The sequence below is a fragment of the Photorhabdus sp. CRCIA-P01 genome (genome assembly GCF_003545805.1).
GTDB classification, from domain to species: Bacteria; Pseudomonadota; Gammaproteobacteria; order Enterobacterales; family Enterobacteriaceae; genus Photorhabdus; species Photorhabdus antumapuensis.
In genome coordinates, this window is record NZ_NMQR01000026.1 from 1 (window position 1) to 57,671 (window position 57,671).

Annotated in this window: 43 protein-coding genes and 3 pseudogenes (1 of these 46 running past the window's edge); 19 read left to right on the forward strand and 27 right to left on the reverse strand. The window is 41.5% G+C overall.

The window, feature by feature from the left end; all coding sequences use genetic code 11:
• The coding region (locus D3222_RS15310; protein WP_118986925.1) for a two-partner secretion domain-containing protein at window positions 1-3,036 on the reverse strand (3,036 nt) is incomplete at its 3' end.
• Window positions 3,037-3,551: 515 nt separating this feature from the next.
• Between D3222_RS15310 and rluB the strand changes: the two genes are divergently transcribed.
• Window positions 3,552-4,484: a 23S rRNA pseudouridine(2605) synthase RluB gene (gene rluB, locus D3222_RS15315; protein WP_118986926.1), complete on the forward strand. Its 933-nt coding sequence runs from the start codon at window positions 3,552-3,554 to the stop codon at window positions 4,482-4,484.
• A 32-nt stretch (window positions 4,485-4,516) separates the two neighbouring features.
• Here the strand turns inward: rluB and cobO are convergent, their stop codons facing one another.
• Together cobO and D3222_RS15325 are read right to left on the reverse strand one after the other, a co-directional pair.
• Window positions 4,517-5,113 carry a cob(I)yrinic acid a,c-diamide adenosyltransferase gene (gene cobO, locus D3222_RS15320; protein ID WP_369973525.1) on the reverse strand — a complete coding sequence of 199 codons (597 nt, stop codon included), beginning with the start codon at window positions 5,111-5,113 and terminating at the stop codon, window positions 4,517-4,519.
• Window positions 5,113-5,877: a YciK family oxidoreductase gene (locus D3222_RS15325; RefSeq protein WP_118986927.1), complete on the reverse strand. Its 765-nt coding sequence runs from the start codon at window positions 5,875-5,877 to the stop codon at window positions 5,113-5,115. The genes cobO and D3222_RS15325 overlap by 1 nt, the downstream gene beginning before the upstream one ends.
• Window positions 5,878-6,150: 273 nt before the next feature.
• Here D3222_RS15325 and D3222_RS15335 point away from each other — a divergent pair.
• From D3222_RS15335 to D3222_RS15350, 4 genes and pseudogenes are all read left to right on the forward strand, one after another.
• Window positions 6,151-6,460: pseudogene (locus tag D3222_RS15335) on the forward strand (type II toxin-antitoxin system RelE/ParE family toxin).
• Window positions 6,461-6,462: 2 nt separating this feature from the next.
• Window positions 6,463-6,753 carry a NadS family protein gene (nadS, locus tag D3222_RS15340; RefSeq protein ID WP_036777552.1) on the forward strand — a complete coding sequence of 97 codons (291 nt, stop codon included), beginning with the start codon at window positions 6,463-6,465 and terminating at the stop codon, window positions 6,751-6,753.
• 359 nt (window positions 6,754-7,112) lie between these two features.
• Window positions 7,113-8,159 carry a protease SohB gene (gene sohB, locus D3222_RS15345; RefSeq protein WP_118986929.1) on the forward strand — a complete coding sequence of 349 codons (1,047 nt, stop codon included), beginning with the start codon at window positions 7,113-7,115 and terminating at the stop codon, window positions 8,157-8,159.
• 420 nt (window positions 8,160-8,579) lie between these two features.
• A complete protein-coding gene (locus tag D3222_RS15350; RefSeq protein WP_118986930.1) occupies window positions 8,580-9,410 on the forward strand; it encodes an alpha/beta fold hydrolase in 831 nt (276 codons plus the stop codon).
• 93 nt (window positions 9,411-9,503) lie between these two features.
• On the opposite strand, the pseudogene D3222_RS25100 reads toward D3222_RS15350, so the two are convergent.
• Window positions 9,504-9,861: pseudogene (locus D3222_RS25100) on the reverse strand (DUF2498 family protein).
• Window positions 9,862-10,043: 182 nt separating this feature from the next.
• On the opposite strand from D3222_RS25100, the gene topA reads away from it, so the two are divergent.
• Both topA and cysB read left to right on the forward strand, forming a co-directional pair.
• Window positions 10,044-12,644 (forward strand): type I DNA topoisomerase, encoded by a 2,601-nt coding sequence (gene topA, locus D3222_RS15360; RefSeq protein ID WP_118986931.1) that lies wholly within the window; start codon window positions 10,044-10,046, stop codon window positions 12,642-12,644.
• Window positions 12,645-12,948: 304 nt separating this feature from the next.
• Window positions 12,949-13,923, forward strand: coding sequence for an HTH-type transcriptional regulator CysB (gene cysB / locus D3222_RS15365; protein WP_118986932.1), 975 nt, complete (start codon window positions 12,949-12,951; stop codon window positions 13,921-13,923).
• 50 nt (window positions 13,924-13,973) lie between these two features.
• Here cysB and D3222_RS15370 read toward each other — a convergent pair whose 3' ends face one another.
• Complete coding sequence (locus D3222_RS15370; RefSeq protein ID WP_118986933.1) at window positions 13,974-14,801, reverse strand: hypothetical protein; 828 nt, start codon at window positions 14,799-14,801, stop codon at window positions 13,974-13,976.
• Between the two features lie 252 nt (window positions 14,802-15,053).
• Here D3222_RS15370 and acnA point away from each other — a divergent pair, with 252 nt between their 5' ends.
• Window positions 15,054-17,729: an aconitate hydratase AcnA gene (gene acnA / locus D3222_RS15375; RefSeq protein WP_118986934.1), complete on the forward strand. Its 2,676-nt coding sequence runs from the start codon at window positions 15,054-15,056 to the stop codon at window positions 17,727-17,729.
• 126 nt (window positions 17,730-17,855) lie between these two features.
• Here acnA and ribA read toward each other — a convergent pair whose 3' ends face one another.
• Window positions 17,856-18,464, reverse strand: coding sequence for a GTP cyclohydrolase II (gene ribA / locus D3222_RS15380; RefSeq protein ID WP_198672829.1), 609 nt, complete (start codon window positions 18,462-18,464; stop codon window positions 17,856-17,858).
• 432 nt (window positions 18,465-18,896) lie between these two features.
• On the opposite strand from ribA, the gene D3222_RS15385 reads away from it, so the two are divergent.
• The 6 genes from D3222_RS15385 (at window position 18,897) to D3222_RS15410 (ending at window position 23,136) form a co-directional block, all read left to right on the forward strand.
• Window positions 18,897-19,208: a LapA family protein gene (locus tag D3222_RS15385; RefSeq protein ID WP_118986935.1), complete on the forward strand. Its 312-nt coding sequence runs from the start codon at window positions 18,897-18,899 to the stop codon at window positions 19,206-19,208.
• Window positions 19,209-19,214: 6 nt separating this feature from the next.
• Window positions 19,215-20,384, forward strand: coding sequence for a lipopolysaccharide assembly protein LapB (gene lapB / locus D3222_RS15390; protein WP_118986936.1), 1,170 nt, complete (start codon window positions 19,215-19,217; stop codon window positions 20,382-20,384).
• A 44-nt stretch (window positions 20,385-20,428) separates the two neighbouring features.
• Window positions 20,429-21,175, forward strand: coding sequence for an orotidine-5'-phosphate decarboxylase (pyrF, locus tag D3222_RS15395; RefSeq protein WP_118986937.1), 747 nt, complete (start codon window positions 20,429-20,431; stop codon window positions 21,173-21,175).
• Window positions 21,165-21,491 (forward strand): stress response translation initiation inhibitor YciH, encoded by a 327-nt coding sequence (gene yciH / locus D3222_RS15400; protein ID WP_118986938.1) that lies wholly within the window; start codon window positions 21,165-21,167, stop codon window positions 21,489-21,491. The genes pyrF and yciH overlap by 11 nt, the downstream gene beginning before the upstream one ends.
• 525 nt (window positions 21,492-22,016) lie before the next feature.
• Entirely contained in the window at window positions 22,017-22,622 is a 606-nt protein-coding gene (locus D3222_RS15405; protein WP_118986939.1) for a TetR/AcrR family transcriptional regulator, read from the forward strand.
• A 34-nt stretch (window positions 22,623-22,656) separates the two neighbouring features.
• On the forward strand, window positions 22,657-23,136 hold the full coding sequence (locus D3222_RS15410; RefSeq protein WP_118986940.1) for a nuclear transport factor 2 family protein: 480 nt from the start codon (window positions 22,657-22,659) through the stop codon (window positions 23,134-23,136).
• Window positions 23,137-23,268: 132 nt separating this feature from the next.
• Here the strand turns inward: D3222_RS15410 and D3222_RS15415 are convergent, their stop codons facing one another.
• From D3222_RS15415 to D3222_RS15505, 19 genes are all read right to left on the reverse strand, one after another.
• Window positions 23,269-24,549, reverse strand: coding sequence for a type II toxin-antitoxin system HipA family toxin (locus tag D3222_RS15415; protein ID WP_118986941.1), 1,281 nt, complete (start codon window positions 24,547-24,549; stop codon window positions 23,269-23,271).
• Window positions 24,546-24,908 carry a helix-turn-helix domain-containing protein gene (locus tag D3222_RS15420; RefSeq protein ID WP_118986942.1) on the reverse strand — a complete coding sequence of 121 codons (363 nt, stop codon included), beginning with the start codon at window positions 24,906-24,908 and terminating at the stop codon, window positions 24,546-24,548. The genes D3222_RS15415 and D3222_RS15420 overlap by 4 nt, the downstream gene beginning before the upstream one ends.
• 458 nt (window positions 24,909-25,366) lie before the next feature.
• Window positions 25,367-30,262, reverse strand: a complete 4,896-nt coding sequence (locus tag D3222_RS15425) for a putative adhesin (protein WP_118986943.1) — start codon at window positions 30,260-30,262, stop codon at window positions 25,367-25,369.
• 728 nt (window positions 30,263-30,990) lie between these two features.
• Window positions 30,991-33,774, reverse strand: coding sequence for an RHS repeat-associated core domain-containing protein (locus tag D3222_RS15430; protein WP_118986944.1), 2,784 nt, complete (start codon window positions 33,772-33,774; stop codon window positions 30,991-30,993).
• Between the two features lie 544 nt (window positions 33,775-34,318).
• Window positions 34,319-35,314 (reverse strand): hypothetical protein, encoded by a 996-nt coding sequence (locus D3222_RS15435; RefSeq protein WP_118986945.1) that lies wholly within the window; start codon window positions 35,312-35,314, stop codon window positions 34,319-34,321.
• 91 nt (window positions 35,315-35,405) lie between these two features.
• On the reverse strand, window positions 35,406-36,308 hold the full coding sequence (locus tag D3222_RS15440) for a DUF4255 domain-containing protein (protein ID WP_118986946.1): 903 nt from the start codon (window positions 36,306-36,308) through the stop codon (window positions 35,406-35,408).
• 24 nt (window positions 36,309-36,332) lie between these two features.
• A complete protein-coding gene (locus D3222_RS15445; RefSeq protein ID WP_118986947.1) occupies window positions 36,333-38,408 on the reverse strand; it encodes an ATP-binding protein in 2,076 nt (691 codons plus the stop codon).
• A 9-nt stretch (window positions 38,409-38,417) separates the two neighbouring features.
• The gene (locus D3222_RS15450) at window positions 38,418-39,851 is read right to left on the reverse strand and encodes a contractile injection system tape measure protein (protein WP_118986948.1); all 1,434 of its coding nucleotides are present in this window, start codon (window positions 39,849-39,851) and stop codon (window positions 38,418-38,420) included.
• 43 nt (window positions 39,852-39,894) lie between these two features.
• Window positions 39,895-42,636: a hypothetical protein gene (locus D3222_RS15455; protein ID WP_118986949.1), complete on the reverse strand. Its 2,742-nt coding sequence runs from the start codon at window positions 42,634-42,636 to the stop codon at window positions 39,895-39,897.
• A 27-nt stretch (window positions 42,637-42,663) separates the two neighbouring features.
• Window positions 42,664-44,466: a hypothetical protein gene (locus tag D3222_RS15460; protein ID WP_118986950.1), complete on the reverse strand. Its 1,803-nt coding sequence runs from the start codon at window positions 44,464-44,466 to the stop codon at window positions 42,664-42,666.
• Window positions 44,467-44,538: 72 nt separating this feature from the next.
• The gene (locus D3222_RS15465; protein ID WP_118986951.1) at window positions 44,539-44,958 is read right to left on the reverse strand and encodes a hypothetical protein; all 420 of its coding nucleotides are present in this window, start codon (window positions 44,956-44,958) and stop codon (window positions 44,539-44,541) included.
• Window positions 44,955-45,377 carry a GPW/gp25 family protein gene (locus D3222_RS15470; protein ID WP_118986952.1) on the reverse strand — a complete coding sequence of 141 codons (423 nt, stop codon included), beginning with the start codon at window positions 45,375-45,377 and terminating at the stop codon, window positions 44,955-44,957. The genes D3222_RS15465 and D3222_RS15470 overlap by 4 nt, the downstream gene beginning before the upstream one ends.
• 12 nt (window positions 45,378-45,389) lie before the next feature.
• Window positions 45,390-46,991 (reverse strand): phage baseplate assembly protein V, encoded by a 1,602-nt coding sequence (locus D3222_RS15475; protein ID WP_118986953.1) that lies wholly within the window; start codon window positions 46,989-46,991, stop codon window positions 45,390-45,392.
• Window positions 46,988-47,671, reverse strand: a complete 684-nt coding sequence (locus D3222_RS15480; protein WP_118986954.1) for a CIS tube protein — start codon at window positions 47,669-47,671, stop codon at window positions 46,988-46,990. Before D3222_RS15480 ends, D3222_RS15475 begins: the two co-directional genes overlap by 4 nt.
• Complete coding sequence (locus tag D3222_RS15485) at window positions 47,658-47,837, reverse strand: DUF5908 family protein (RefSeq protein WP_118986955.1); 180 nt, start codon at window positions 47,835-47,837, stop codon at window positions 47,658-47,660. Before D3222_RS15485 ends, D3222_RS15480 begins: the two co-directional genes overlap by 14 nt.
• Window positions 47,834-48,292 (reverse strand): phage tail protein, encoded by a 459-nt coding sequence (locus tag D3222_RS15490; RefSeq protein ID WP_118986956.1) that lies wholly within the window; start codon window positions 48,290-48,292, stop codon window positions 47,834-47,836. The genes D3222_RS15485 and D3222_RS15490 overlap by 4 nt, the downstream gene beginning before the upstream one ends.
• A 17-nt stretch (window positions 48,293-48,309) precedes the next feature.
• Window positions 48,310-49,479, reverse strand: coding sequence for a phage tail sheath family protein (locus D3222_RS15495; protein WP_118986957.1), 1,170 nt, complete (start codon window positions 49,477-49,479; stop codon window positions 48,310-48,312).
• 54 nt (window positions 49,480-49,533) lie between these two features.
• On the reverse strand, window positions 49,534-50,829 hold the full coding sequence (locus tag D3222_RS15500; RefSeq protein WP_118986958.1) for a phage tail sheath family protein: 1,296 nt from the start codon (window positions 50,827-50,829) through the stop codon (window positions 49,534-49,536).
• Window positions 50,830-50,902: 73 nt separating this feature from the next.
• Window positions 50,903-51,352, reverse strand: a complete 450-nt coding sequence (locus tag D3222_RS15505; protein WP_118986959.1) for a phage tail protein — start codon at window positions 51,350-51,352, stop codon at window positions 50,903-50,905.
• A 684-nt stretch (window positions 51,353-52,036) separates the two neighbouring features.
• On the opposite strand from D3222_RS15505, the gene D3222_RS25565 reads away from it, so the two are divergent.
• Complete coding sequence (locus tag D3222_RS25565) at window positions 52,037-52,447, forward strand: hypothetical protein (protein WP_198672830.1); 411 nt, start codon at window positions 52,037-52,039, stop codon at window positions 52,445-52,447.
• A 25-nt stretch (window positions 52,448-52,472) separates the two neighbouring features.
• Here the strand turns inward: D3222_RS25565 and D3222_RS15515 are convergent, their stop codons facing one another.
• Window positions 52,473-53,642: an RNA-guided endonuclease InsQ/TnpB family protein gene (locus tag D3222_RS15515; protein ID WP_118986960.1), complete on the reverse strand. Its 1,170-nt coding sequence runs from the start codon at window positions 53,640-53,642 to the stop codon at window positions 52,473-52,475.
• 62 nt (window positions 53,643-53,704) lie between these two features.
• Here D3222_RS15515 and tnpA point away from each other — a divergent pair.
• The 4 genes and pseudogenes from tnpA to D3222_RS15535 all read left to right on the forward strand — a co-directional run bounded on the left by tnpA (window position 53,705) and on the right by D3222_RS15535 (window position 55,685).
• A pseudogene (gene tnpA, locus D3222_RS15520) lies at window positions 53,705-54,002 on the forward strand (IS200/IS605 family transposase).
• Window positions 54,003-54,474: 472 nt separating this feature from the next.
• A complete protein-coding gene (locus D3222_RS15525) occupies window positions 54,475-54,735 on the forward strand; it encodes a type II toxin-antitoxin system ParD family antitoxin (RefSeq protein WP_232832541.1) in 261 nt (86 codons plus the stop codon).
• Entirely contained in the window at window positions 54,725-55,024 is a 300-nt protein-coding gene (locus D3222_RS15530; protein WP_118986962.1) for a type II toxin-antitoxin system RelE/ParE family toxin, read from the forward strand. The genes D3222_RS15525 and D3222_RS15530 overlap by 11 nt, the downstream gene beginning before the upstream one ends.
• Before the next feature lie 379 nt (window positions 55,025-55,403).
• A complete protein-coding gene (locus tag D3222_RS15535) occupies window positions 55,404-55,685 on the forward strand; it encodes an AbrB/MazE/SpoVT family DNA-binding domain-containing protein (RefSeq protein WP_118986963.1) in 282 nt (93 codons plus the stop codon).
• Between the two features lie 193 nt (window positions 55,686-55,878).
• On the opposite strand, the gene D3222_RS15540 is transcribed toward D3222_RS15535, so the two are convergent.
• A protein-coding gene (locus D3222_RS15540; RefSeq protein ID WP_118986964.1) for an exoribonuclease II crosses the window boundary here: on the reverse strand, window positions 55,879-57,671 show its 3' portion. Its footprint extends 151 nt past the window's final position; 1,793 of the gene's 1,944 nt are visible here — the last part of the coding sequence; the start codon falls outside the window, past its right edge; it ends in the stop codon at window positions 55,879-55,881.

Genomic DNA, 57,671 nt, shown 5'->3' on the forward strand with positions numbered 1-57,671 from the left:
ACCGCCTTTCGCCGCGATATCCATTGCCCCTTTGGCCGCCAGTTTAGTGGCCTGAAAAAGAATACTGCCGTTTGAAAGGACGGTCAGCACACCACCACTGGTTAATTCCGTACTTTGTTGAGTATAGGTTTCTGTGATGCTGTCATCTTTTAAATAATCAGCGCGATCTTTGTAGAAGTGATCCCGGGCCGATTCGAAACGGATATCACCACCAGAGGTAATCGTGATATCACCCTCAGACAGTAGCGTTGAACCCACCGTGGTAATGGCTCCATTTGCAGCCATTGTCAGCTTTTTAGTCCCCCGGATTTCGGCGCCATGATTTCTATCATCTTTATATTCATCATAATGCTCAGGTCTGTCATCGTCATTGTAAGCAATCGCTGAGTAAAGCAGGGGCAGGAGGATGATATTCCTGCCAGAGGACAATAATGTGTTACCGTTTGCCTGTATCTGAACCGCCTTTCCGTCGATATCCGTACCGCTGATAACACTGATATTATTGCCTGCGGTTAATCGGCTGCTTAATTCTCCTGAACGTGATGAAGGGAATAATTTACTCAGTGAAGGCGATAATTCACGGGGCGTCAGATCAATATGTTTTGCCGAAGTTAAGTTGATGTCTTTTCCTGCGGAGAAACGAATACTCTTAGCCGATAAATTTCCACCGGCGTTAATCATAATAGAACTGTTTGCATCCAGCTTACCCACTTTAGATAACAGGTTATTAAAAAGTTCTTGCTCTTTAATGTTAGAGAGAATACTGCCAATGCGTTTATGTGATAATAGCACAATATTGTTATTATCAATAGTAATGTCATTATTTGCCGTCAAAGTAATATTATCACTTTTAGTTAAAAATACATCCCGAAAAATAATATTCTTACCTGCATTTAGCCATAAATCACCTGTTGCCTCAATGCTGCTGATTATTCGATTACCCTCGTGGTTGAAATAGCCGGCAGTCTCATTGCCTTGCAATTTTAAATCAGCATTACGGCTAATAACAGTAATGTTTTTTCCCTTGATTTTACTCTGCAATACATCAATATTATTAGCGGCGATCATGGATACATTACCCCCGGAAATAACTTTTCCTGTGTTTAATGTAACAGAGTCAGTTGCCAAAAGGGTGATGTCGTTATTCGCTTTAATAATATTATTGTTGCTGATTTTTCCTGAGTTTAATACCACATTTTCAGCAGATAACGTATCATAACCGCCTGCAACCGTTATTTGGGACATTTCGTTTATGTCATAGGGGAGTGGTGTGCGAATATTAATATTATCTTTAAAATCAGCGACAAGATTACCGGCAGCAACAACACTTGCGGGTGCAATAATATTGCTTTCATCCTCCCATGTTTTCACGTTTCCTGATCTGTCAAAGTCTGTCCTGATATAGACTTCACCACTGGAAGATACATTACCTTCAGTTTCCCTCTCAGTATATACAATGTAATTATTGAGCACGCCGGTTATTCTGCTTTCATTAATAAAGTTAATTCCTGTCAAGAAAATATCTTTACCGGCACTCATCTTACTGACAAAATTCAAGAGTTCATCACTGTTGATATACATATTCTTTCCCGATGTGATAACTCCAGGCTGCTGACTGTCAGAAATTCTGGTTTCAGTTCTGGCGTGATTTACATGAATTCCCCCATCTGTAATATTATCTCGACCAAAATCAACACGCCCAAACCATTTCTTAGGCAGTGGCGTTATTAATTCGGCTTCATGAATAACCGGGTTTCCAAAATCACAGGTTTCCGTTTCATGAACAATCCTGTTTTTATCTGTTGAATCAGGTATTAACTCCTTGTTTTTAACAATAAAAACATCACGCACATTATTAAGTTTTTGGGTCCTGACAACCAAATCCCCCTTCACGGTTTTTATCGTCGCAGATCTATTCTCGACTAATTGACCTTTATTTCCCTGAGCATCTTTCTGTATCCACATATTATCGTTGGCTTGTAGCAAGGCTTTATCACCGCTATTACGCACGGTATCACCCCATATCCGCATATTCCGATCTGCGGTTACACTGCCTTTATTATCCAGCGTGGTATTTTCCAGCGTCATATCCCGTCCCGCTTGCACTGTAATATTGGGTGCAATATGGGTTTCTTTGCCAACAATATTCAGGTCCGTTTTAGCCTTAATATTTCCCAGTTCAATTTTGCCATTAACATTTAAGGTAATATCACGCTGGTCACTGGTTAACTCTTTCAGATTAACGCCGATACCATCTTCTGTGGCAATCAAGCGGATTTTATTCGCATACATACCACCTAACGCTTTGGTATCAACGGCTAATTGAGGTTTAGTGCCTTCTCCAGCGACAGGTTTAACTGTGCCGTCTTTTAAGCTGATTCGGTTGGCGCCTTGCGTCAGGGACAGGTTATTGGCCTGAATTTTGCCATTCAGTTCAGTCGCCCGGCTGATAATATCGACATAATCCGTCGTCTTGCCCTCCAGCCCTTTACCGCCAATAGTAATCTGGCCTTTTTTAACCTCCAGTGCTTCCAACGCGCCCTGTTTATCAAATTGGGGTTTACCCGTGGTCAGTGTGGCACTGGCCGTATTAATAAAACCACAGCCATCACAGGTAATGCTATTAGGGTTGGCAATCATCACATTGGCTTTATTGCCGAAAATTTCCAATTGGCCTTGCAGGTTAGATTGTCCGCTGCCGGTCACTTCATTAATAATCAGTTCCGCCGGTTTTCCATGCAGGTTAGGGTTAGCGTTAAGTTGCCCGGCCAGTTGCGATTGAGCCGCTTGAGTGGCGTTATTGAGTACGGCGCCTGGAGTGGCGACATTGAACTTTTTATAGGTGTTGTGGGATATCCCCGCGTCATTCGGCGTGGCAATATTCACCACCGGGACATTGCCCTGATTTTGTACCTGCGTATGGTGATTGTCCGGTGTTATTCCCGCGGCAATCGCCGGGTGGAGTGGCTGAATTGCCGTCAGGTAAATTAAAAGATAATTCGTGCCTCTCGCCACGGAGTTGCTGCGTTTACTCATCGTACTTTCCCTTTTGTTTACTTTAAGTGTGACAAAGTCAGTGAGACTGACCAATAAGTGACCCGGTTCTGCGGTCAGGCTGCGGTGAGAAAATGGTCATCTTTCCACAGGAAATATTGATGATTTAATAGTTACATCATTAAACCATTCTAATGTGTAATTAATTGACTGTCAGAATGAATGGTATGAAATGTGATCAGAGATCGGTTTTTTAATCCTGATAATGGGGAATCTATTATATTAAATGCCGGAAAATCACGATAAGGGTGGAGATGTTGTTTCCTTGCGCCAGCCATGACTCTTTCAGTTTTTGCGTGAGGGTAATTGCTGGATGAGAATCATTGTGTCTGAAATTAGTGTAGAATGCCCGGCTACGGATTAGAATGTATGATCTATTTTATAGCATTCTATGCTATAAAATGTATTAAAATCAGTTTGTTATGATTGATTTCCATCATAACGTATTGATTGATATATAACACGACGCCTGTGAAGGCGACAACAGAGGTTGCTCAATGAGCGGTAAGACACAGAAATCTGAAAAGTTACAGAAAATTCTCGCGCGTTCCGGCCACGGTTCCCGCCGCGAAATAGAAGGTTATATTCAACAGGGGCGCGTCAGTGTTGACGGTAAAATTGCGACTTTAGGTGATCGCATTGAAGTTCAACTCGCCACGAAAATCCGTCTTGATGGTCGGATATTAAATATCAAAGAATCACAAAAAGCGGTTTGCCGTGTTCTGGCTTATTACAAACCGGAAGGTGAGCTTTGTACTCGTCATGATCCAGAAGGGCGGCCAACGGTTTTTGATCGTCTGCCTAAATTGCTAGGTTCCCGCTGGATAGCGGTTGGGCGTCTGGATGTGAATACCTGTGGTTTGCTGCTATTTACTACTGATGGTGAGCTGGCTAATCGTTTGATGCATCCAAGCTGTGAAGTTGAACGCGAATATGCTGTCCGTGTCTTTGGTGAAGTTGATGATGCTAAATTGAAACAACTGGCTAAGGGGATTCAACTGGAAGATGGTCCAGCCTCATTCCGCACTATCGCGTTTAAAGGCGGTGAGGGGATGAATCAATGGTATAACGTCACGCTGACAGAAGGACGTAATCGAGAGGTTCGTCGTCTTTGGGAAGCGGTTAGTGTACAGGTGAGCCGCCTTATTCGTGTGTGTTATGGGGATATTAGCTTGCCAAAAGGTTTACCACGCGGGGGATGGACAGAACTGGGTCTGGAGCAAATTAACTATTTGCGTCAATTAGTAGGTTTGAATGAAGAGACGGTTTCCAAAGTAGCTGTGGGACCTGATAAGCGTCGCCTTAAAGCTAACCAGATTCGCCGGGCAGTTAAACGCCATGCTCAAGTAGCATCGCGTCCATCGGCAGGAAAACGTCCGGGCAGTTCACGCCAGAATGCGGGGCGAACAACCGCATCAAAAGGCCGTTAAGTTTTTTGGGCCTCGTGTCATAACGGGGCCTTTTACCAATCGATCCCTTTTTGTGCCTTAATACCGGCGTCAAAGGCATGCTTTACCGGGCGCATCTCTGTCACGGTATCCGCTATTTCCAATAATTCACGATGACAACCGCGACCGGTGATAATAACGGATTGGTGCTCTGGTCGGTGTTTGAGCGCAGTAATAACTTCTTCCAGAGGAAGATAGCCATAACTTACCATATACGTCAGTTCATCCAGGACAACCAGATCTAAATCGGGATCGGATAACATCTCTAACGCATGGCGCCATACCTGATGGCAGGCTACGGTATCGGTTTCCCGGCTTTGAGTTTCCCAGGTAAAACCTGTCGCCATAACATGGAAATTTACCCCGTGCTGTTCCAACAGATTTTTCTCGCCATTCTCCCATTTACCTTTGATAAATTGGATCACACCGGCACGAAATCCATGACCTATCGTACGGGTCACTGTACCAAATGCAGCGGTGGTTTTGCCTTTACCATTGCCGGTAAAAACGATGAGAATACCCCGTTCTAACTGGGCGGCTTCAATACGGCAATCCACTTTTTCTTTTAGGCGTTGTTGCCTTTTTTGATGCTGGTTATCATTGATTGTCATTATTCGGCTGGTCCTGCTTTGCGTCCGAGTTGGGCATCAAAACTGATACCTGTTTTATGCAGACTATCGTTGCCCATAAGGTAAAGATACAGTGGCATAATATCTGCTGGTGTTTTCAGTTTAGCAGAATTTTCGTTAGGGAATGCGCAGGCGCGCATATTTGTGCGTGTACCGCCGGGATTAATACAATTAACGCGTAGAGAAGTGTGTTTATATTCTGCTGCTAAAACTTGCATCATGCCTTCGGTGGCAAATTTAGAGGCAGAATAGGCTCCCCAACCACAACGACCTTCGCGACCAACGCTCGAACTGGTAAAGATTAATGATCCGTCAGGCGACTTTAATAATAGTGGCAGCAATGCCTGAGTTAACATAAAGGTCGCATTGACATTGACTTGCATAACATCATGCCATAATTGCACTGGCTGCTCTGCCATCGGTGCGACAGTCCCCAGTAATCCGGCATTGTGCAATACACCATCCAGACGCGGGTAATGTTGCGCTAAATCGCCAGCGAATGCCTGGCACTCTTCGGCTGTGACGGTAAGCAGATCCATGGTGTGAATAGTTGCAGGAGCGCCACCTGCTTGTTCAATCTCATTTTTGACAGCTTCCAGTTTGTGTGTTGTCCTGCCAAGTAAGATAACTTGTGCGCCGTAACGGGCGTAAGTCAAAGCCGCTTCACGACCAATACCCTCTCCAGCGCCTGTCACCAAAATAATACGTTGTTGTAGGAGGTCATGTTTTGGTTGGTAATGTAACATTTGAAGATTTCCTGTTATTGACGGTGCGATTTACCGTCGGAGTCCGTTCGGGCTATCAAAACAGAAAGTTATATATTGAGTCAAATTTGCCAAGGTTGATTGCTCAGGAGTTGATATCCTCTGAAGAACGGGGTTTTACGGAGTACTTACCAAAATCCAAGGATGGCAAATTTAAAAGGCACACATGATGTATAATGTTGTATGTGCGCCATTGGCTTACACCGTAAAGGCATATATTATTGCTTCAAATGTACACCAATGGCGCATTGAGACGTGATATTTATTGAGACCCATATCTTCACTGAAGATTGTAAAGAGTTGTTAAGTGACGATGAATATCGTGAGTTTCAGCAATATCTTGCAGACAATCCCGTTGTAGGTGATGTTATCCAACATACTGGTGGCTTACGTAAAGTCAGATGGATATCTAGAGGTAAAGGTAAACGGCGGTGTACGCATGATTTATTACTATAAAGTAGATGTCTCACATATTAGGCTGTTGTTGATTTATAAAAAAGGCATTAAGGATGACCTTAGCGAATCAGAGAAGAAAGTCTTGAGAGCATTAAATGAGAGGTGGTAACAATGGATAGTAAATTATTTTCCAGACTAACTGAAAGTATGACACAGATGAACGAAATTATTAACGGCGAACGTGCTGCCTCTCGTGAAACTCACGTTGAAGCCGTGAAAGTAAAGAATATTCGTCAGGCAACCGGTTTAAGCCAGACGGGGTTTGCCAAATTAATATCTGTTAATGTTGGAACTTTGCGTAATTGGGAGCAAGGACGGCGTGAACCAACTGGACCAGCGAAAGCCTTGTTAAAGGCAATAGAGAAAGATCCAGTTCATGTTTTAAAGGCGTTATCTATGTAATTAGGACGCATAAAAATTTATAAGCCTCGTTTCCTCGAGGCTTTTTTTTACTTAAAATCTTCTTATTTCCGCTCAGGTGCGGTAGCTAATAAGGACCTTTTGAAATCTCATCAGATTGATGAAGCTAAACAACAGCAAGTAACTCTGTTACGACAAGCGTCTGAACTGATCCCCATTTCCCCATCTAATGGTGTAGAATTAACGGGTGAGACCGATATACTGGGCGTTTTTATTTGTACATAATTGCGTGCATATTTGTTTTAATTGAATGACAATCAATTATAATAAATTGTTTTTAAACAAGAAAATTTAAATGTATTTATTTTAGTTATTCAGGTTAAGAAGAAAAGGTGAATTTTGTGGAGTATTTATCTCTTTACGGGTTGTTTTTAGCCAAAGTAGTTACTCTGGTGTTAGCTGTTATTGCTCTGGCGATATTGGGTATTGGCATGGGAATGCGGAAATCCTCATTAAAAGGAGAATTGAAACTTACCGATCTTGGTGAGTCATATCGGGATAAGCAGCGTCAAATGCAGCGGGCGCGCATGACAGAAGCGGAAAGAAAAGTTTGGCGGAAAGAGTTTGATAAGCAACAAAAGCTCGAATCCAAGCAGAAGAAGAGTGACGCTAAGGCAGGTCATAAAGGGTTACAGAAACCTTGTCTTTATGTGCTGGATTTTAAAGGCAGTATGGATGCACATGAAGTCGATTCATTACGTGAAGAGATTAGCGCAATTCTGGCCGTGGCAGATGCAAAAGATGAAGTGTTGTTACGTCTGGAAAGTCCTGGAGGTATGGTGCATGGTTATGGACTGGCAGCTTCTCAGCTTGTCCGTTTGCGCCAGAAAGGCATTCGTTTGACTATCGTCGTAGATAAAGTTGCCGCCAGTGGGGGCTATATGATGGCCTGTGTTGCTGATCGTGTGGTTGCCGCACCTTTTGCCATTATTGGTTCCATTGGCGTGGTCGCTCAGATTCCGAACATTTATAAACTATTGAAGAAAAATGATATCGATGTGGAACTCCATACGGCTGGTGAATATAAACGTACATTGACTGTGTTGGGAGAAAATACAGAGCAGGGTCGGAAAAAATTTCAGGAAGATCTGAATCAGACTCACGAACTGTTTAAAACGTTTATTCATACGCATCGCCCATCACTTGATGTGGAAAGTGTGGCAACAGGTGAATACTGGTACGGTTCACAGGCGAAAGAGAATGGATTGATTGACGAAATTGGTGTCAGCGATGATCTGTTGATTGCTCAAATAGATAATTGTGAAGTTATTGGTGTCAGTTATACACGCCGTAAACGCATGGTAGAGCGTTTCACCGGCAGTGCAATGGAAAGTATTGATAAACTGTTATTACGCTGGTGGCAAAGAGGGGAGAAGCCTCTGCTTTAATTGAGTTCCGCTATTTTGAATCAATTATCTTGGCGTACCCCAAGGCGTTCTATTTCGACGTTCAGGGAGGGACGCCTTGATATATTGCTTGATTGTAATGTGCTAATTAAACAGAGCGACGCTTATTCTCACGTTTATTATCATGATGTTATTCCCTTGAAAAACCAGATATTTTGGCCCTGTTAAAATATTACAGGTGTTACATAATTTGCTTTACATCCCCCTTACTGCTTGTGATGGGCCGCAGGCTTTTCTATACCAATAGTTGATACTCTGGCTTTGCGTTTATGTGTTCTGTCTGGCTGATTTTTAAACAAATACAAGTCACTTTTGCACAACGTTATAGGCGTCTTTAAACGCACTATGAAAATCCCCGAAAAATGGCAACTTACAATAATATTCATAAGGAAATAAAGTATTATGGCTATTTCACAATACGATATTCATACCAGTCATGCTGTCATCTCTGTTGCTGATACGGGAGGTGATGGGTTACCGGTCCTCCTTATACACGGTAATTCAAGTTGTAAAGACGTTTTTCGCCATCAAATTAACTGTTTTGGCGACGAATACCGGATTCTAGCTATTGATTTACCAGGACATGGTGCTTCGTCGAATGCAGTGGATCCACGCCGGACCTATTCGATATCTGGCTATGCCCTCTGCATTATTGAAGTACTGGAAAAATTAGGCATCAATAAAGTTGCTGTTTTCGGATGGTCGCTGGGGGGACATATCGGTTTGGAGTTGATCCCGCGATTCCCAGGGATTGTTGGGATAATGATTTGTGGCACGCCGCCGGTTAGCCCAGGCGCGGAAAATGTCAGTCTTGGATTTAAACCAAGCCGGTTTATGGCAATATCGGGTAAGGCTTCGCTGACAGAAGAGGAGATTACGGATTATACCCTGGCGTTGTATGGAGAAAACGCACTTTGTGAACCATTTTTGAGAGCCGTAGTGGCGCGGACCGATGGTTTGGCCCGGCAGTATATGTCTGAATCGTCGGTTTCACCGGATGTTATGGATCAACGGTTGTTGGTTGAAACAAACCCAACGCCGCTAGCTATCGTTAATGGTGTAGAAGATTTATTTGTTAATATTGATTACATTAACGGGATAACCTATAAAAATCTCTGGACTGGTCAGGTGTATAACTTGCTCAACTTGGGGCATGGGCCATTCTGGGAAGCACCAGAGCTGTTTAATCCTTTGATGGCGGGTTTTTTTTCTGATCTCACCTTGGAAGCGTAATTAATACGTCAGGGGTGCTTTATATACCCGGCAGATATATTTTTATATCTTTTTCATATATCTGCCTATTCATTGTTCAATAAATTTTTGTTATTAATTTTCGAGATAATATTGTTTCGGCAGGATATGCATCAGGTGTTTGAACATATTGAAAATAGCCGTACTTTTTACTGTGGGTAAACCATTTCCCCTTAGAAAAAATTCACCATTAAGACTAATACATCTCCTTTTTGTTCTTATACATGCCGTGAATAAAATCTTCATGTTGGCGGATAATATGGCTGGCTTTTTTTAGTGTTTGTTTACCTTTAATCGGTGTTGTTCCGTTTTGTCTCCCTCTGTCCTTATCAAAAATAATTTGTTGCGCATCATTTTTTATCAGGTAAAGTGTGAACTTTTCATCATGTGAATGGAAGATTTTGTTTACGGTAAGCACTTCATTCATTTGCATAGATCATGGGCGGTATCTAAAATACCTTAGATAATTCAATATGTTTCGAGTTTGGGAAAATCAACTGAATAAAAATAAGTTGATATATTGAGAATCTATCGCAATATAAAAAGAGGTTTTAAATACCGTGATATGGCGTGGCGAATTCCACCATCTGAAAAGATAATTAGGTAAAGATAACTATGGGTAAAGCTCTTGTAATAGTGGAGTCCCCGGCAAAGGCCAAAACAATCAACAAATATTTGGGGAGTGACTACGTGGTGAAATCCAGCGTTGGTCATATCCGTGATTTGCCGACCAGTGGCTCAGCCAGCCAAAAGAGTTCGAGCTCATCTACCGATAAGTCTAAGAAGAAGGTTAAAAAAGATGAGAAAGCTGTATTAGTCAACCGTATGGGGGTTGATCCATACCATGGTTGGGAAGCGAATTATCAGATTTTGCCGGGCAAAGAGAAGGTCGTGGCAGAGCTGAAATCACTGGCTGAAAAAGTTGATCATGTTTATCTCGCAACGGATCTTGACCGCGAGGGAGAAGCCATTGCATGGCACTTGCGGGAAGTGATTGGGGGTGATGGTGATCGTTTTAGCCGGGTTGTTTTTAATGAAATCACTAAAAATGCCATCAAACAGGCATTTGATAATCCGGGTGAATTAAATACTCACCGGATAAATGCTCAACAAGCTCGCCGTTTTATGGATCGAGTCGTGGGTTATATGGTTTCTCCGCTACTGTGGAAAAAGGTCGCCAGAGGGCTTTCCGCCGGTCGTGTTCAATCGGTGGCGGTACGTCTTGTGGTAGAAAGAGAGCGTGAAATTAAAGCGTTTGTACCAGTGGAATATTGGCAATTACATGCTGATTTGCTGGCGAAAGGCGAAATTTCACTGCATATGGAAGTGACCCATCAGCAGGGTAAGCCGTTTAAGCCGATTACTAGTGAACAAACTCAAGCCGCCGTCTCTTTACTGGAAAAAGCCCGTTACAAAGTGATTGATCGTGAAGATCGTCCTACATCCAGTAAACCGAGTGCGCCGTTTATCACATCCACATTGCAACAGGCAGCCAGCACGCGTTTAAGCTTTGGTGTTAAAAAGACCATGATGATGGCCCAGCGTTTGTATGAGGCTGGGCATATTACCTATATGCGTACTGACTCAACCAACCTGAGTCAGGATGCGCTGGATATGGTTCGTGGTTATATCGGTGATAATTTTGGTGATAAATACCTGCCGAAAACAGCGAATACTTACAGCAGTAGAGAGAATTCACAGGAAGCGCACGAAGCGATTCGTCCTTCCAGCGTTGATGTCGTGGCAGAACAACTGAAAGATATGGATGCGGATGCACAGAAGCTGTATCAGCTTATCTGGCGTCAGTTTGTGGCTTGTCAGATGACACCGGCACAATATGATTCCACAACATTGACGGTACAGGCGGGTGATTTCGAATTGCGGGCCAAAGGCCGTACATTGCGTTTCGATGGCTGGACAAAAGTGATGCCTGCATTGCGCAAGGGCGATGAAGACCACACTTTGCCTGTTGTTGACATTGGCACTGAACTTGACTTGCAACAACTGCTCCCAAGCCAGCACTTTACCAAACCGCCAGCACGTTACAGCGAGGCGTCTTTGGTTAGGGAACTGGAAAAACGCAGTATTGGTCGTCCGTCTACCTATGCTTCCATTATTTCCACGATTCAGGATCGTGGTTATGTTCGGGTGGAGAGCCGTCGTTTCTATTCAGAGAAAATGGGGGAAATTGTAACTGATCGGCTGGAAGAGAATTTCAACGAGCTGATGAGTTATGATTTTACCGCGCGAATGGAAGATCAGCTTGATCAGGTTGCAAGTAACAAAGTCGAATGGAAAGGGGTTTTGGATGAGTTTTTCACGGATTTTAGTGAGCAACTAGACGTCGCCAATAAAGAGCCAGAAGATGGTGGTATGCGGCCTAATCCGATGGTCATTACCTCTATTGAGTGTCCGACATGTCAGCGCTCCATGGGCATTCGAACGGCAACCACCGGCGTTTTCCTGGGTTGCTCTGGTTATGCGTTATCACCCAAAGAGCGTTGTAAGCAGACGATAAATCTTATTCCTGAAAATGAAATTCTTAATGTCTTGGAAGGGGATGAGGCGGAAACAAACGCATTGCGTGCCCGTCGTCGCTGTAAAAAATGTGGTACAGCGATGGACAGTTATCTTATTGATAGCCAACGTAAATTACATGTTTGTGGTAATAACCCTGCTTGTGATGGTTACGAAGTGGAAGAGGGTGAATTTCGCATTAAGGGATATGACGGTCCTGTTATCGAATGTGATAAATGTGGCGCTGAAATGCACCTGAAAATGGGGCGTTTCGGTAAATACATGGGCTGTACTGATGAAACTTGTAAAAATACCCGCAAAATCTTGCGTAGTGGGGACGTCGCGCCGCCAAAAGAAGATCCGGTTCCGCTACCAGAGCTTCCTTGTGAAAAATCTGATGCCTATTTTGTATTGCGTGATGGTGCGGCCGGTGTATTTTTAGCAGCAAATACTTTCCCTAAATCCAGAGAAACCAGAGCGCCGTTGGTAGAAGAGTTAGCGTGTTTTAAAGAGCGTTTGCCGGAGAAATTACGCTATCTGGCTGATGCGCCCGTGGCGGATGCTGAAGGCAATAAAACAGTTATCCGTTTTAGCCGTAAGACTAAACAGCAATATGCTTCTTCAGAGAAAAATGGCAAGGCAACGGGGTGGAGTGCGTTTTATGTTGATGGAAAATGGGTTGAGAAAGATAAAAAGTAACAATTTCTGATAGAATCAACACTCTCTTTTTCTCAGGAAAGGGATTATTTTCTTCTATTAAGCCAACCTTATAGGTTGGCTTTTTTCGCCTATCGGCATTATCTTAAAATATATGAATTAGAATCCCGCTAAACATTCATTATGAATTTTTAATTATTCGTTATATAAATATATAATCGTGTTATAGTGGTTATATGCGGCAACAATATTATTTCTATTCGTTATAATAAATAGCAAACAGCAATATCAGTCTAGGTTTCTAAGTCATAATTGTTCACAGCGTTTATTTTGGGATGGTGTTTATATGAAATTGCAACAGCTTCGTTACATCGTGGAGGTGGTAAACCACAACCTTAATGTTTCATCTACGGCAGAAGGACTGTATACATCTCAACCAGGGATCAGTAAGCAGGTTAGAATGCTTGAAGATGAATTAGGCATTCAGATTTTTTCCCGTAGTGGTAAACACCTGACGCATGTTACTCCCGCAGGTGAAGAGGTTGTCCGAATTTCTCGTGAAGTGTTATCTAAGATTGATGCAATACGGTCAGTTGCTAGTGAACATACTTATCCGAATCGTGGTTCGCTATATATTGCTACTACCCATACACAGGCCCGTTATGCATTACCTCCTGTGATTAAAGGCTTTATTGAACGTTATCCGCAGGTCTCTTTACACATGCATCAGGGGTCGCCAACGCAAATTGCCGAAGCTGTGAGTAAAGGTAGTGCTGATTTTGCTATTGCAACTGAGGCACTGCATTTATATGAAGATTTGATAATGTTGCCTTGTTACCATTGGAACAGGACGCTGGTGGTGACATCGGATCACCCGTTGGCAGGTAAAGAGAGTGTTTCAATTGAAGAATTGGCTGAATATCAACTGGTCACTTATACATTCGGTTTCACCGGTCGTTCTGAGTTAGATGTCGCATTTGATAAAGTGGGCTTAAAGCCTAAAATTGTTTTTACCGCGACGGATGCTGATGTCATTAAAACTTATGTCCGGTTAGGATTAGGTGTGGGGGTTATTGCCAACATGGCGGTTGATCCGGTGCAGGATCAAGACCTTGTTTGCATTGATATGCGTGATAAATTTAGCTACAGCACAACTAAGATTGGTTTTCGTCGCAGTAGTTTCTTGCGTAGCTACATGTATGATTTTATGTGGCGTTTCGCGCCTCATCTAACGCGTGATGTTATTGATCAGGCAGTTGCTTTACGCTCAAATGAAGATATCGAAGTCATGTTCAAAGATATCAAATTACCTATCGTATAATAAAATAATTAGGGAGCTAATGATTGCTATTGGCTCCCTACTTTTGTTTATCAGATGGATTCAAACTCACCACTGAAGAAATCATCAGAATCTTCTATTGATGTTTTTCTTTGTTTGTTGATGAAATTATCAAAACTGGCTTTAATCTCTGGATGTTCGAGCGCCTCATAGTCTAAAACCGATATTAAGGATGAATACTCAAAATCAATATTGATATTTTCATTAGAAGCACAGCTTGATAAAAAGTTTGAATTAGTGCTATCAAAATTAACTCGATAGAGTTTTAGTTTCGGAATATATATCGTCTTCTCCCCTACAATCAAAGTATCGATAGCAATCGTCAGTGTCACAGTAGAATAAAAACCTTTATTTTTCCGTATGCCTAAACGAATCGTTTCCCCTTGCTTGGTAAGAAAGTTAGCGAAATCTGGCAGCATATCTGTATTTTCGAATACAACCACATTCATAATGAAATTAAGGAAACTTTTTGAGATGCTTAAACCGTTTAACGAATCAGTGTAGCTTTTTGATTCAACTTTACTCGTACCCATTAAAGGTAATTTGTTAACGACTTTAGTCCAAAAGTCCATATCTGTTTTATATTGCTCGCCATACTTTTCCGCGTATTTATTGACATAATTGGTTGCGATGGAGGAAAGTGCAATTAATGTTTGACTTAAGCTATTAGTTTTCTCTATAACATCTGGTTTATCAGATAATTGTTTGGTTATAATGAACTGAACTAAACCATCCTTTTCATTATATTTATTAGTATTTTCTATATTAAAATAAGCGTCGTCGATGTGAAAGAACGTATTAGCTTCATTGATTTTTGCGATATGTTCCTGATTATTCGTAATTGCGTTTTTTATATCCATTATTTTGCCCTTGTTTTTTTATTGATAATTTGAATCCAATTGAATTGTTAGCGGGTTAATTCTAGCTGATTATCATTCGATTGTTTACCCGGCTAAATTATCAAAATTTGTTACTGAAATTCTGATAGATACACTGAATTGACCTATTGTGCGGTAATAAGAAACAAATATTTGCTTATATGTTATGTTTAATTTGTGCCATTATCATTAAGGTGGTTTTGAGTTATGCCAGTATAAGAAGAAGGAGGAGTTATGTCGTTTGATTTGAAAAAAGTTTGTGTTTCAACACTTTCCGCTGCAAGTAAACAATATGATTATTACAGCTTACCACTGGTTGCGAAACATTTGGGTGATATTTCCCGTTTGCCCAAATCAATGAAAGTTCTTCTGGAAAATCTTCTTCGCAATATTGATGGCAATTCTGTTGTTGATGATGATTTGAAAGCAATTGTTGATTGGCAAAATACCGGCCATGCAGACAGAGAAATTGCTTACCGGCCAGCACGTGTATTAATGCAGGATTTCACCGGGGTGCCTGCCGTTGTTGATTTAGCGGCCATGAGAAAAGCGGTTCAGCGCCTTGGTGGTGATGTTGAACAAGTTAATCCACTATCACCCGTTGATTTGGTTATTGACCATTCAGTCATGGTGGATAAATTCGGCACGCAAAAAGCCTTTGAACAAAATGTTCAATTAGAAATGGAACGTAACTATGAGCGTTATCTCTTTCTGCGTTGGGGGCAAAAAGCCTTTAACCGTTTTCGTGTTGTCCCGCCAGGAACCGGAATTTGCCATCAGGTAAACCTGGAATACCTGGGTAAAACGGTTTGGCATGAAATGCATAACGGACGGGAGCTGGCTTATCCTGATACCTTGGTTGGTACCGATTCTCATACCACCATGATCAATGGTCTCGGTGTTCTGGGATGGGGTGTCGGTGGTATTGAAGCTGAAGCGGCGATGTTAGGGCAACCTGTTTCCATGCTTATTCCTGATGTGGTGGGTTTTAAACTTACCGGCAAGTTACGCGAAGGGATTACTGCAACAGACCTTGTACTGACAGTGACTCAAATGCTGCGTAAACATGGCGTGGTCGGGAAATTTGTTGAATTTTATGGAGATGGATTAGCTGATTTGCCGTTGGCGGACAGGGCAACCATTGCCAATATGTCACCGGAATATGGTGCAACTTGCGGTTTCTTCCCGGTGGATGATATTACCCTAAGCTATATGCGATTGACAGGGCGTACAGAACAGCAGATTGAGCTGGTGGAAGCCTATTGTAAGATCCAAGGATTATGGCGAAATTCCGGTGATGAACCGGTATTTACCCGTAGTCTTGAGCTGGACATGTCGACGGTGGAAGCGAGCCTCGCCGGGCCGAAACGTCCACAAGACAGAGTGGCTTTAGCGCGAGTACCTCAGGTGTTTCAGTCAGCCATTGATCTGGAAATGAATAAATCCCAGGGGAAAGCCGCCTCAGCGTCAGTTAATCAGGATAACCAGAAGTATGAGTTAGAAGAGGGGGCTGTCGTCATTGCGGCGATTACTTCTTGTACCAACACATCTAATCCCAGTGTGCTGATGGCCGCAGGGTTGTTGGCGAAAAAGGCGATTGAGAAGGGGCTTAAACGCCAACCTTGGGTGAAAACCTCATTGGCGCCCGGTTCGAAAGTAGTAACAAATTACCTTGAATTGGCGGGTTTGATGCCGTATCTGGAGAAACTGGGCTTCAATCTGGTTGGTTACGGTTGCACAACTTGCATTGGTAACTCTGGGCCACTGCCTGAATCTATTGAAACTGCGATTAAGCAAGCTGATCTTACCGTTGGTGCAGTCCTTTCTGGCAACCGCAACTTTGAAGGTCGTATCCATCCTCTGATAAAAACTAACTGGCTAGCGTCGCCGCCGTTAATTGTGGCGTATGCTTTATCTGGCAGCATGAAAAAGGATTTGACTAAAGATCCTCTTGGTCAAGATCAACAAGGCAATGATATCTATTTGAAGGATATATGGCCTGATAGCAAAGAAATTGCTGAAGCTGTCGATCAAATTAAGGCTGATATGTTTCACAAAGAGTATGCGGAAGTCTTTGATGGTGATGAAACATGGCGGTCGCTGGACGTTGCGAGTTCTGCAACTTATCACTTCCAGCCTGATTCTACTTATATTCGCCACCCGCCATTCTTTAATGAGATGACCGTAGAGCCAGAAGCAATAACGGATATTCATGGCGCGAATATATTGGCTATTCTTGGGGATTCTGTAACAACAGACCATATTTCTCCGGCAGGGAATATCAAAGCTGACAGTCCGGCAGGGCGTTATCTCCAGGAACATGGTGTTGAACCTAAGGATTTTAACTCCTACGGCTCAAGGCGCGGCAATCATGAGGTCATGATGCGCGGAACGTTTGCCAATATCCGTATCCGTAATGAGATGATTTCTGGTGTAGAAGGCGGATATACCCGCCATATTCCATCACGGACGCAATTAGCGATTTATGATGCGGCTATGCGTTATCAGGAAGAGAAAACACCATTGGCTATCATTGCGGGCAAAGAATATGGTTCTGGTTCGAGCCGCGACTGGGCTGCGAAGGGTACTCGATTATTGGGAGTCCGGGTGGTGATTGCGGAATCATTTGAGCGTATTCACCGTTCGAACTTGATTGGTATGGGGGTATTGCCATTGGAATTTCCTCAGGGCGTAAATCGTAAGACGTTAAATCTGCGAGGGGATGAGACAATTGATATTGAAGGGATGAATAACCTCAAGCCGGGACGGATTGTACCGGTGAAAGTGACTTATCCCGATGGGCGTAAGGAAATCATTAATGCTCAGTGTCGTATTGATACCAGAACTGAACTGGATTATTTCCACCACGGCGGTATTTTGCATTACGTTATTCGCCACATGTTGAAATAATTTTTATACCCGTTATCTTTCAAGTTGTCTCTTTGTTGGCTGCACTCGCTCACCCCGGTCACATAGTTCGCTATGCTCCCGGGGATTCTCTCCCTCGCACTGGGCAAGGGTTTACGGCGGTTTTTGCTAATTTTGCTCAGATAACAAATGACCCATTTTTCTGGCTTTGGTATCCAAATAATAAGCATTTTTAGGATTCCGGCCGGTAATTAATGGAACACGTTCTACAATATAAATACCTGCTTCGGTCATGATTTCCACTTTTTTGGGATTATTTGTCAGCAGACGAATAGCTTGAACACCGAGTAATTTATACATATCTGCACATAAGGTGAAATCACGCTCATCGGCGGCAAAACCTAATTGATGGTTAGCTTCTACAGTATCGATACCGTTATCCTGTAACGCGTAAGCACGAATTTTATTGATTAAGCCAATATTACGGCCTTCTTGCCGATGGTAAAGTAATACACCTCGCCCTTCTTTAGCAATCTGAGCAAGGGCGGCTTCAAGTTGAAAACCGCAATCACAACGTAGACTAAACAGGGCGTCACCGGTCAGACATTCTGAATGGATCCTGGAAAGGACAGGTTCATTGCCAGAAATAGTACCGTATATTAATGCGACATGATCTCGACCTGTGGCGGTTTCTTCAAAGCCGACCATTAAGAAATCACCCCAAGGAGTGGGTAACTTGGCCTCAGCGACGCGTTTTAATTGCATTTTATTGTTCATATGTTGATTCAGACTCGTTACAAGACATAGATGTGAAAAACAATACCGGTCTGGGAAATCAGTGGACACTGCGTAAAAGATTTTCTCTGATTATAATGCGGCTATATTTTGCCATATTTACTGCAAATTATCTGTCAAAAACTTTGAAATAATCATGTATAAATGGCAGTGATAACACTAACATGTTAACGCTGAACAGGTTTTTAAAATGTGTATAAAATAATCCGGTGCCAGATATGAATCAATTTACCAAACAAGATTTGGCGGTATAATTGCTTCTTATTTACACTTAATCGATGGGAAGATATCGTAAAAAAGCTGAAAGACGCATTTATCATGATAAATTGCTTCCTTTATCCAGACTGGAAATGCTAATTTAATGAGCCGTTATCCAGCATAATGTCCAAGCAACAATAGATAACAGGAAAAAATGTGAAATATTTTCTGATTTTATTACTGGTATTGGTGATCTTTGTCATCTCAATGACTCTTGGATCAAATAACAATCAGATCGTTACATTTAACTATCTGATTGCTAAGGGGAATTATTCTGTATCTACACTTTTGGCTGTATTGTTTGCTAGCGGTTTCGTGTTAGGTTGGGTTATCTGTGGATTATTTTATCTTCGTGCTCGTTTGTCATTAGGCAGAGCTGAACGCAAGATTAAGCGACTTGAAGCGCAACTGGAGCAACCTGCTGAACCTTCGGTTACTCATTCATCGCTTGCACTTAGCAAGGAATAAACTCCTATGTTAGAGCTGTTGTTTCTGTTGCTTCCTGTGGCCGCTGCTTATGGCTGGTATATGGGGCGCAGAAGTGCTCAACAGGATAAGCAACAAAATGCTGATCGCTTATCACGGGAATATGTTGCCGGGGTTAACTTTCTCCTTTCTAACCAGCAAGATAAAGCCGTGGATCTGTTTCTTGAAATGCTTAAAGAGGACAGTTCTGCTTTTGAAGCGCATTTGACTTTGGGGAATCTATTCCGTTCCAGGGGAGAAGTAGAACGGGCTATCCGTATTCATCAATCTCTTATGGAAAGCGCTTCTCTGACATTTGATCAGCGTTTGCTTGCCACGCAACAATTGGGCCGCGATTATATGTCCGCGGGTTTGTATGATCGTGCTGAAAATATGTTTGCTCAATTGGTGAATGAAAAAGACTTTCGGCAAAATGCGTTTCAATCATTGCTGACTATTTATCAATCAACCAGTGATTGGAAAAAAGCCATTGATATCGCAGAGAAACTGGTCAAATCTGGCAAACATGATTTACGGGAAAAGATTGCGCATTTTTATTGTGAACTCGCTTTACAGGAGATGAGCGGTGATGATCTTGACGAGGCTATCGGTTATCTCAATAAAGCGGTTCAGGCAGATAAAAACTGCGCCAGAGTTTCTATCATGTTGGGGCGCCTGTTTATGGCCCGGCAAGAGTACAACAAAGCGGCGGATGCTTTAAAATCTGTTCTTGATCAGGATAAACAGTTGGTGAGTGAGGTGTTGCCTATTCTCCAGGAGTGTTACCAGCATTTGAATCAGATGGATGAATGGGAAGATTTCCTGAGACGTTGTGTCGAGGAGGATTGTGGGGCAGCGGCCGAACTTTTGCTGGCTGATATTGTCGAGCAGCAAGAAGGGCATGAAGTTGCGCAAATTTACATCAACCATCGATTAGAGCGTCATCCGACCATGCGTCTGTTTTATCGCCTGATGGATTACCATTTGGCTGAGGCAGAAGAGGGGCGGGCGAAAGAAAGCATTATCTTGCTACGGGACATGGTTGGTGAACAAATTCGTACCAAACCTAATTATCGCTGCCATAAGTGCGGCTTTACTTCTCATTCACTTTATTGGCACTGCCCATCATGCCGTTCGTGGGATTCAATTAAACCGATCCGTGGATTAGATGGTCAGTGACAGTGTCACCATAATATTGCTTTGTTAGTTAAAAAGGTTAAAAAATGACATCTCATACCTTAACATCGTTTGGTAGACAGATTAGCTCGCCTGTCATTGTTGCTTTAGATTACGACAACCAAGATGCGGCGCTGGCTTTTGCCGACAAAATTGATCCACGGGATTGCCGTCTGAAAGTAGGTAAAGAGATGTTTACCCTGCATGGTCCGCAGTGTGTTAAGTTGCTGCATCAACGGGGTTTTGAAGTATTTCTGGATTTGAAATTCCATGACATTCCCAATACCACCGCCAGAGCGGTAGCCGCTGCTGCTGAGATGGGGGTTTGGATGGTAAACGTACATGCTAGTGGTGGTGCCAGAATGATGACAGCGGCGAAAGAGGCGCTGCTACCTTATGGTCATGATGCTCCGTTGTTAATTGCTGTCACGGTATTAACCAGCATGGAACAATCGGATCTACAAGGCATTGGTATTGATATGACACCAGCGCAACAGGCTGAAAGGTTGGCAAAACTGACTCAGGCATGTGGGCTGGATGGTGTGGTTTGTTCCGCGCATGAAGTTCGGCAACTGAAAAAGGTTTGTGGTCGGAATTTTCAATTAGTGACTCCGGGAATTCGCCCGCCGGGCAGTGATGCGGGCGATCAGCGCCGTATCATGACGCCAGAACAGGCGGTATTGTCTGGTGTTGATTATATGGTTATTGGGCGTCCGATTACCCGTGCCGCCGATCCCGCGGCCGCATTGCGTCAAATTAATCAATCTATTGCGGGAGTGATTAATGCAAGATAATAATTCGCGGTTGGTCTATTCCACAGACAGAGGGCGTATTCAGGAAGAAGTGGTTAAACCTCGTCGTCCAAAAGGGGATGGCATTGTTCGTATTCAGCGTCAAACCAGTGGCCGTAAAGGAAAAGGGGTTTGCGTGATTACCGGGATTGATGCTGATGATCAGACACTAGTTGAGCTGGCGGCTGAATTGAAGAAAAAATGTGGCTGTGGTGGTTCAGTGAAAGAGGGTGAGATCGAAATTCAGGGCGATAAAAGAGATTTATTGAAACAGTTACTTGAAGCTAAAGGTATGACAGTTAAATTAGCGGGTGGTTGATAGAAGGGCGGATATTCGCCCTTCATTTATATCCTTCATCTTTCAAGCTGCTGCTTTGTTGGCTGCTTTCACTCACCCCAGCCACATCGTTATCCATGCTCCTGGGGATTCGTTCACTTGCCGCCGCCGCTGCAACTCGAAATCTATTAGGTATATTTCATTCCTGAGTCTAATTATTGGTAGCGTTTTAATATATTTATTAATAATATTCCTAAGCGTTTCAATTAAAAAACAATTCACAATAAAGAGGCAAGGTGGATTATTATAAATATTCTATTGGAATAATTTGTTGATATTATTTTTAAGAGGAAAAAATAACTTTCAATTTTTTAATTGAAATAATAAACAAGAAATGGTAGTAGGAAATTTAATATTATTTCTTCATTTCTCTGATAAGATCATTATTTAAGGTTGTTCTCATGTATAAATGAGCAGTTTTGATGATAAAGGCGATGAGTATCATAATTACTTTTTAAATCATAGAGATAATAATTTAAATCCATTTTTTTAGTAAAGAGGTTGACTGTGGAGAATGATCGTTCTACCATGAAAAACATGGAAGGTGAGCAAGCGCCCAACATCAGGGAAAACATGTTGGATGTTGTTGAGGAATTGATTTACACAAGGGGGATTGCAGCGACAGGTATCGATCTGATAACGCGCACGACAGGTTCTTCACGTAAGACGATTTATCGTTATTTCGGTACGAAAGAGGGGTTGGTTGAAGAAGTTCTTCGTCGGCGAGATGAGCGCTGGATGCGGTGGTTTACCTCGTCATTAGCCGAATATAAAACACCTAAAGAGAAATTATTGAATATTTTTCTGGTATTACAAAGATGGTTCGCAAGTGATGATTTTAGAGGATGTGCATTTATCAATACATCCGGTGAACGCCCTAATCCTGATGATCCTGTAAGAGTCATTGCTAAGGAACATAAAGAGAAAATTTTTACTTACGTGCTTTCTATTTGTGAAGAAATATCGCCAGATTCATCGGTGGATTTAGCCAGAAGATTTTTGATTCTGATAGAAGGCGCTATTACAACGGCTCATGTAATGAATGATGGAAATTATGCTTTAGAAGCAATGAATATTGCTAAGGCATTGCTGAATAAATACGATGTGAGTTAATGGAAAATTTAATTATAATTAATTAGGAGACAATATGTCTGATACAAAAGAAATTCGCCAGCCGGTACCGCCATTTACCCGCGAAACCGCTATTCAAAAAGTCCGTTTAGCGGAAGATGGATGGAATAGCCGTGACCCTGAAAAGGTTTCGTTTGCCTATTCATTGGATACCCATTGGCGTAATCGTGCTGAATTCGTGCATAGCCGTAAAGAGGCTCAGGGTTTATTAACCAGAAAATGGGCGAAAGAGCATGAATATCGCTTAATTAAAGAACTTTGGGCGTTTACTGATAATAGGATAGCGGTTCGTTACGCTTATGAATGGCATGACGATTCCGGTAACTGGTTTCGCTCGTATGGTAATGAGAATTGGGAGTTTAACGAAGATGGCTTGATGTATAACCGTTATGCCTGCATTAATGATCTGCCGATAAAAGAATCTGAACGCAAATTTCATTGGCCTTTAGGCCGCCGTCCTGATGATCATCCTGGATTATCTGAATTGGGATTGTAATTTAATCGCAGTATAAAGCTGTAGGTTTGGCTGCCACTTTTTTTGGTGACGGCCGGGAAGCTGCCAATGTGCGGTACTCCCTGCCGTCGGATTCTGATTAACGGAAGAATCCAGAAGATTCGTCCCCTGAATTTATCGTTTGAGGCAGGACAGATTTCGGTTAATGCAGTTCGTGACCTGATGAAGTTCGTCAGTGGGAATATCATCAGTTACATTCCGTGCAGTATGAGCGAAGTTGGCGGCGACATCCGCTACTTCATCAATGATGTTGTTCATTCTGGTCGGCGTGATGCCCGCATCTTTGGCAACCTTAAGCAACATGGTGCGGGTGATATCCGTTCCGTGGCCGGTCACCGAGGTTTGATGCTGTCCGCCGGGGCCGTCCGCGAAGGTCAGATCATAGGCGGGGGAAACTACCCACTCATTGCTTTCATTCAAAATGAAGGAGAAGTTCTTCACATGATCATCACGATTATGCATCAACACGTTGAACACCATACGCCGGGCCTGGATTTCTCGCTCAATAACAGAGCGTGTGATGGAGCCAGTCGCCCGTAGGATATCTATGTAATCCATACAGGGTAATCGGAAGTCGGCATGTAGGGCACCGGCCATACTCAGTACTGGCACTCGCATTCCATTCTCACGATCAAACCGCCGGACACCAAAGGCCGCGAGTTCTCCTTCAAGGCGGAAATAGTGACTTGTGGGGAAATCAATGTCCGCCATTCTGGCGGTACAGGCATACGCTTCTTCAAGGGCACAGACCCAAGGATTTTCCTCTGCTGCGGGGAATTTGACCAACCAAGGCTCACTCCCTGAGAACGCAGTCGTTTTCATCTGTCCGGTGGATGGATTATATTCTACCTGTGCTTTTGGTCTGGCTCCGTGAGGCGAGCCACCAAGCAGGAAAAGTTCACGCAGTGCCTCCGAGTCCTGACCAGTTACTTCCTGACGGATTTGCTTGGCCAGCCCGGTCAAGTTCAGAATACTATATTTGTCTTCCTGGTCGTCTGGTAAAGGCAGGGCAGGTTGGTAAGTCAGAGCTCCCATCGTGTTATCGCTGAGCAATGCCAGGCGTTCCAGAACGGAAATCCGACCAGGATCGACATGATTACGGCGAAGGAACCGGTCCATAAGCAGCCGTCCCCACCCATCTGGCAGGGAATCTGCGATGAAGCCGGGGAGCCAGTCCTGAAAGTATTCAAAATTCGCGTAAGTATCAGTGGAAAGCGGTAGTCGCAAAGGCGAGAATTCGATGCCGCTATCAAGAGCTTTGTGGGTGTACTCGAATAAATAGCGGCCATGCCCGGTACTTTCGGCCAGATGACCCAATATCCACTGTTCCCCATGACCGTTGTAGATCACTTGTAGTTGGTCCAGTGATCGGTACTGAAAGTTTCTCGTCGTCATTTTTTTAAGTCTCCTGATTGATGAGCGCGGCCATTGCCGGAGGGTTTCCGAGACGAATGTTGGGTTCGCCGGGCGCGCTGGCGAACCGGCGCTTTCATGGCTTCGAGTTGAGCAATGCTGGCCGGTTGTAGCATAAACAGGGACTTAATTTCGTTCTCCAGCCGCAGAGCAAAGGCGACCTTCATGAAATTTTCAAGCGTGCCCCGCCCGCTGCTTTCAAGTTTTTTGAGCGCCGAGACGGAAATACCGCTCCTGCGTGCCAGCTCTGTCTGGAGCATGTTACGGCGTAGCCGATGTTCCCGGAGGCGATGCCCAAGTTCTGCCAGCAACTCCGATTCGGTATAAATAATTAGAGCCACAAACACATCTCCTAAGTTTAAATTTGGTAGCTAAGAGACTTTATTATACCTCTTATTTTACCAAAACCTGATATGAAAGGAGAAAACTTTAAGAGCTTTATATAAATCTCATAAAGGTATTTAAGATACTTTGGAGTTTTATATGAGACCTTTATAAAATAAATGCTAGTGAATTCATTACTTATAATAAGTTATCTACATCAAGGCGACCAAGAACGGCTACCGGGAGAGGATCTGATATTATATACCCGTTATCTTTCAAGCTGCCTCTTTGTTGGCTGCACTCACTCACCCCGGTCACATAGTTCTCTATGCTCCCGGGGATTCGCTCCCTTGCCGTCGCGATGCAACTCGAAATCTATTAGGTATAGTTTGAAATAAATAAGGCGAGAAAATATTTCTCACCTTAATTTAGTATTTCAAGTAATACAAAGAGATCTTTTAATTATTCATAATCTTTAATTATCCATAAATAGGAAAGGGGCTATACCAACGATTTTTTCTGTTATGAAATTATGATGCAGATTTACTGCAATAACAGAATAAATTATTGCTCCGTCGGGCGTGAGTGTCGCTGATCGTTTTGAACGTGAAAGAATCACCGTTGGTTGTAGTTTGGGCTCATAACCACCGCCAAGGCCGGTATCATGTACTGATTTCATGTTTATTCTATTCAATTCTTCACGACAGGCAACAAAGGTGATTTCATCATATTTTGCCATCCTTTCGTCAGTTCTCAGCAGTGTAAAAATATCGGACAATTTTTTACGATTTCCAGCTTCCGGGCTGACTAATAGTGCGTCATATTTATTGATATTTGTACTGTCTGCTCTATTTTTCCATATTGCCGCCTTCACCTCCTCCTCAGGCATTTTCTCATAATATTTGATACCGTAATTTCTCACCTTGCCATGATGGGTTGTATTGGCTTCTACTCCAGTGGCTAACAGATAATTTTCAATATCATCGGCAGCCATATTCTGAATATCGTTCACGGTAAACGTTTTATCACCTATTTTTACACTGGCCGAACCTGTTTTATTGCCTGATTCTATCGTTGCATAAGGTTGTATCGTAAAGCCGCTATTACCCAATGTAACATCAAAAGGGGAGTTTAATGGATTGTCCGGTGCTTCTAATAATGTCTGATCGTGGGGACCAAGAAATTGAATCGTTTTTCCCGTGGGGACTTGCGTCGCTGCACTATCAGAGAAGAAATATCCGTGTGAACTCAGCATCAATTTATTCGCAGGTTCATTAGGTACTGTCCATAATTCGAATGCACCACCAAGCTCAACTTTTTGCGGTTCAAATTGAGGATAATCTTTTTGTAAATGTCCAATTCGGGCTTGGGCTTTTGTCTTTCTAAGATCACCTGTTCCAATGCCTTCTTCCGGTTTTTTATTAGCTTTTCGCCATTCCTTCACTCTATTTCGATAATCGGTAGCTGATTCTCCGGGCATTTTTTCAGGTTTTCCATCACCTACACCCATGACATTACGGTGTGATTCATTGGTGCTTATTCTCGTGCTTGTTAATGGGATTTGACTATCGCCTTTACCATAATAAGGTTGAATAACATATTCGCTTTCACCTTTGAATATGGCATATTCGGCTCTGAATCTATTTTCTGTCAATAAAGCCGAATTATTTTCCAATAAATAGTCAGAATCACTGAAATCAAATAATGTATTTTTATCGTTGGAGAAATATTTTGTTCCCACAATACGTGATTCTTCCAGCAAAGAAAAACCTCCACTGACTTTTTGATCAATCATTTTATTATCGATAGAAGTAAACCATGTTGGGTAACGATTATAATAGATATGTAGCATCTCATGATATAAAGCGACAGCAGGTTCACGGGAACGCCAGGGTTCCTCGGTCAGTTTCTCTTCTATTCCAATTAGGTGATTCTCAGGATCAAAGGCGATACTGCTACCAGCGCTATTACGGGCATAAAATTGACCCTCTTTTTCGCGTACAATGGCATCCATTGTCGGTGGTTGGATATTTAAACCCTGTTTTTCAAGTTCCTGAATAACGACATTTCCAGAAGGAATTTCACTTATTTCATCTAGTATGTGAGTGACTTGATTAATAAATAGATCATTACCGGTTATTGTGATCCCGATAGGGGGAATATCTACACGGTTACCCTCTATCGATGTGTATTGTATTGTTTTTTGGATATTACCCGAAGAATATTTTGGCATCGGTGTGACAGGTATTTCTTCAATGGCTAGGGCAATTTTATTGATCGCTGGTGCATTAGGTAATTGATTTTCAATGGGATAGATTTCCCGTAATAAATAAGGCAGTTCGGTTTTGATGACATTGATTTTTTCAGCCGAAATACTGAGATTATTCTGTAATGGCAAGGTGACTTCACGTATCCAGGCTTGTTGGATATTGACTACCTTTGTGTTGCGTAGGGCTTCTTTATTTCCAAGTTTTAGCGATTTTTCAAAGAAATGGGTTAATGTGTCAGTAATATCTGATAGTTTATCGATATCATACTTTTCATAATTTTTGAATGCGGTATTGATATGAATAAATGCATCCAATATTTTATCATTATTAATATTACTGCGTGCTGCTTCAAGTTCCTGAACTATTTTTTTACTTTGTTCCAGGATAAGAAGTTTATTAGATATATCGGTGTGAGTAATCCAATGCCCATTTTTATCTAATTTCACCGCTGGCCAGTAACTAAATTGTTCGGGATAAGCCGGGTTGGCTACGCGCCAGGTGTGGTTTGCTTCATCCCATTTGACTTGATAATTCGTACCAGATTCCTTTATATAGTAGTTCTGTTTAATTGCTGTTTCCGCATTAGCGGGGCGTATTGAATAAATCCCTTTATATACTCCCTCATTTGCATGAGGTACCATTCCGTCGAGTGAAATATTGCTGACTTTCCATTCATATTTAAGTTTGCCAAGTCCTCTGGTACTTTTGCTAAAAATATCAGCGAAAGTTTTCTCAAGTTTAATGCTATTTTTTATTGCACCTACTGCGCTTACGACGCCTCGGTAAGTTAAGGTCAGCGTTGATCTAATAGGTAAAGGTTCAATTAAATCGATTAATCCGCCGAGCAAAATACTGGAAGATTGGCGCAAGGTGATGATGCCATGCTCTGGTAATGTTCTGATAACTGCTGTAATTAAAGCTCTCCCAGTCAGACCGGCTTGTCTGAGGCGTAATGTGGTTTGTGCGACTTTTGCAGTCATTGATTCAGTCAATGACATACCCAGGGTAGCAACAACTAACAGCACATTTGCTGTATCAAAGACAATTGAGCCAATATCCTCTCCAGTTAATTTATATTCACTATCGGTTGTGGCTTTATAGATAACATTATAGAAAGGAATAAGAATAGTTGCTGCTATATGCCACCCAGAAGTAATATCCAGTGCCTGTTTACTTTTTATTGCAATATCGTTTAAACCTTGCTGTATTATCGTTGTGGTAATAGAAAGTAAGTTCTCTTCTTTATAAAAATTAAATTTAGGTGAACCTGTGAAACTAATTCCTGCATTCATTCCTGAAGTTATACCATAATAATCATTCCAAAATGCGTCGTAAGAAGATTTATATCTGTTTGTTTCTGAGAAACCACTCAAGGTTTTGGCCCGCTCAGAACCAATTGGAAACAGTCTTTTCCCGGTATTGACTATTTGATTTTCCATAAATATTCCGATGCCTATCATAATTTTTCGCTCAATTAAAAATAGTGCATTGGGTCTAGACATAGCGCGTAAGGTGGGTTGGCTATCAACTTGTTGTTGGGAATATTTTCTTGCTTTCACTCCTCCTTGTATTGTTGAGACAACCAACCAATTACCCTGATACATTTTTATCATGGCAACATTTCCCATGCCCTGTTCGACTGAATAGAGAAAAGCTTCTTCTGGTGGATTAATAATCTCTTCGGCAGTTAATTGTGCACCCGGAGATGAAAATATTAATTTACTGAGTGAAATGGATTCATAATGACTGTATTTATTTTTATAAACATTAAATTGTTCATTAAAATTATATTGTGAATCAAATTTATCTCTCTTTTTGAAATCGATAAAAGAAAAGTATCCTGCTGGCTTTACGTTACTTTTATTGAAAGGATTAAGTTTTTGCTTGTCATTTTCAAATGATTTTATTGTTTCTAATGTAGAATAGTTAAATGCTTGCTCCACATTGGCATGCTCTTTTCTCATTCGATAAATGATTGCTGCTGTTAAAATAATACAGCCTTCCATTTCAATATGTTTTGATTCTTGGGAAATAACATGATCAGTATCATAGTGAATATTATGTTTTTTAAATAATAATTCAGCCTGATTTTGGGCAAAAATGATATCGCGATAATCACCATGACCTTGAGTCATTTTTTCGACTTTAGGGGCAATCTGATATAATAGGGCACCTAATGAAGATAAGACTAATAAATGATACTTAGCAGCTTGTAGAGTTTGCAGTTCAAGAATATCTTTCTGGTTATATTCGGTACGATGTTGTTTTTTTAGTGTTACCTCTTCTTTGGCTAGTAGAGCTAATAGTATATCATCGCCGATGCTGATACTTTGGTTTGTTTCTGGATGAATAATCGGAATGCCTGGATTAATATTATTAGCGGAAATTAAACTATTTACCTTTTCAATACCTTTTTTATAGGATTTGAAAAGATCTTCTTTATCTTTGATTCGTTGATTATAATCTGATTTTTCTCTATCACTTAACGCTATATTGCCATCTGACATAAAAGTTAGCAATGCATCGGAATAGACCTCATCATCGATTTCTTCGGTAGAAAATGCCTGACGATATATTTTCAGTAAAGGTTCTTCCGCGTTGATACCCAGTTCCTGCCATATATCGATTTTAGTTTGATCTGAATCGATTTTATCTTTATTTATGCTGGCTAATTTTTCATGAATTTCTATTTTTGATATTAAAATATTGATTGCTGTATCAATATCAGGACTATCATAATTCTTTATGAAAAAGAGGTTGAATATATTGTTAATGTTATTCAGCAAGTCAGAATATTTTATTTCGGAATATTCATTGAAAACGGCATTCACAGCTTGTTTTAAAGTCTGTTGTAATTTAGTTGAGTATTTATTATAAGAAAATAAATTCTCTATGATATATAGACTGACTTCTTTAATATCGGAGGTTATCCAGGTTGGATAGTCTTGATTGCCTTTTAACAGGAAAATAAAAATATTATCACTGTTTTTATCATCTTTTTCCTTATATTTCCAATATTCTCCATTGACCATGGTATATTCATTTTCTTCTGATTGATAGGCATCGTTTTTATTTACGATATCATATTCAAAATGTGACATATAATCCTCCAAGTTGATTAAGTTTATTATTTATACCCTTCATCTTTCAAGCTGCTGCTTTGTTGGCTGCTTTCACTCACCCCAGTCACATAGTTATCTATGCTCCTGGGGATTCATTCACTTGCCGCCGCGCTGCAACTCGAAATCTATTAGGTATATATAGCTACCGCATCCATCTGATTTATAGAAATGACTGTTCATATAAAAATATTATTTTTTGATTTTAGAGTCACAATCGTAAGGCAGGGTAATTATAGTTGATCTCAGTTAATATCAAATATCAATTAATAACATTATAAAATTATTAATTAGTATAACTATATATAAATATTTATTTATGGTTTTTTATAATATGGTTAAATATAACACAATGTATCCATTGAGGAGTGAGCTGAAAGGTCTCTGTGGCTAATACGGGATGTTTATTACAGGCACTCTATAGCGAGTAGTAAACAGTAAAATAGTCAATGTTTGTAAAGAAGTGGAAAGGAAAATGTTATCACTGTGTGTGGGATATTGCTAATTAAACGTTTTGATTGGAATGCAGCTGTATATTAGAGGGATATTGGCCATTTCTTGAGAAACCAGAACAATTCGGGGCTAAAATGTTATTTTTTGATCATTAATATTAAAAAAATCCCTAACAATATTTGCCAGAGATTTTTTTATAAAATACTATTTTTATGTTTGATTAATGGAGATTTATTCTTTTTTACTGGGTTTTAATACTAGTTGGGGGACCGGATAATCAGTCGATCAATTTTCTTGTTATTGAACTCCTTATATTCCTTGCGAAGGGATAATAAGAAATCTGGATCTTGCGCGGTATAGTACAAATATCGTGCTGATAGGGTAAATGAATCTGCATTTTCCAGCGCTTTTCTGGCGCCAGTGGCACGACGTTGTTTCTCTGTTCGATCCTGTTCATTTGCCGGTGGCATAAGGATATTGAGCAAATCGGTTAAATCGTGCGAGCCAGGGGTGGAGCGAACACCAACATATTTATGATCTTGAGTCTGTAATTCGCCATGAGAGATCTCATGAATAGCAATGTGTGCGACATGTTCACGCCCTAATAGCGGATCTTCATAGACCTTATTCAGCGTATCGGTATATACATTGAGATAGGTACTCTTATCGCCTTTTGACCGTTTTTTATACTCATCAACATTCAAATCGGCAACGGTGGTGCTGGATGAACCTGATTTATTCTTTTGATAATGAATATTTTTTGTGGTTTTCAGCTTATCTAGTCCATGCATAACGCTGTCAATACGTTTTTTCCATTGCGGTAGTTGATCAGCCTCCTGATGACTACCGAAAAATATCCTGTAGATTTCAAGAGCACTTTCACTATTTTTGCTCTCTTTCAAAAAGTTACTGGCTATTTTAAGTTGATTAATAGCTCTTTTTTTACCTTCTTTGAAAGTCGCTTGGGCTCTATCGTGCGCATTGGTGCCCGATTCATCCTGATAACGGATTGGGTTATTCTTGACCATGCGGTACAAGTTCAAGCCATCGACTGTTCCGGCGGGATCAGCACTTAGCCATCTTCCCATCCACGGCTGATAGTAACGATATTGGTAATAATACAACCCGGTTTTGTCTCGCTCTTTACCTGAATACCTGACGGTTTTATAACTGGCTTCAGTTTGGTTTCTGGCTGCCCATATTGCTGTGCCTCCGTATGGATAATACTCTTCCTGGCTGATGATTTTACCTTTGGCATCCAGTTCCAACATGCTGTTGCCAATTAGATTGTCGTAACTGTAGCGTATTTGATCTTTGTTGATGTCATTGGATTTCATTGCTTCCCAGTGTAGTACCCGAACTTGTGCCCGGCCGGCTTTTCCAATAGTAATCACTTGTAGGCTTTCGGTGATCTCGGAGCCTGATTTTGTTTCCCGTAGTTCTAGTCCGGGTAGATAAACAACCCGTTGCTGTTGTGTACTATGACTCGTCTGCTGTTCGCTCACTTTCAGCACCCGCGTTGCGCCTGCGTTGTAGCGGTACCATTCCTTATCCGTTGCACTATTATTATCGCTCCGATTGATCGTAGTGACCTGTTGCAGCTCGCCTCTTCGGTTCCAGTTTAGGCTTTGTCCTGTTCCGAGTGACATCTGATGTCCGCCTGCATCAAATTGTGCATCGATATTATCTGGCGTTATTCCGTGCTTACTCAGCATGGCCCGATTGCTGCGGTGAGATACGGTGATTTCCGTCGTATAAATATTACGCGTTGCCGGGGCGTTATGTTGGATTTGCGTCAAGTTGTTACCTCGGTCATAACGGTAGGTACGAATGTATTTGGTATAGGTATTGTCATCAGAGGGGAGGGGAACGATGGGGGAAGGGAACCGGCTGTTTTGCTGACCTATGTTAGCCATTTCACGGCCGGTGGATTCGATAAGTTGATATAGAGAATCATAGGCGTAGGTATTTTGGGAGGGCACCTTCTGATTACGCCAGAAACGGGTTTCTTCTGCACTATTGCGAATACTCACCACGTTGCCTACCGGGTCATACACATAGCGTAAAGACTGTAATAATTTCTCATTCAGGAGATATTTTTTGGCACGTTGAGTGGAGATATTGGTGAGTCTTTGGGTCTCTGGTTCATAAGAGTATTTGGTGATTACGCCATTACCATGCTCTTCGCGTAATTTCTGGCCTGTTGCTGAATAGGAGAGGGCGCTAACTATTGTCTGCTCTGGCTGCCCTTGGATCGTTAGCCAATGACCTTGCAGTTGCCCGGTGACATTATACGCCAGACGTTGCATATTTCCTTTGGCATCGATTTGTTTCAAGGGTGCGCCGGTAGCATCGGTGATGTTTTTTGTGGTGTAAATCTTATTTTCCAATTTGTTCTGCCAGTCTGACCTGTCATCACCGTTCCAATCCGGTATTTGATCGTCCTTGAGCAGTTGTCGTGAATGGGACAGATGCGTACCGGTCAGAGACAAGCTATTGTGTTGATTCAGCCCTGTGGTGTCATAGTGACGCATATACTGACCGGCCAGATTAAGATTTTTTTCTGCCGGGGAATGACTGGCCCAAATAAAACGTTCGATAACCTGTGGCATTTCTTCATCAACGGATTGCTCACTGACTGATAGCAGGCGGCCAGGCAATGAGCGATCTTCATACTGCCAGGTTTGCACTGTGCTTGTTGCATTTACATTAAAAACCGGGCGAGTTTCGATATCCCTTAGTGTCACGGTACACCCGGCATCGGCGCTTACCGTGCGCAGTACCGTGCCTGCCAAGTCATACTGCCAATGGAAATTGGGTTGTACCGTATTATCTGTTTGCATCAAATCATATAGGCGCGGGTCGATGCTTTGAACCCGATTTCCGCGTGAATCATATTGATGGCGAGTAATGAGTATATCGGTATTATCGGTTGCTTTGGCACGATGGAAAGCGACTTCCCTTACGGTCAGTCCTCGGTTATCCAATATATTAACGGTAGGAGTACCGGCATATACGGCCGGATCAAAGGTGGATGTCATTTTATTTATGCTCCTTGATTTGAGGGTTGTCTTAATAGGTGAAAAGGTAAAATTTTTTGCGATTGCATCCCTTATATAAACCCCCTTATTTGCATATTTTCAGCTAGAATAATCGAACTCTCTAATTTCCTCGTTAAAACCTGTCACTTGTTCAAAATTGAGAAGACCTAATTTATTCCTCGACAGAGCCCAAGTGGCTTAAGCTATTTTTCTTGCCAAAGATCATTAGCTCGACCAATTAGCATTGGTCCCTTTGATAAAAGGGCTTTACGATAAACTAACTAGCAATACTCTGCTAGATCATTAAGATGATGATTATTCCTTTGATTGTTAGGGCATTCGAACATGTTTACTTCCAGATTAACGATGTTACGCTTATTATGTGAATCTACCATGGATTTCAAAGATAAATTATTATTGGGAATGGGAAAATAGGGTTCAGCATTGCTGCATCACAGATATTTTCCCTGATTTGGTGTGATTGTGATTGTGGTTGAGTGGTGATGTTTTTGTATTTTAAACGGTTTTAATTATCTTTTCATAATTAACTTTCTCCATTATCTGATGAAAGTTTTAATACTTGTTTATTAATGCTATTAATTCTAATTTCTATTTTATTTCTTGCCCTGGCTAATGTATCTAAGGTTAATTTTTCTCCCTTTATTTTAGAGGAAAACCCGGAAAGGCTCATTGCATTATCGCCATAGTTTCTACGCATAAATGTGACTGCATCAGAATGGCTTTCATTGAGAACTTCACGGATACTATTGGTGAAATCTAATATATGTCTGGCTTTATCATTACTCAATCCTGCTAATGCTTTATGGTGCGATACGGCCAGTTCAGCAAGTTTATAGGCAGGAATTTTTGCCGGGGATATTTTGCTTACAATTTGTGATGTGATTAAACCACCGGCAGTTACTTTTAGATTGTCTTTATTACCAAGCTTTTTCTTTATTGCTTTTAAGATAGGGTTTTTATCGTAATTATTGATATCGAATATCATGTTTCTTGTTTTAGGATAAGGGTATGCGATTTCCAATTTCTCATTTAATTTTTCAATCGCCGTATCATTAAGATAATTTAATCCTGTTCCGGCTAATGCGCCAATACCCATGCCAGCCAGAGTGCCAATACCCGGTGCTATAGCACTTCCTATGGCTCCGCCAATAGCGCCGCCGGCTATACTGCCTCCTGTATTTAATAGGGTTTGTAATGCAGTCGTCCCTATATTTTTAGCCATGTTACTTCCAGCAGATTCAGGGGAGTCCATTGATTTTAAGGTCCAGTCTAATTGTTTTAAGTGACCTTTAACTACAACCATCCATTTGTAATATTCGGAAATGTTTTCTTTCCAAAATGTATATTCATTAGTTTGATCTAAACTAACAGCATTATTTCTCCTCATGTGATTTAAATCCAATCCCATACCTAATGATGTGCTACCTATATTACTCTCATCATATTCAGTCTGTATTGAAGGTCTATTAACGCTATTCTCTAAATGTTTAGTATTTTCACTGTGTTTTTTGTTTGGCATATTACCCTCTTTTTATTGCTATACTTCCCTAACTACATTGATTGTTTTTTTCTCTGTTTTTTGAATGTATATAATTGATTAAATAGAAATGCTAAACTTCAATTAATTTATCAGTATTTTCTTCAATAATTATAATACCTATACCGTTGATCTTAATCACTGTACCCTGATTGTTTTTCCACGTTGAGATAATCCCCTTAATTTTGGATAAATAACCTGAATGGCTAATACCCGAAACATTAAGAATCATATTTTTATTTTCCTGATGTTCATTACTTTCCGTGGTGAGTTTAGTTGTCAGCTTTACTTTATTAAGTGCAAGGCGGACATCTTCTGTGCCCCCTAAATCGGCACATAATTTATCAAATAAGGCTTGGTTTATTTGCGAATTATCCAGATTTGATTTTTGATCCACATAAGCGGAAATTTGGCTAATGGGTTTTATATCGTCTTTATTGTTTTGCAGTTTTACTGGTACGGTAATTGAATACAACAAAGAAAGACGTGGACGATTACCGAGAGCTTGCCAAAAGTTGCCCAAGCTATTTAGATTTTCCTGTGGTGGAACAACTCGGGTATATGCACCGCGCATTCCGGTTAATTGGCGATTGTTAATCAATGCATTTAAAATGCGTGTTATCACTTTTGCTGCCTGATTATCGGGCTGACTATCCGGGCTGGAGCTATCGGTTGATGGCTTATTCGAGTGCCAATAAGTAATTAGATAGTTGCAATTGATGTTTACCCATCCCGGCAATAATGAGCTGGTTGAGGGGTTATAATGTCTTGGTTCGGCAGAGCGTAATTGTAAATCTTCATGTATATCATAAAGAAATACACTTACTGTAGGTTTCGACGGGGTTGAGTCTATTTCTGGAAGATCAAAACGAATATCAATATTATCTTTATTATCATTTAAATATTTAGATAAAATATTACTCAATGTTTTATTGACTTCAATAATAGCATTGTCAGAAGCAATTAAATTTCTCATATCAACTCCAGTTTTATTAAATGTCTAAAAAACCAACCGGCCAGTTTTATTCAATTCGAGAATAATTGCCCGTTCTATATGTTTGTTTTCAACTCTATTATCATTTGCCGATAATATTGATGATAATAGCGCAATATTCCTGATATTTGCACCGGTTAGATCTGCCTGTTTAGCCAAATGTTCATAATCAAGCTCATCCGATAAATGAAGTTGTTCAGGCCAAATTGCCTGCCACATTTGTTTACGTAATATTTCATCGGGATAAGTAAAATGGGTAATAAAAGTAAAACGGCGGTTAAAAGCATTATCTAAATGACAGCGATTATTAGTGGCTAGAATCACTAATCCGGGATAATCTTCCAGTCGTTGCAATAGGTAAGAAACTTCAATATTGGCATGTCTGTCTTGAGCATCTTTGGTTTCACTGCGTTTGCCAAATAGAGCATCGGCCTCATCGAAAAACAGCACGCCAGAATCGGCTTCGGCCAGATCGAAAATACGGGAGATATTTTTTTCCGTTTCACCGATATATTTATTCACCACGGTAGAGAGATCGACTTTAATCAGATCAACGCCAAGATGTCCGGCAATCACTTCTGCGGCCATCGTTTTTCCGGTACCAGACTCACCGTAAAATAGGGCGCTAATGCCGGTACCATAACCTATTTTCTCCTGAAAACCGGCGTTTAATACTTGGTCACGGTAATTAATAGCGACAATAATTTCTCTCAGTTGTTGAGTTAATCCCTCTGAAATGACTAAATCATTAAAACTGCGTTTGGGTGTTATCCGTTGAGCTAGTTTACCAAAATTTTGTTGGGCGCGCAGATTTAATGCTTTACGCAAATCAATTTCTTCCAATTGGCCTTCTGGTTGCCGTAATATTTGATATTGAGCTGCTTCTTTAATAATTAAAGGTAACGTTTCTGGAGTAAATGAAAAACGTCGGCATAACTGAGTAAGATTAATTTCACGATCGGCATTATCCGGCAAATTTTCTTTCATCATTGCTTTTTTCTCTGCCAGTGTGGCTATAGGCATCTCAATTTGCACCATTGGTAGGCGTTGAATCCATACGAATGAATCGCCCGGCTCTATCAGACAAACCACTCTTAAATTTGGTTGATTTAACAGAGCGGATAATTCGCAGATCCCTATTGTCTTTCCCTCTGTAAGCAAAGAGAAATTGCGGATTAATAAACAGGCATCGTGTAGCCGGGCTTCTCGTATTGCATCTATTAACAGGCCAGATATTGTATCAGTGTTCTCTTCGTCCGGTAGGCGGGCTAAATCAAGAATTAAGGTACTGATACCATGAAATGCCATAATATTATTGACCGCTAATTCTCTAGCGCTGTCTTGTTTTCCTCTGAGTATCACCAGTGGGCGAATCTCATCGGTTTCATTTAATAATATCTTCTCAAGTGAATAATAAAGGGTTTGCGGATACCAAGTCTGTGAGGCAGAAGAATGCCAATATGTACAAGTTATTAAGGGAGGTAAAATAACGCGTTGGCCGGATAAAAAATGCCAGACAGCACTGTGTGTTAAAAATTGCGTTTGAAGCCAAATAGATTCCTCGTGGTTATTGAGCTGTAACAGATGGTGATTGATTAATGGTGTTTGTGGCAGAAAGCTATTTTGCAGTAATTGCCAATCACTTTGGCGTTGGCTAAATAATTCAATAGCTAAAGCAAAACTCGGCCACTGCTTTTTACTGTTACCGTGCAGAAAAGCAAATAATGCATGATAACGGCTGTCAAAATGGGGTAATAAGCCTAGCAGTAAAATATCACGCTCAAATTCAGTGAGTTCAAAACGTTCTATCAGTAATGATAATGTACCAGAAATAGACTTATTCTCTGTTGCCTCATGATTAATAATATCATTCTGTTTTAACCAATGTGGCATGCCTAATGGTTTTATCAAACGTTGCTCTATTTCATCTTCGGTCAGTAAAAAACTTTCTGGTAATGAATCGTACCAATTCCCCTTTTGGTAATAGTAGCGTTGTAATAGCAGATCAATACGCTCCAGATGAGGATAAATCCAACGTAATTCTGCTGCCATACAATGGTTGTTTATTAGAGGATAGTTCATATAAACCTTTTAAATGTTTTGCCAGTTGATTAATAAAGGGCGATCCAGCCAAGGCAATTTGGCGATATTTAATGGCCAGGGCCAGTCAGCTAATAGCACATCAAACGATTGATGTTGAATTGTGATGTTGATTTCCTGCTCATCTATTCGTAATTCTCCCGGCCGTTGTAAAAACAATTGGCGAACATCATTGTGGCTTAATTTTTTCCAGGCAGGAAGTTGGGCGATAACTGCATCCAGCCATTGTTCTATTATCAACTTTTTTTCTGGTTCAATGGGTGTTGATTCGATATTTTCATCAGCCATGAGCTTGCATAAAATATGATTTAATCCTTTGTGTTCTATCGGAACTTTTTCGTTTCCCCAAATCAGATAATCAAGCAGATCAACGGCACTGAATTGAGCTTGACGATGGATAAATTTTTGCTTTTCGATTAAACCGAGTTGATTAAACAGAGCAGGTAATATCGGCCATAAAACTAATATTCCCGCATTGTTTACCTGACGTGGTAAGGCTTGTTCAGGCAATAAAATCGGTTCAGGTCGTTGTGTGTTGTCAGTTCGATGTTGGTTATGGTAATTTTCTCCTGTTGTAATAAAGTATTTCGACAGGTATTGATATTCTTCAACTGATAAGTGTTTTTTACAGTGTTGTGAAATTGGTATTGTTTGCCAGAGTTGTTTTAACCAGTTATTTAATGGAGTGTCGTGGGCTACAGCTTGGCGAAATAATGCGATAAGAGATGCTACATTAAGCGTACCGTTATTAAGCTCAGTCGTGATGCGTGAGATAATTTTTGCATCGGGTTTAGGCATTCCCTGTGTATTATGCTGTTGTATATATTTCAATGCATTTAATATCAGTTGGCAGGAGGAAACGGGCTCCTCCTGATGCTGCGGTGTGATTATTTTCTCCGATAATTTGCGATTAATGGTCATTAATAAAGCCGGTTCTTTAATAGCCAAAAGTTTTTGCAGACTGTATTCGGATAAACAACTTTTTGCCAGTAATAGTATCCATTTGTTTTGTACCCGGGTTAATTGGTTAATTAATTGTGTGATATTGATGTTATTAATTTCACTGTTCTTTTCTGTCTCCTTTTGGTTTAATGTGGAATTTCCCTGATGTAAATAATGAATAAGGTTCTCAACATCTGTTTGATTATTTACCTGATATTGGCTTAATGCTTGACTTAATTCAGAGTTAATTCGAATGGGAAACAGTGAATTAAAATTATGTAAACTTATTTCGCCAAGGTTCAGAGTGAGTGCTTCCAAATAGATATTTTTATTAATGGTATATGAGTTAAAACAGGCATTGATTAACTTATTTATATTGAATTGATTAAGCAGGGAGCCATGCAATACTTTTTTAGCTACCTGTGTGTTATTAGCTTCAATAGTAATGATTATCCGATTTAGCAGATTTATATTTGACCTCATATTAATATTCTCTTTTTTTAACTAATAAATATGGGAAAATTAGTCAATATAGTTCATAATCAGATGGGTCTACTTCAACTATATTGTATTCTGTGTCTTCTGAAATAGAAGGTTTTTTTCCTAGCGTTAACATTTCTAAAATATTGTATGCTTGGTCCCCTAAAGGAGCGCCATTGTTTTGCCAACGTTTATATATTTTGGCAAAATTGTTGAAGTGTGATTCTGGTAACCAATGAATAACTAATGAGATATGGGCAGGTAGCTCAGCTAAAATTTCAGTTTTCACCCAAAATTCTAATTTGTAAAGATCGGTTGTGCTATTCTCAAATAATCCTTGATTCAGTACTACACTAATTACAAATGAAAAGTGATCGGTTTTTATATATCTATCGCCGGAGAAGTGCCATTGATGATTTGATGTATTGTTTTCCTGTGGGAAATTATTTTTTTGACTTGTTGTTTCCTCAACTAATATTTGTCTATTAATACGATCAAATTCTTTTACCTTCGCTATAATTTCATTATAATAATCGATTTTCAGAGTGATTTCATCATTCTTTTCTATCATGGCTGGGAAGGAGTTTTGGTTGTTAATAGTAATCCATCGCTCATTTTCTGTTGCCTCGTTGGTGTGTCTTCTATTATCATAAACTAATTGATACTTCATATCTTCCAGCCATATTTTGCTGTTTTTCCAGTTCATAACATATTTTTCTTCCGTTATTTTATTTAATGTGTTTTTCAGATCTTTGCTGTTATCAGCGCTAAGGGTGAATCTATCTTCTCTCACTTCTGTGATCATTAGATTATTCACTGTGATTGTCTCTTGGTCTAGGTAAAATTCTAGGTCAATTAATTGATATTGCCGTAATTTGGTTTCATCATTATTTTTCCACATGATTTCTAATTTATTATTTTCAATCACCTTAAAATTAGCTTTTTGAAGATTATCGAATTTTTTATGTGGTTGTACCGGTAAGAGTTGTCGATGTTCAATGAGATAAAAAGGAAGGTTAGCTAAGTTTGGTTCTGGTTTAAAACACTCTCCGCCTAGTCCCAGTCGTGCAGCAATACGTTTCTGGAGGGCTGACACTTTATCAATACGAATATTATTACGTTGGTAGGCTAGGTTAGGTTGTTGAGCAAGATATTCGCGCTGAGTAGATAGAAAATCTTTATCTTGGGATTCTTTTAACCCTGGTTGCTGTGAGTTTGTCTGTAGGAGAGGGATTGAACATTGAGCGCCAAAATATCGCAACAGATAATCTATAATTACCAATTCTCTGGCATAGCTTTTATCATTATTGTCGATTTTCGCCCCATTATTTATCTGATTAATTAAATCAGGTTTTATGCTTTGATAAACATTTTGACCCATACTATTTTCTTTAAAAGGCCATTGAGTACCATGTACAGTATTCCCTCGTTGTTTAAAAGCTAATAATTTTGGTAACAAATCGAGCTCAGCACAGCTATTAGCCAGCATTTGTTCAAATGGCAACATAAACTGGTGTAATGGTATTTGTTGTTGGGTACTAGTTTGTAATCCATAGCAGGCGGGTAATTTATTGCTTACTGGGTAGTAATCCAGAACCTTACGATGTTTACCCCAATTCAGCAATTCAGGTTGTGTATCAATCAATGGTTCTGCAATAATCTTGTTTTCTATATCTTGTTTAGAAATCGTAACTTTAATCCCACCTTTGGCGGTAATAATGAGTGGGCTGTTTGGTGAGGTAATTAATTGTAAGGGATCATTGCCCCATAGTCTGGGGTAGTATTCTCCGGTGATTTCCCAAGACCAATTATCATTTAGTAGCTTAGAAATTTTTTTATCATGTTTATCCAATGTGAATTGGGTAATGTTCTTGATTCCTTTGATCTCCAGTAATTGGTTAACTAGGGGGCTTAGATTTAATTTTCTAGATTCAGTGTAATTTTTGATTGAAGGTAATTGGGGGATCCAACCATGACGTAAATAAGGCCCATCAAAAATTTCTTCATTACTGTAACCCATTTCTTTCATAGCTTGGGTGGTATAACGTCGTGGCTTTTCAAGCACCATTTGTTCCGCTGTTGTATAAATTTTAGCAAATATATCAGCGATATCTTTGACGTCATCATCAAGCTGAATATCAATCTTCAATGATAGATCGACGGGTTCTAGCCAAATAATTTTACTGATGGACTCTCCTAAATTGCGGTTATCTTCCAGGAAAGTCTTTAGTTTTGTCTGAGCGAGTGTATTATTGTCCTGAGTTTTCCGGCTAGGTAGCAAATAAAGCCAATAGTTTCCCCTTAGTGTTAACTTTAATCCGTCTTGATCTTCAGTGAAACTGTATTGCCGCTCTTGCTTGTTATACCAGTATGTGTAGCGTTGATTTTCAGGTTCACGAATAAGCTGTACATCGTTAAAGAGAAAATAACCATCATTTTTGTCGTTGCTATGCAAATCCAATAAAGCCCGGCGATAATCCTCTTCGGTGATGGGGCCACAGGTCAATATTTGTTGAGGGCCAAACTCCTTAGGGAAAATACCATCGCCTGGTGTCCGTTCTTCTTGTTCAGGAGTAAGAAGATCTTTCAATGGTAATGAGTGGCGGTAAGCTAAATCTGATGTACCGTAACAACAGGCTTCCAGTAAGGTGATGCCGGGATCATTTTCCCCCGTATCATTCCAGTATTGACCGGATTGTTGTTCAATAATGGTTTTTGCCTGAGCAAGTAAGGTATCAAAGGTAATATCGTCTTTAATAATGGGAAATAGCATATCTTGATTATTCATTTGTTAACTCCTTCTTTTAGGAAAGTTTTATGACCAGACTAAAATCAATACTTCATCATCGTCGGCTTCTGCATTTTTACCTGCGATATCAGTGGGTGGATCGCCTTTTTTTAAAGTCAAGTTAGTGACCCGTTCAACCCAAGGTGATTGTTGAATCGTGGCTAATAACTGGTAATAATCAATGCGATTACCTGGTGTTGCGCCAATAGCCGTATTTTCTCCCCACGGCATGTAGATTCGACTCAGTTCCTGCTGTAATTGCTGGCGGCCATAATTGGGGTTAACTCCTGAAGCAAATACCAATTCATAGTTAATCAGGATATTAACGTATTTGGGGTTCTTAATTTCAATGGTTGTCCAGGGACTGCTTAATTGATCTAACCATTCGACCATTTCAGTTAATCGGGCTTGATTTAATTCTGGGCGGAGTGAATTATCATTATCTTTGTAGCGGTTATCAGGGATGACAATTAATTGGCGCTTTTCTGGCGCGGGAATTTTGGTTAATTCATTGGTAGAAGGATATTTGATATCAAATATGCTGACAAACTGCTCTTTTAGTAAGGTGACAATATCACCCCAATTTAATGCTCGGTTACGATGGGACAGCCGGGCAGGAACTCGTTTCAGGAATGCTTGTTCGGTTTCTTTTGGGCGACCGTTCCAAGATGCCCAAGGTTGAGCTACTTCACTGATTGCATCGGATGAGTTCACCGGCTGTTTAATGCTGTTGGCTGCTAATCCATTTAGTAAGTGATCCGATTCAATGGTTTCCGCGTTAATGAGAGTAGCGGCTATAGTGTTATACAACAGACCTTTAACTTTTGGATAATTAGGCGGTTTTTCACTAGATACCGTTGGCGCCACCTCAGCTTTTAGCCAGTATTTATCTGTTGGCATTAGAGAGGTTTGATTTGAAGCATTTTGTGGTAACAACGTTCGCAAGGTTCCCCGATCAAACAGGTTGCGGGTTTGGTCGTGAACCCGTTGGGTTAATGACTGCCATGTATTGTCTTTATTAAGATAAAACCAGGATATGGAGAATACTTCAAAGCCGTCTAACTGCCAGTACAGAGATAAAGTTTGCCCCGGTAATACATCAGTAAAGCCTAAATAGAATGTATTATTGGTTAGTGACGATATATTTGCTTCTCCCCAATCTATGGTAGTAGATTGAACTTTGACATCATGGGATGTTTCGCTAAAAAGCTTAATACCGTTTTCAGGTAATTTAATATTATCTGAGTGGCTTAATATTATTGCCGATTTCCAGTCAGTGTTATCTTTCCGATACCAACGCAGATCGGTCAATTTTCCTTGATTCGCTAATAGATCGGTATCTGATGCATATTGTAACGGATTTCCGGCGCTATCTTGTCCGGCATCAAACAGGGTTCCTTTTGGGATAAGATATTCTGCATTATCTGTATTTAAGGTAATGCTTAAAGCAACGCTATCCGCTTGAGCGCTTTTTGGTTTTAGACCTAATAATTCCCGGTAATAAAGATCACGATGCCGTGCCGGGAAGGTATTGAATAATACTTTGGTTGTTTCTAACAGTTTTAAAAAAGCCAACACAAAAGCTTGATGAGCGGGTAAATAGCCATTGGCTTTATTCGCATTTTGGTAAATATCCGCTAATTTCTCAGGAGTATTTTCCTGAATAAAATAGAAGCTATCCCAGAATTGTCTCTTCTCTTGAACGAAAGGAATTTTTTTTGCGTATTCTTGTAGCCAATTTAAAATATCCAGCGTACTTCTTTCATTAAGTTTAAAATCTGTCTCTGGTACGATAGTGGCGAGTTTATTTTTTAATTCGGTGAGTCCCATATTATACCACCTGTGATTTAAATATATTACGGATAGCTTTGCGTTATTTAATAATGAGTTTTAACGGATGATTTATCCGGCATTAACGGTATGTTGGCTGGCAATAAAACGGCCTTTTCCCATACTGGGTGTTGTTATATCCAACACGCCTGACGGATTACTCGCTGGCTGTGTTGGCGTAAAACGGGCGGTAAATTGCTGCCCGACAACCATCACCGTGGCAGGGCTACGGCAAAAGTTTACCTGCTGGCTAGCATCCAATTGAGCAATAGTGACCATACCCATGCCGGGTATCGGATGGCTAGGGGTAATGTATCGTGCTTGAAGTTGTATCTTTTTTTCATCACCCACAATGGCGATCTTTTTGTCCTGGATTTGCGCGTGCCCGCTGCCTCTGATGGTTACCAGCTCCAACAAAATGGTGACTTGCCGGTTGCCGAATAATGGTTCAAATAGCAGCCTATCGCCATCAACGATCAGTTGTTTGCTCATAGATTTACCTTTGCTTGACCTTCGTTGATTTCGATAATGTTTTCAAGTTGTTGAGTGATTTCGCTGCCTCTTAGGGCATAGGTTACTTGAATATGTAGGGTATTCGGTGAGTCTGTTTTCTGAGTGACTTGAATAGCTGTAATTTCTGCTCTAGGTTCATAACGTAATACTCGCTCTTCAATGCGGGTTTGAATCTCCGACAACAATTCATCACTGATATTTTCAAACATATAATCATTTAGGCCACAGCCATAATCTTCACGCATAATCCGTTCACCGGGTTCAGTTAGAAAAAGGATTTTTATACTTTGGCGAACATTTTCGGCACCTTCAGCCATTGCTATTCCAGTCTCAAGAGAAAACTGGGGCGGAAATTTCCAGCCGCGACCATAAATATCGGCTAATATTGGGTTTGTCATTTTAATACCTCATTATTGTGTTAAGTTAATTTTCGCACCTTTAATATCGACACCGGATTTTCCTGTGGCGGATAAAGATTTTTCCGCTTGTATGTTAATTTCTTGAGCTTGAGTGATGAGATTCTGAGTTGAATTGAGCGTAATATCTTTATCCTGTTGCAGAGAGAGTTTATTTTCTCCGCTATTAAGTGCCACGGTATTTTCTTTGTTATCGAATATTAATGCCTGTTGTTTATCTCCCTGTTTAATGACTAACGTTTTCACCGGATTTTTTTCACTGGGTTCTAACGGTGGTTTATTTTTAGGATTATGCATGGAACCTAATATCACTGGAAAACGGGGATCACATTCAAAGAATCCAATAATCACTTCATCTCCCGGTTCTGGATAAAAGCAGAATCCACTTTCATGACTGGCGTAAGGTTTACCTAACCGGGCAAATAGAACACCTTGAGTGAGGTTTAATGCCGGTATTCTGACTGGAATACGGCCTAGTGATTGGCTGTCTGGTTGATATTTTTCCACGATACCAATATGTAACTCTTTCACCTGTGGCACTGGAGGTTCCATATCTGGCCGCATACCTAAGGTTAATCGGGTGCGCCAGCCTTGCTTTTGGTTAATTATCTGATTTACGCCAGTGATAATCCCTTGTCCATCCATTCCCTGACCAAAGCCGTTTAATGCCAGCACATCTCCCGGTTGATAGCGGTGATTGCCTTCGATTTCAAAACTGCCGGATATATTATGACTTCTCAGGTTATCCATGATGCCCTGAGCAAGATGTTTGGCTTGTTCATTATCCAGCGGATAGCTGTAAGCCCATTGCCACTCTTTATCAGCCAGTGCGGTGATACTGTCCACGGCCAATTTATGACTACCAAGTCGGCTATTTTGGGTATTGATTGCCTGAGAAAGTTTTTGTTGAGCAATATTCCAGGCGCGTACACTCACCGTTTTAGGGCTATGTTGGTTATTCCACTGGAGATCCGCCTCAAATAGCACAATGTCTTGATCGTCGGCATGTCGATTAAGAGTATGTACCGTTGACTGATTCAGGGCCTTAGGTGTTATCAAGGTAACTGATTCATTGCCGGGCAACAGCCAGAGGTTAGTGGCAACCAATCGGCTTTTTAGAAATGCCCAGTCATTGCAACGAAATTGCACCATTTGTTCATGAACGGCTTTAAGCTGGGGCGCCTGCTTTATCGTCGTTTGGATGCCATTCTGATTGAAGAGTTTTTTGATAATCGCTTCATCACTCTGTTTATTAAATAGCTGTGAGTGAAAGCTATGAGTTAATTTTTGCAGATGATGTTTTACTGTCAGGGTAATGATGCTGTCCTGACCTTTAAGCCCCAGTGTTTGCCGAACGATGACTCCCTTAAACAATACGGTTTTTTGCATTTGCACGATAACTTCATGGTTCGGGCGACAGCTTGCCAATTCAGCTTGCGTTTTGGTGTCAAAAATATGGCTGGCATCACCAGCGATTCCTAGAGTGATGTTGGCCGAAGGGATGCCGTTGATGTGATGGTTGGTTGTCAGGCTGATCACGGTAAATTGATTGAGTGTTTTACCATCTATCTTGATGGTTACTGAGGGTATCTTCATGCATCCCCCTTAGCTTGTAGAGTTTGTCCGGGGGTAAAGTCATCAAGATTATCCAGACCGTTTTGCCAGGCCAGCGAGAGATAATCGATACCTCCGGCCAGCGAAGCGCCAGCACCTAAGGCGATTAAGGGTAAAGAAAGCATATCGGTTACGCTCACCGCAGTGGCCGGAGGTGATTTTAACTGCCGTTCGGTGGCCTGAATAACAAAGCTCTCGTCTGCGACCAGGGATAAGGTGGCGCTGGCCCGTAATGGGGTGGCGTCTCGGTCAAACAGGGTGTAGTTGATAGCAAGTCCACTGGACCGGCAGGCAAAATAGCCTTTGTTTTCCCAACGCATTTTGCCCCATTTGATTTTAAGAAAGTGGGGCACTTTGGTGCTGGCATCAACCGCACACAGGGATTTCAGGGTTGCAAGCTGTGTTTCTATGGGTGTGTTATTGCCGGGCATTGATGCATCAAACAACAGGACTAACGATAACCCGGCGGGTTGGGATAACACATAGCGGCTGCTTTGGCTGGCACGATTAACACTTTCATCCTGTTGGTAGCGGGTTTGGTAATCAAGCTGAATGGTATCGGGGTTATACATGGCCTGTAAGCTACCCACGGAAACTTTACCTTCCCGGTCTTTGAAGGCGGAAAGGGTGAGCCTGGATAAACCACGTTCAATTAAACTCATAATCGCCTCCTGTTTCACGTAATGCCTCTAACACCTCCCGTTTCACCATCTCAATCAAACGGGCGTTATCCAGTTTTTCCTGAGCTAATGTTCGTGGGGAGTATTGATCACTCGTAGGATCAGTGACTTTAGCTTGAATAATCAGTTCTTTAATTTCTACCGTCATGCTTTTACTCCTAACCAGCGCATATCCTGATAACGTAATTCCAGAGAGCTCACCAGCACGGTGCTGCTATTAGCATCAAAGTCGCTGGTGGACCAACGAACGGGTAGTGCGTTACTGACTGTCCAGCTCGCCACCGGTAAAGTATTCTCGTTCAGTAGCATGATGACGACATCGGCATACACCGCTTTCTCTCCACGCAAAACGCGATCAAATACCAGAGTGAGTGGGGTAATGGTCATGACGCCACGCTCCAATACCAAACTGCCATGTTGGATCTTTTCGGCCAGCCAGACATTTCTGGCGTTTTCCCCGCCTTGGCTGTGTTGGGTGGTTTGCAGTTCTCGGTTCAAGCCTGATATGCGCTGAAAGGCGATATCAAGTGGACTGGGAATGTTATTAAACAGAAAACTGGCGATAAAACGGTGTGATACTGACGGGGTATATAGGTTGTGCATGTTTTTCCCCTGTGAGATTAGCTAGGTACGGTATTATTACGGATATCAAACGTCAGACTCAGCTCAATAAATTCTGCTGGAATTAACAGGGCCAGTTTGATTTTCATGATCATTTTTCCAGCCAATATATCCGCTTCACGCATTGATTCATTAACACCCAGTAACACCTCAAATGCCTGATCTTCCTGAGTGCCTCGCAATCCACCTTTTAGCCATAATTGGCGTAACCAGTTGTGGGCCTGACCTTTAAATTTCATCCAAGTAATGGCGTTATTGGGTTCAAAGACAAAGGCTCGGCCGAGTTGGGCCATGTGGGTTTCGATGTAGGAAACCAGACGGCGAAGTTGGATATAACGCCAGGGAGAAGCGGGGCCGTTATCCAGCGTGCGGCATCCCCAGATTTTAATGCCTTTGCCGGGGAAGCTGCGAACCAGATTCAACGAAGGCACTTCTTGATTAAACAGGGCTCCAGCTTCAATGAAAGAGCGTACCGGACCGATCACTTTGGCTAAAGCGACATTGGCGGGAGCAGTCCATACCCCTTTCTGATGGTCGTTACGTTGAATGACGGCAGCAACCGCAGCGGTAGGTGAAAGGACAATGTGTTTACTGCCTTCTTGGTAGCTGCTTTTTAGCCTTGGCCAGTATACGGCGCCCCATTGGCGATCACTTGAGGAAAAATCGGCCAGACAATCAGCAGCTAATGCCGGATTGTCTGGAGCATCCAATAATCCCATGATGCCGCGCCGGCTTTTGCAAAGATCGAGTATTGATTGCCACGCTTGTTGCCAAAGGGCTTTTTGAGCGTCGGTATCATTAAAACGGATGATATCGGGTGTGACAATCAGCGTAATTTCGCTTTCTGCGGAGATCGCTTGTTTTACCCACTCCTGTTGTAGAACGGTGATCAATAATTGAAAATCGGTTAGTGATTTATCATGACCTAGTGATAGTGCATAGGCTCGCTGTCCGCCATTTTCAAAGAAATGACGCACGGAGTAGTACATTAATCCTGTTTCACCAAAGAGTTGGGTAAACTCGGTCAGACTGTTTAACTTGATGGCGGTTTTATTGCTTGGGCTTTTTGGGGTATAACCGATAAAAACGGGGATACCGATAAATTCATTGTTTGGCGGCAGGGATATACGGTTTTCCGTTATCGTGACGCCCGGCTGTTTTATCTCCATTATCATCTCCTCAATGACTGAATGGGCGCGGTGTTAAACCGCGCCCCGGTACGGTTACTGTGCTACATGTTGCGAAAATTGAAGGATAATGAATTCAGCCGGACGCACTGCCGCCATACCCACTTTGACAATCATTTTCCCTTGCTGAATGTCGCTCTCGAACATGGTGATACCTTTACCGATCTGGACAAAGTAGGCTTCCTGCGGTTTATTTCCCGCTAGTGCGCCTTGTTGCCAAAGTTGATAGAGGTAGTTGTCAATGGCTGTTTGTACCCGCTTCCAGGTAGGTTGGCTATTAGGTTCAAAGACGGCGAATCGCATTGCCCGTTTAATATCTCGTTCCGCTGTATTAAATAAACGCCGTACCGGAATGTAGCGCCAGTTGTCCGTTTGATCTAATGTTCGGGCTCCCCAAATCAGTGTGCCTTTGCCGGTAAAGTGACGGATAGCATTAATACCTGCGTTATTCATGGTGCCTTGGGCGGCATCGGTAATCGCTACAGCAGGTTTGGCATTATTCAGTGCTACATTAGCGGGGGCTTTCCAGACGCCACGACTGGCATCAGTTGCAGCATAAACACCCGCGACGGCAGCGCTTGGGGGCAAGGTCATTTTAGTGGTTTTTAATTTGTCATCGACGGTTTGTTTAACTTTAGCGTATTCATCTAAAGAAGCAGTTTTTAGTTCGGCTAGTGTAGTAGCACCGGTATAACCGCTTAGCGTAATATGGGCATCTACCGGTCGGCTATAAGTAAAAGAGGTCACCAAATCAGGGTAATAGACTGCGGTTTTATCCGGTTGGGTAGTGGGTTTATTTTCTCCATCCGTGCTATCAGCAATCAAGAAGTAACCTACTTTGTGTTGCAATAAGGAGTTTACCGCAGCGTAGACCTGCTGTTTTAATGTTGCATCCGTTTCAGGGCAGACCAGTAAGGTAATCTCCTGTTGTTTTTCAATCAGCTCTGGCAGCGTTGCTAATTCTGCTTCGGTATTTTGTCTTGTTTCTACCAATGGCAACAGATAACAGACGCCACCGCCGTTGTTAAAATAGTGTTGTATTGCAAAGGCATTCACAGAAGTAGCTGTGACAGTGGCAGCATAAGTATAGGTTTTTTGGGAACCATCACCTTCACTTGTAGCCGTCACTGATACGGTCGGTGAAAGTGAAAACTGTGAGATAAAATCCAACCAACTGGTAATTTTAATACAGCTTCCCTTTGCGGGTTGGCTGCCGTCTTTTTTAAAAAACTTACCAATAAAGACGGGAATGGCGGTTGGACTATTGCTAATCGATAGCGATAGTGAAGCGTCTTCTTCAATATAAACGCCGGGATGGGTTGTTATTGTCATATATTGCCTCCAATTATTTGGCGGTATTTTGCATGAACTGTAGCATGAGGAATTCAGCCGTTATTTTGGCGTTTTAAGCTGCCTGAATCATTACTCTATCCGCAGTCAGTTTTATTTCTTGAACCGCGATATCATTGCTGGTGGCATCAAAAGAAGGGGAGGTTAATGAAGTTGGGAACGCATTTGCTACGTTCCAGCTCATTAAAATTTCGGTGCCGGCTTCATTGGTTAGGCTAATTGAAACATCTTTTTTCTCAACTTGATTAAGCTGAATGGAATTAAGCCAATCAAAAAGTTTCGTATCCCCAGGGAATACCCCTTTACGCAGCGTAATATTGATCAATTGACGTTGGCCAGGCATTTTATAGTGATGACCAATACCATCTTTATATTCTATTACATCATAGCTGATATCGAGCCCGGAAACGCTGTTGAAAGGGATTTGTTCATCACCAACGGAAACGACAAATCGATAAGTTGGTATTGGATAATCAACCGCAATTTGTTCTGTAGTTACAGACATAACTTATTTCCTTAATTTGTTATTTATAGGGTAGGTCAATGCGGTTATCGCTATCACCTTCATCTTTCAAGCTGCTGCTTTGTTGGCTGCTTTCACTCACCCCAGTCACATAGTTATCTATGCTCCTGGGGATTCGTTCACTTGCCGCCTCGCTGCAACTCGAAATCTATTAGGTATATATTTCTCTTGGCATTTAGCGATGGACAATGGCTACCGCACTAACCTGTTTTGCCTTGGTTACTATTTATATAGGAACTTTTTACATAGGAACGTTATTCGGTGAATTTCAGATCACATTAATGATCACGGTAAATTATAATCAATGTTTGTTAGTTTTAAATATCAATTATTAATATAAGAAATTATTTTGTATAAAAATAATTTACAATGAAATTGTTTTAGATTCATATTGTTATATTTTTTTAGCCAAGCATGAATAAATATTGTGTTATAACTTTTGATATGAAGATAATGATGCTTTGTTAATGAAACCATTTATTAACAAGTGGTTATGTCTTATTTTTGAATTTAATCCAGCAAGGCATTTAGTTTTAATAATGGGAAGAACAGGAAATGAGTATCTTGTTATCTGTTGTTACTCAGCTATGATTTATATCGTTTTGGTTTTATGGATAAAGTTATATTTGATTTGATAGTTAAATATCTCTAAAGGAATATTACCTTATGAATTATAAATACTTACTCACCATTTCAACAGTAGTGTCGTTTTCCATTTTTACTATGCCAGCATTGAGTCATTCTGATCGTTCTCTTCCCGCGACTACGATAACTAAACAAGTTAATGCTGAAATGGCATCTACTTTACCTTTCAACGATAAATCTGATTTTGATGATGCTAAACGGGGTTTTATCGCTAAACCAGATTCTCTGATTATTCGTGATGCTAACGGTAAGGTTATATTGGATCTAGACCAGTATCGTCAGTTTATTACCGATAAAACGCCGGCTCCAGATACCGTTAATCCGAGTTTGTGGCGTAATGCCCAACTTAATATGGAATATGGGCTCTATAAAGTGAGTGATCACATTTATCAAGTGCGCGGTTATGACATATGTGACTGCTCCCCGCCGTAAAGTAAACGGCGAGGCTTCCCACTTCTCAGGCCGCCACCGTCGATATGACGGATTTACGCTGGCCTCCATGGGCAGAGGCGACGAGTCCCGCCGCCTGTAACTCCATTATGCCCTTACGCTGGATATTGATTGCCGCGTTTACATCGCGATCATGTTCAACATGGCAGGCAGGACATTGCCAGATCCGCTTATGCAGCGGCATTTCCGGCACTTTGTGACCGCAGCAATGGCAGGTTTTCGAGCTGGCGAACCACTGATCCAGTTTGACCAGATGAACGCCCGCCGCTGCGGCTTTGTATTCCAGTTTCTTGATGAAGCCATGCCAGCCTGCATCCCCGATAGCGCGGGCAAGGTGGTGATTTTTCATCATGTTGCCCGATTTCAGCGTCTCAACAATGACTGCTTGGTTTTCGTCAACCATTGTCCGGGAGAGTTTGTGTTGAAAATCGGCGCGGGCATGGGCTATCCGCTCATGGACTGCCGCCAGACGTAAGCGTGCCTTGAGGCGGTTAGCGCTGCCCTTTTGTTTGCGGGATAGCGATTTTTGCTTACGGCGCAGGTTACGGGTGGCATTGATAAGGTGACGAGGGTTATTCACCTTCTCCCCGTTCGACTGGATAAGATAGTGGGATAAACCCATATCACACCCTGTCACGCGGGTGATAAAGCCTGGCTTTTCCGGCAAATCCCTGCCATCGTCACACAGAATAGCGGCGAAATATTTTCCCGTGGCTGTTCGGGATAGCGTTATGCTCTTAACTTGCCCTTCCATTTCTCGGTGTAGGTGCGCCTTTATCGGTGACAATTTCGGGATCTTCACTGCGCCATCCAGTACTTTCACCCCAACGCAGTGATAGCTGGATTGCCGGCCCTGTTTGCGTTTGAACGTGGGAAATTGAGATCGCAACTTCGGATTGAAAAAATTATCAAACGCGGTATGCAGATTGATCACCGCCTGCTGTAACGCGATGGCGTCATATGCCTTGAGCCAGGCGTACTTGCGTGATTTCTTCGCGACCGCCAGTAGCGGTTTGAGGTCTTTGCGCGGATTTAAATTCACGCCGTGACGTTGGTAAGCCTGCTTTTTGATGTACAGCGCCTTGTTGTACGCAAAACGGACCGCACCGAACTGGCCATTAAGATATTTGGCCTGTTCTGGCGTGGGATAAATGCGTACCTTTGTGGCTCTTAACATATTCAGCGCTCATTGAGAGAGTGCCTTCATTTTAGCCGGTTACAGGAAGATATCAACGGGTTGTGCATGTGATATTCACGACAAAATCCCGTCGAAAGCGCTTTGATGGACGGATGATAAACCCGTTACGTGAGGCATTCAATTCAGCGGCGGCAAAACGAGAATGTGAAAGGGTTGAGAGGGATGGTGAGTGTGATCATGTGCATTTGCTGGTCGCCTATCCGCCGAAACGGGCAGTCAGCGTCATGATTACTCATTTAAAATCGGTATCATTACGGTGCCTTCGTCAGCAAAACCAGACTTCTGTGGTCGAGGTCATACTTTACCTGTAGCACAGGGGGCGCAACGAGAGAAACGTGAAAAGCGTACGTTGCCAGTCAGAATACGCCGGAGTAGCCAGCCCTAAATTGATGAATTTATCGCTCTGCTGGACAGTTTCCCATTCTGGTTCAATATAGTGACACCCCGTGCAGAATAGAAGGTGATGTAACCTGATTATCCCTCTCTGGCATCAACAGTTAATTGAAAATGGCTTGTTCAAATCGGTTTTTTATTGGAAATTGTCGTAGGCTTAATTGCTTATACATTCCCACCTAAAAAACCGAGCTTGAATTTACGGGATTGTGATATCGCTATTTCATTGGGGCGCGGGCATCTTTGCTCATATGACGCCGGATAGATTTAAGCCAGCCCATCATAAATCAAAATGAGTGTTGCAAAAACGGGGGCGACCATAGATTTTATGCTTTCCTATATCTGGACAAAACTTTCGGAGTGTAAGAATATGTCTTACACTATGGAATGTTAATTAATTATCTGAATGAGGTGTACTATGGTATCACGTACAATGACAGTAGATACCGGCGAAGAATTACGTGGTTTTGTAGAAAGCCTAGTTGAATCAGGTTATTACAAAACTAATAGTGAAGTCGTTCGGGAGGGATTACGATTATTACAGGAAAAACAAGCTGAATCTAAACTTGAAGCACTTCGTCAGCTAATTGATGAAGGTGATAACAGTGGAGAAGTTGTAGCGTGGGATCTCAATACTTTCCTTACCCGTATGAAAAATAAAACACCCAATGTCCAGTAAAACATTTTTTCTAAAGCCTAAAGCTGAACAGGATTTAGAGGCTATTTTTGAATACAGTTATCAAGAATTTGGCCTGGAAAGAGCGTATCAGTATATCAAGAATATCGACAGGGCTTTTCATACACTTGCTGAAGCTCCCGGACTAGCTCGGAATTACAGCCATGTTCGACCTGGAGTAAAATCATTCCCGGTTGCTTCACATATTATCTTTTTTCGTTTAATGGCAAATGGGATCACTATTGTAAGAGTCTTACACCAATCTATGGATTATCAACGGCACATCGAATGATGTACTGAAGTTTCGCAAAAAGGAGAGCATAAAAAATCTTGGAACACTACATTGGCGTTTATGCAGCTATAGCTAATGTAGAACTCTCAACCTATTACGACTCGTTCATTAATTTTAATGCTAGGATACCAACGTTTAGTGTCTATTCCTTGATGATTTTGCAGAGCGGTGCGGGTGTAGTTGATCCGTGTGCGCTGAAAGGTGCACGCACGGTTCTTAGAGGGCTGGAGACAGGTAACTGTCTCTGGCTACTCTGCGAAATTGGTTATTTTTTTACCCATCCCCCCGATAGGGTTCGCAAGTGCAGTATCAACAAAGTCGATACTTGAAATGAACACAGATAGAGTATCTTCATTGTTGATCCTATGAGGATTTAAATATGGCACAAGTCGTCGTGAAAAAATGGGGAAACAGCCCTTCTGTACGTCTTCCGGTCGCTATTATGCAAGCTGCTTCACTAAATGTTGATGATACGGTTGATATTGCTGTTGAAGATGGTCGAATTATCATTATTCCGGTCAAAGCGAAAGAGTATTCTCTTGACGCACTATTAGCTGGAATTACACCCGAAAAGCGAGCCAGAAAAGTAACAAAAAAGGGTCATGTTAATTCTTCAGAACTGGAGGATATAAAGGCTAAAGCAAAGGCGCTTATCGGATAACAGGGCACTTTAGGCGGCTTAATTGCTTATACATTCCCACCTAAAAAACCGAGCTTGAATTTACGGGATTGTGATATCGCTATTTTTAAACGAAGCTGAGGTTAATGTAATCATTCGCCTTGATTGCGGATTCTTAATATCAAACTACAGCGATTGAGCTGTAGTTTGACGCAGAAAGGGGTTATGAGAAAAATTAGGCCACAGGGCGGGCGACAATATTACGCGTTTCCATTCTGACTTCCTCAATCCGAACATCAATAATGTCGTTCAATTGGTAAGCGACTTCACCTTTGATAATTACGGTGCCGGTTTCTTGGCTACATTGCAATTCATCACGCACGGCATGTAGGAATGGTGCGGGTATGAAAGCCACGGCACCGTTATCGACCAGCCGAACACGTAAACCGCCACGGGTAATATCAATGATTTCCGCAGTAAATCGTTGCTCGGTTCCTGCATGTGGTTGCAGGAAGCGTGCGTACAGCCAATCCCCCACATCACGTTCGGCCATACGATTCAGTCTGCGACGTTCAGCCAGTTGCAAACAGGTTTCTTCCGAGGGTTGCTCTACATCCGTTTTTTGAATAATCGCTTTCAGTAAACGATGGTTAATCATGTCGCTGTATTTACGGATCGGTGATGTCCAGGTGGCGTAAGCATCAAAACCGAGACCAAAATGAGGGCCGGGTTCAGGTTTAATCTCTGCGAAAGTCTGGAAACGACGAATGCGACTATCAAGGAATTGTGTTGGCTGTTTATCCAATTCACGACGTAATTTGCAGAAGCCGTTTAAGGTTAACAATTCTTCTGTGTTAGCATCGATACCATTTTCTTTCAGTAATTCAACCACTTGTTCAATTTGCAGTGGTTCAAAACCCATATGAACATTGTAAATACCAAAACCTAACTTATCGCGTAGTATTTTGGCGGCGCACAGGTTAGACGTGATCATTGCTTCTTCGACAATACGGTTTGCTGTACGGCGTTGCTCTACGACGATATCCAGTATGTGACCATTATCATCAAGGATGAAGCGGTAATCAGGGCGATCTTTGAAAATAAGCGCATTTTGGTGGCGCCATTGGTTGCGGCGATCGCTCATTTCCTTTAGGAGAATGATTTGGGCCTTAATCGCTTCGGAAGCAGGTTCCCAAGTCCCGGTTTCTTCCAGCCAATCAGAAACTTCGTCGTAAACCAATTTAGCTTTTGATTCAACCCAAGTAGAGAAAAACGCAATATCATCACCCAGTTGACCATCTTCCAGAATAGAAACCTGACAAACCAATGCCGGACGGCGGGCGTTAGGGCGCAGAGAGCATACATTCTCTGACAGGTCGCGCGGCAACATGGGAATATTAAAACCCGGCAGATAGTTAGTGAAAGCACGTTGATGGGCGATTTGATCCAGTTCGCTGTCAGCAGCAATATAAGCTGTTGGATCAGCAATGGCGATACTGAGTTTCAGGCTACCATCATCTTGCTTAGCAATATGCAAAGCATCGTCCATATCTTCCGTGGTTGCACTGTCAATAGTGACAAAATCCAGCGACGTTAAGTCAATGCGCTCAAGATCGCCATCGTTCATCTGGCAATCGGCAGTCATCGTGGGAGCATCTTGTTCCAGATTATGGCGAGTGAGCGTTACCCACCAAGGGGCGTAGTGATTGCTACTTTCAGTGATATAGCCGGTAATTTCCGCATGAAAACCACGGCTGCCTTTCAGTGGATGATGACGCATTTCAGCGACGGCCCAATCACCATGCTGAAATGGATGAGTGACCTGATTGGCCGGCCGGCAATGGATAGCATCTCTTAGCAATGGGTGATCAGGAATGATCCATAGACGGTTATCATTTTCTTTTTTCTGGATACGGCCAACGAAGCGATTTAGAAATGGCTCGATCAATGTTTCTGGCTCGGCGATCTCTCTTTCTTTATCAGTATGAATAGCGGCAGTCACTCGATCGCCATGCATAACTTTTTTCA

Coding starts and splice junctions, on each gene's coding strand:
- rluB (WP_118986926.1), top strand. CDS start 3,552: ATGAGCGGTAAGACACAGAAATCTGAAAAGTTACAGAAAATTCTCGCG.
- cobO (WP_369973525.1), bottom strand. CDS start 5,113: ATGACAATCAATGATAACCAGCATCAAAAAAGGCAACAACGCCTAAAA.
- D3222_RS15325 (WP_118986927.1), bottom strand. CDS start 5,877: ATGTTACATTACCAACCAAAACATGACCTCCTACAACAACGTATTATT.
- nadS (WP_036777552.1), top strand. CDS start 6,463: ATGGATAGTAAATTATTTTCCAGACTAACTGAAAGTATGACACAGATG.
- D3222_RS15350 (WP_118986930.1), top strand. CDS start 8,580: ATGGCTATTTCACAATACGATATTCATACCAGTCATGCTGTCATCTCT.
- topA (WP_118986931.1), top strand. CDS start 10,044: ATGGGTAAAGCTCTTGTAATAGTGGAGTCCCCGGCAAAGGCCAAAACA.
- cysB (WP_118986932.1), top strand. CDS start 12,949: ATGAAATTGCAACAGCTTCGTTACATCGTGGAGGTGGTAAACCACAAC.
- D3222_RS15370 (WP_118986933.1), bottom strand. CDS start 14,801: ATGGATATAAAAAACGCAATTACGAATAATCAGGAACATATCGCAAAA.
- acnA (WP_118986934.1), top strand. CDS start 15,054: ATGTCGTTTGATTTGAAAAAAGTTTGTGTTTCAACACTTTCCGCTGCA.
- ribA (WP_198672829.1), bottom strand. CDS start 18,464: ATGAACAATAAAATGCAATTAAAACGCGTCGCTGAGGCCAAGTTACCC.
- lapB (WP_118986936.1), top strand. CDS start 19,215: ATGTTAGAGCTGTTGTTTCTGTTGCTTCCTGTGGCCGCTGCTTATGGC.
- pyrF (WP_118986937.1), top strand. CDS start 20,429: ATGACATCTCATACCTTAACATCGTTTGGTAGACAGATTAGCTCGCCT.
- yciH (WP_118986938.1), top strand. CDS start 21,165: ATGCAAGATAATAATTCGCGGTTGGTCTATTCCACAGACAGAGGGCGT.
- D3222_RS15410 (WP_118986940.1), top strand. CDS start 22,657: ATGTCTGATACAAAAGAAATTCGCCAGCCGGTACCGCCATTTACCCGC.
- D3222_RS15415 (WP_118986941.1), bottom strand. CDS start 24,549: ATGACGACGAGAAACTTTCAGTACCGATCACTGGACCAACTACAAGTG.
- D3222_RS15425 (WP_118986943.1), bottom strand. CDS start 30,262: ATGTCACATTTTGAATATGATATCGTAAATAAAAACGATGCCTATCAA.
- D3222_RS15430 (WP_118986944.1), bottom strand. CDS start 33,774: ATGACATCCACCTTTGATCCGGCCGTATATGCCGGTACTCCTACCGTT.
- D3222_RS15435 (WP_118986945.1), bottom strand. CDS start 35,314: ATGCCAAACAAAAAACACAGTGAAAATACTAAACATTTAGAGAATAGC.
- D3222_RS15440 (WP_118986946.1), bottom strand. CDS start 36,308: ATGAGAAATTTAATTGCTTCTGACAATGCTATTATTGAAGTCAATAAA.
- D3222_RS15445 (WP_118986947.1), bottom strand. CDS start 38,408: ATGAACTATCCTCTAATAAACAACCATTGTATGGCAGCAGAATTACGT.
- D3222_RS15450 (WP_118986948.1), bottom strand. CDS start 39,851: ATGAGGTCAAATATAAATCTGCTAAATCGGATAATCATTACTATTGAA.
- D3222_RS15455 (WP_118986949.1), bottom strand. CDS start 42,636: ATGAATAATCAAGATATGCTATTTCCCATTATTAAAGACGATATTACC.
- D3222_RS15460 (WP_118986950.1), bottom strand. CDS start 44,466: ATGGGACTCACCGAATTAAAAAATAAACTCGCCACTATCGTACCAGAG.
- D3222_RS15465 (WP_118986951.1), bottom strand. CDS start 44,958: ATGAGCAAACAACTGATCGTTGATGGCGATAGGCTGCTATTTGAACCA.
- D3222_RS15470 (WP_118986952.1), bottom strand. CDS start 45,377: ATGACAAACCCAATATTAGCCGATATTTATGGTCGCGGCTGGAAATTT.
- D3222_RS15475 (WP_118986953.1), bottom strand. CDS start 46,991: ATGAAGATACCCTCAGTAACCATCAAGATAGATGGTAAAACACTCAAT.
- D3222_RS15480 (WP_118986954.1), bottom strand. CDS start 47,671: ATGAGTTTAATTGAACGTGGTTTATCCAGGCTCACCCTTTCCGCCTTC.
- D3222_RS15485 (WP_118986955.1), bottom strand. CDS start 47,837: ATGACGGTAGAAATTAAAGAACTGATTATTCAAGCTAAAGTCACTGAT.
- D3222_RS15490 (WP_118986956.1), bottom strand. CDS start 48,292: ATGCACAACCTATATACCCCGTCAGTATCACACCGTTTTATCGCCAGT.
- D3222_RS15495 (WP_118986957.1), bottom strand. CDS start 49,479: ATGGAGATAAAACAGCCGGGCGTCACGATAACGGAAAACCGTATATCC.
- D3222_RS15500 (WP_118986958.1), bottom strand. CDS start 50,829: ATGACAATAACAACCCATCCCGGCGTTTATATTGAAGAAGACGCTTCA.
- D3222_RS15505 (WP_118986959.1), bottom strand. CDS start 51,352: ATGTCTGTAACTACAGAACAAATTGCGGTTGATTATCCAATACCAACT.
- D3222_RS25565 (WP_198672830.1), top strand. CDS start 52,037: ATGAATTATAAATACTTACTCACCATTTCAACAGTAGTGTCGTTTTCC.
- D3222_RS15515 (WP_118986960.1), bottom strand. CDS start 53,642: ATGTTAAGAGCCACAAAGGTACGCATTTATCCCACGCCAGAACAGGCC.
- D3222_RS15525 (WP_232832541.1), top strand. CDS start 54,475: ATGGTATCACGTACAATGACAGTAGATACCGGCGAAGAATTACGTGGT.
- D3222_RS15530 (WP_118986962.1), top strand. CDS start 54,725: ATGTCCAGTAAAACATTTTTTCTAAAGCCTAAAGCTGAACAGGATTTA.
- D3222_RS15535 (WP_118986963.1), top strand. CDS start 55,404: ATGGCACAAGTCGTCGTGAAAAAATGGGGAAACAGCCCTTCTGTACGT.